The following is a 55,624-nucleotide window of genomic DNA, read 5'->3' as shown; positions in this document are numbered from 1 at the left end:
TCGGCCACACGGCGTGCGTCGTGGATATCCTGACCGGCGCAACAGCTACCTTTTCGGCCGGTAGCGGCGCCGTGGTCGTAAAGTTGAAGGGTTATTCCGATAACGTCATGCCCTTGGTCACGCATAAGCGCAGCAACGACGGACGAATCAACGCCGCCCGACATGGCAACAACCACGCGTTTGCGCTCTTCGGCCGTTGGGCCGGAAGGCGAGGCGCGAAAGGCGCCGGAAGGGACGTTCTCGTTCACGTGTTGGGCACCGGCCATTCGTTAGTTCATTGCTGGGATTTGGCGCTTAAGTATGGCGAGCGCGCGCCCGGCCCGTCGAAGTGCCTGGAGCGCAAACCTTACGGCTTGAGCGGCCAGAAACGCAAGCTGAAGCCGCTGGCTCCTGTTGGCGCAGACAGCCGTTGCGTAAACCTTAACAGAACCCCCTGGGGGCGGGGTCGATTGATTTATGTTACGTTTACTCAAGAACTTAGCCCGACCTTAATCCTGTTGGGCTATAACCCTTAGCTGGTCAGCGAGTGTGTAATGAGTATCATGACCGAGCAACAGATGAGAGCGCGGGTACGCTACGTTATCGGGCCGGATGGAAGCCCGCTAACGATTGCCGATCTACCGCCCAAAGACACGAAACGTTGGGTAATCCGCCGCAAGGCTGAGGTGGTTGCTGCTGTTCGCGGCGGTCTGCTCAGCATTGAGGAAGCCTGCGATCGATACAAGTTGACCGTCGACGAGTTTCTGTCGTGGCAGCGATCGATCGACAAGCACGGGCTACCGGGGCTCCGCGCTACGAAAGTTCAGGACTATCGCGACTAAACATCGCGGGCGGCCAGCACTGGCCGCCCTCCTGCGCTTTGGAAAGCTGTTTCCCAACAACCCCTTGCCGCCTTCCTACCAGCCTACGACACCCGTAGCGCCGCAGCCGGTAGCGCCTGCTCCCCAGCGGCGTGCATCGGCGTCCATTGCCGCTGCCAGCAATTCCGAAAGCTTCAGGTTTTCGGTGACGACGGTCGTCCCGCCAGTTCTGCTATCAGCTTCTATGACCACACGGTAAGCGCGCAAACCCTTGGGATTGTCGGCGTTGCGATCGCGTTCGTGAACGACGATCACCGCGCGGCCACCCTTGCTCGGCGGCTCGGCGTCGGCGTGATAAACATAATTGGCCTTCAAGGCCCCCGACGGACCAAACCAGCATCCCAGGGCGCCGCGGGCGATCCGCTCATAGATTTCCGTCGGCCTGCCCTCAATCGAAATGGGATGCAACTGAGGTTGTGGCGGCGGCTCCGATTGAGCCTGCTGAGGCGGAGGCGGAGCGGCCCCCTGTGAATCCAAGGCCGCGGCGGCACCTTCTGATAGCGGCGGGATAGTCGGCAGCGACGGCGGGTTCGCGCTTGTACAGCCAGTGCATACTAAGACCAGCCCAACGGCAGACAGCACCAATCCGATCCGGCCTGCACCCGTGGCCCGACCCAATGTTGTTTCAGACACTTTGTGTGCTGATCGCCGCATCTGCCCCTTTAGCCATCTCGAAATACTGACTCGGTGCATCGGCACCGCCGAGGATGAGCCGGTTTGCATGGCGGGGCCCCGGAACACAAGTCCAAGCAGCTTGGCGCTTACATCCGGCTGGGGGCAACCATGGAAACTTGCCTCGCCGCTACAGCGCCTGGTGCCAGCGAACTGCCGATCCAATAGAGCCTACGCGATGGCCCGTCGATCAAATGGGCCAGATCGGTACGGCCAAAAAACAGCAAAGCCGGGCGCTTGGCTGCTACCCGGCTTTGCTCAAAACAATAGATTTGGGCCGTTATCGCTTCAGCGGAGGGCCGTTGCAGCGGAACGATCCGCCCGGCGGCGATTGCGGAGTTGATCCTGGCTGGCTGTATCAGCGCGAGCCGCCTGCTCGAGAGCCTCGTCACGCTCACGAAGCGCGATCTCAAGCTTGGCCTTGAGGCCATCAGCCGACGCAATGAGGTTATCGCGGCGCTGGCTCGCAGACTTGGCAAACGTCGAATAGTTGAAATGGGACGGATCGCGGACGCCGGTCCGCTCTTCTTCCGCCTTGATCTGACGGTCGAGATCGCTCGCCATGCCGTCAAATTCGCGGATCATGTGCTCAAGATCGGCAACCTTCCGCGCTTTTTCGTCGGCTGCGAAGCGCTTCAGTCTCAGCGCCGATTCACGTGCTTTCATTGTTCGATACCCCGGACAAATTCGAACTGTGCGGCATCACTAACAAGAAGCGTGCCAGCCCCACCTACAAACTCCCGCTTTGAGCTCAGATTTCCTTGGGCCTGAAGGCCTGGGGTGTCGCCAGCGGGAAGGCGCACAATCTTCACACCGAATATGACATCTGGCCATTAAGTTGCGGTAAAGCAACGCGAACATCAATCTATTCGATACTACGCCCTTTGGGGCCAAAAAATGGCCAATCGGACCTAGGCCGCCAGAACGAATTAAGTTACCTCTTGATTCGTAAGGAGTTGGGTCCGCTCAGTGCATCCTAGTTATTAAGACCTACAATCAGGTCTGAACCTCAGGTGGCACCGATCCGAACTCAAAAGCCGTCATCCACCAGCAACGACTGAATGCTTGCGCTGCAGCATGACTATTTCGGCCATGCACCCTGTTCTATTTCCAGACTTTTCATATTTCAAAAGGTCACGGAAAACGGCGTCTGGCAGGCAGGTAAACAGAGTTGGTTGGAGTGTTGGGATGCGGAGAAAGACTTAATTAGGATTTGTTAACTTTCGGCGGGTAATTTCCTAACAGTGGGTTAGCTTGAAAAGATGCGGGCGCTCTTTTCGGCTAATGGGGCAGCGGCGCGGACGAAGAGGAACGATCATGAGAGTTCTTTTGATCGAGGACGACAGTGCGACAGCACAGAGCATCGAACTGATGCTCCAATCCGAGGAGTTCAACTGTTATACGACCGACCTCGGTGAAGAAGGTGTCGACCTCGGAAAACTGTACGACTACGACATTATTCTGCTGGATCTCGGCCTTCCGGACATGAGCGGCTACGAGGTCCTCAAGACCTTGCGCGTCGCCAAAGTCGGTACGCCGATCCTCATCCTTTCCGGCCATGCCGGCATTGAGGACAAGGTCCGCGGTCTCGGCTTCGGCGCCGACGACTACATGACCAAGCCATTCCATAAAGATGAGCTGGTTGCGCGCATTCACGCCATTGTTCGGCGCTCGAAGGGCCATGCGCAGTCGGTCATCGAGACCGGCGATCTGCGGGTCAACCTCGACACCAAGACGGTCGATGTGAATGGCCAGCGCGTGCATCTGACCGGCAAGGAATATCAGATGCTTGAGCTGCTCTCGCTGCGCAAGGGCACCACGCTGACGAAGGAGATGTTCCTGAACCATCTCTACGGCGGCATGGACGAGCCGGAACTGAAGATCATCGACGTGTTCATCTGCAAGCTGCGCAAGAAGCTGCAGGCGGCAACGGGCGGTCAGCACTACATCGAAACGGTCTGGGGGCGCGGTTATGTGCTCCGCGATCCGAGCGACGAAGGCGCGGTTACAACGGCCGCTTAATGCCCACCTTTTGTTCCGCGTCAGCACCACTTTATCGGGGGCCTTTTCGGCCCCCGATTTCGTTCATAGTCTGTTAATAAATATTAATAGAAATTTAAATTATTTTTAACGATTGCAGGCGCCGTAGATGGGACTTCATTGCCCTACCATTTGCTGTGACAACCGCGATCCAATTAATCCCCGAAAACTCTGCGGATGTTTTTCTACGCACGCACGCTCACGGAGTTTTGCCGTAGCGCCCGTAGAGCCAGAGCGCCCCTAGGAACAGGATCGATCCGACCACCGCCGAGACCACGTCGCGCAGCGATATCGAGATCGTCTCCAGGCCGGGCAGAATGTTGAACAGGCGGAACAGGAAGCCGCCGACCAGCGCACCGATCAGGCCGATGCCGAGATTGGTCCACCAGCCGAACCCTTCCCGCTGCCAGCGCACGGCAATGCCGGCAAGTGTGCCGCCGAGCAGACCAATGATGAGCCAGACGATGATTTGAGACCAGTTGAGGAGCATGACCGTTTCTCGCTGACATACAGGTTTTTGCAACGCTGGATGCCATGCTAGCGCGCCCGCGTTACTTTCAAGCGTATGGCGATTGCCCGAACCTTTAAGTGCTCTTCACCCTGGAACCAGCGTAAGCAAACCGCTAAAGCGCGACCTCGGATGCGACGAAACCTGACGAACAGAGAGGGCCGATGAAGCTTCGGCGGATAGCGAGCGGCGGCCGATTGCGTATTGAGCTGGAAGCGCCACAAGGCTGGGTGAGCATTACGGATGCTGTTGCAGCTTCAGGTTTGGCGAATGGCAGTCGCCAAGCACTCCTGATCGAACGCGCCCACGACGACACCATCACATTGCTGGCGCTGCCGCTGGAGCTACGTGCTCGCATCGAAGAAGCAGCGCGCAACATTGCGCCAAGCGCGAATGCAGACACGGCGGCAGCGTGTGGACTGCCTTTCACACCGCGCTCGTTCCGCGATTTTATGTTGTATGAGGCACATGCAATCGATGCGGCACGCGGTTTTGTCCGGGGCTTCATGCCTGCGGCCGCGCGCATCGCTTCCGTCTATGAGGCCGTTACCCGCCGGACGTTCCCACCGCTGCGCCCAAGCGCGCTGTGGTATCGCCAGCCGATCTATTACATGGGTAACCACCTCACCATCGCGACCGATGGCGATGACATTGCGATACCGCGCTACACCAACGCGCTGGATTACGAACTGGAGCTGGGCTTTGTGCTGGCGCATCCTCTGCGCGACGCGACACCGGAAACGGCAGAAGCTGCCATCGGCGGCTTCGTGGTGCTGAACGATTTTTCTGCCCGCGACGTGCAGCTTGCCGAGATGCGATCGGGCTTCGGTCCGCAGAAAGCGAAGCACTTTGCCAGCGCCATTTCCGCCGTGGTTGTAAGCGCCGATGAAATTCTGCCCCGCTGGCGTGAACTGCGCGCCAGCGTATCCATCAACGGCCGGCCGGTTACAGAGTGCGCAACTCGAGACGCACGCTGGTCTCTGGGTGAAGCGCTGGCCCACGCAAGCGCCGGCGAACAGCTTCATCCGGGCGAATTGTTCGGAACCGGGACGCTGCCCGGCGGCAGCGGTATCGAAGCGGGACAACTGCTGACGCGCGGCGATACGGTAACGCTCACCATCGACGGCATCGGCACGCTGAGCAATCAGATAACTTAGACCATGATCGCTTCGAGCCCTATCAGTTCGAAGCGTGAATCATCGGTCGCAACAGGAGGCTGGAGCCACATCGCTATTTTGGCGATCGTGAACGCTCCAGGGTCAATCATCCATGCAGGTCATCGATCTGTCGAAGCCGATCCAGTTCAACAGCGGTGACCCGCGCTTCATGCAGGTGAAGATCCGCCACAAGCGGCACAGCGCGGCCAAGTTGCTTGTGCGCCTGCTGGGCCTGCCGAAGCGGCTTATGCCGCGCGATTTCACCGGCTGGGCCGATGACACGATCACAAAAATGGGTGTGCATTCGACAACGCACATCGATGCACCGTGGCACTACGGGCCGATGTCCGCAGGGGCGCCTGCGCAAACCATCGACGAGATGCCTTTGGAAAAATGCATCGGCCCCGGCGTGGTGCTTGACCTGACGCACAAGGCCGACGATGACGCGATTACGCCTGCCGACCTTGAAGCGGCGCTGGCGAAAACCGGCGCACAATTGGACGCGCGCACCATCGTGCTGATCCGCACCGGCCGCGACAAACTGATGGGCACGAAGGAGTTCTGGCAGCGCGGCACCGGCATGAGCGCCGAAGCGACGGAATGGCTACTGGATCGCGGCCCGACGGTGATGGGCATCGACCAGTGGGGATGGGATCTGCCGTTCCGCGCCCAGATCGCGCGCTCCAAAGCCACCAACGATGACACGCTGTTCTGGGAAGCGCATCGCGTCGGCCAGCGGCGGCCGTATTGGCACATGGAGCAGCTCACCAATCTCGGAGCACTACCGCCGCATGGCTTTGAGGTGATGGTGTTTCCGCTGAAGATCGTCGGCGCGTCAGCGGCGCCCGCGCGCATCGTCGCCGTCATCCGCTGAACGACGCGAACAAACGCGGCGACGAGTTTAAGGTTTCATCAGCCAGAAAATTAGCGACAGCACGGCGCTGACGATGAGGCCTGTCATCAGCGGGATGTAAATGCGGGTGTTGCCGCGCTCGATAACGAAGTCGCCCGGCAGGCGGCCGAGCCCCATTCTCTCGCCCAGCATCCAGACGAGGCCGACACCGACCAACAGCACTCCGACGACGAGCAACAGCTTACCCATGGCAATCACATCGGCATCGCGCCGTCGTTAGACAAGGTGCGCCGCACCGCATCGTGCCAGCGGGCGATGATGCGCTGACGCTCCGGCGCATCCATCTGCGGCTCGAAGCGGCGATCCAATGCCCAGCGTGTGGCAAATTCCTCCGGCGCCGGATAAAAGCCCGCTTGCAGTCCCGCCAGATAGGCCGCCCCCAGCGCCGTTGTTTCAAGCGCAGTTGGGCGATCCACCGGAATATCGAGGATGTCGGCGAGACGCTGCATAGTCCAGTTGCACGCGGCCATGCCACCGTCAGCGCGCAGCACCGCACCGGACACCTCCGGGCAATCGCCGCGCATCGCCCGCAGCAGATCATACGTTTGCAGACAGACCGATTGCAGTGCGGCGCGCGCAAGTTCGTTTGGGCCAGTGTTGCGGGTAAGCCCGAACAGAGCGCCGCGACAGTCCGGGTCCCAATAGGGCGCGCCAAGACCAACGAAGGCGGGCACGAGCGTTACATCCTGATTGGCATCGGCTGCTGCTGCCATCGGTCCGCTGTCCGACGCATGGGCGATGATCTTCAAGCCGTCACGCAGCCACTGCACCGCTGCACCCGCAATGAAGATCGAGCCTTCCAGCGCATAGGTGCGCACGCCATCAAGCTGATAGGCGACAGTGCTGAGCAGACGATTGCGCGAGGCGATGCACGTTTGCCCCGTGTTCAGCACCGCAAAACAGCCGGTGCCATAGGTGGATTTGAGCATGCCTGGCATGAAGCATGCCTGCCCAATCGTCGCCGCCTGCTGATCGCCCGCCATGCCGCCGATGCGGATCGGCGCGCCAAAGATCTCCGGATCGGTACTGCCGAAATCGCACGCGTTGTCTTTCACCTCCGGCAGCAACGCACGCGGTACGTTGAAAATAGCAAGCAGTTCGTCGGACCATTCACCGGTTCGGATATCGAGCAGAGCGGTGCGTGACGCGTTGGTGATGTCGGTGGCGTGCTGACGCCCACCGGTAAGCCGCCAGAGCAGGAAACTGTCGATGGTGCCGAACGCGAGTTCGCCGTTCTCGGCCCGCTGGCGCGCACCCGCAACGTGATCGAGAATCCACGCGATCTTGGTGGCGGAAAAATATGGATCGAGCACGAGGCCAGTGCGTTCGCGGACGATTTCGCCGTGCCCTGCTACACTTAAAGCTTCGCATTGCTCCGCGGTGCGCCTGTCCTGCCAGACGATCGCGTTGTAGATCGCGCGTCCCGTAGCACGTTCCCACACAACGGTTGTTTCGCGCTGGTTGGATATGCCGATGCTGACAATGTTGCGCGCGCCGCCCGCCGTCGCGACTGCCGTGCGTGCTGCGGCTAACGTCGTTGCCCAGATTTCCTCCGGGTCATGCTCAACCCAGCCGGAATTGGGAAAATGTTGCTTAAATTCATGCTGAGCAATGCCGCTGATGCGGTAGTCGGCATCAACCAATAACGCCCGCGATGACGTTGTCCCCTGATCGATCGCCAGCACATAGCGTGCCATTCACCCTCTCCCGGTTTTAATGCCGCACCGTGGTCACTCTATTTGTGGACATGGATCGACAGATACTGCACGCACCTGTAGTCAACCTCGTCCCCACCCCTGCACAACTTCACCGGAGCGAAGCCCCGCATGAGCGCACCGACGCAAAGTGAACCGCAGCCCGGACGATCTTACCTCGATGCGCTAACGGTCTACCTAAGGCCGAGCGTGCTCGTCATCATGCTGCTGGGCTTTTCATCCGGTTTGCCACTGGCGCTTTCAGGCGAAACGCTCCGTGTATGGATGGCCGACAGCGGCGTCGATCTTGGAACGATCGGCCTGCTGTCGCTCGCGGGCCTTCCGTACACGCTGAAGTTCCTGTGGGCGCCGGTTGTCGATGCCTGGCAGGTGCCATTTCTTTCGCGCCATTTCGGACGGCGGCGCGCATGGCTGATCGCTTCGCAGCTGGTGCTGATGGCGGCCATTGTTTTTCTCGGCACGCGCGATCCCATTTCAGCGCCGTGGATGATCGGCCTTGGCGCGGTGATCGTGGCGATGGCGTCGGCGACGCAGGATATCGTGGTCGATGCCTATCGCGTGCAGGCGCTGCCAACGGACGAGCAGGCGGCGGGCATGGCGGGATACGTCGCCGCCTACCGCATCGGCATGCTGGCGTCCGGCGCGGGCGTGATTGGCTTCAGCGCGTGGTTGGAAACGCAGGGCATCCCAACTGCATCCGTTTGGCCGCTGGCCTATGCAGGCGCAGCGCTGCTGGTGCTGGTCGGCCTGTTCGGCTCGATCGTCGCGCGCGAACCGCAGTCGGCGCGGGATCTCGCGGCGGCGGAGCAGGACAAGGAAGGCAGCCCGATCTATCGCCTGTTCGAGACGGCGAAAGGCGCGTTCGCCGACTTCCTGACCAGCGATGCAGCGCTGGCGGTGCTGGCGTTCGTCATCCTGTTCAAGCTGTGCGATGCGCTTGCGGGCACGATGACAGCGCCGTTCGTATTGTCACTGGGATATTCGAAGGCGACCTACGCCGCGATCGTAAAGGGTGTCGGCCTCGCGGCGCTGCTGGCTGGCGGCTTTGCGGGCGGCGCTGTTGCCCGCGCGCTGCCGCTTTCCACCGCGCTGTGGATCGCTGCGTTCCTGCAGATGGCATCGAACCTTGTGTTCGTGTGGCTGGGCTATCAGACGCCCAGTGCCGGCGCGCTCACGGTCGCAATCGTCGTCGAGAATTTCGCCGGTGCGATCGGAACGGTGATCTTCGTCGCGTATCTGTCAGCGCTGTGCCGCAACCCGCTGCACACCGCCACACAGTATGCGCTGCTAACCGCGCTGGCATCGACGGGCCGCACGTTCTTTGCGTCCGGCACCGGCTATATGGTCAAGCTGCTGGACTGGCCGTTGTTCTTCATCGCGACATCGCTGACGGCACTGCCAGCGCTGGCCCTGCTTGTCTGGCTGCAACGGCGCGGACACTTCCGCTCGCTGGAGAATGACCGCGGCAGCTAGCTTTTTCGGCGCTGGCGACTCCGCTTCGCGGAGCCAACCGCCAGCGCTGTCTGGCGCACCTTTCCGGGGAAGCCGGCCACCGAGGCTGTTTTGCTGCGCTCGGCGACTCCCCCTGCGGAGAGCCGGCCGCCGAGCGCCGACCGATCAGAAAGCCAGCAGCCGCGCAAGTTCAATGCGCGCTGCGATTACGAGCAAGAGCAGCGCGCTGCCCGACTACGCTAAGCGCACCTCCGGAAGCTGGCGTGGTTCCCGACCTGCGTCGGGATGACGTTGAGGGAGGCGTGCGCGTTATGAAAATGCAAAAGGCCCGCGGGATGCATCCCGCGGGCCTTTTTAACCGGTAACTGGCTGGCTGATTGCTGGCTGACCGGGAAGGCCCAGCCGATTACTCGGCGTTGCCTTCAACCTTGTCGGAGGAATCCGCCTGCAGCATGCCGTAGTTCTGAACGCCGATGTTCTTCATCAGGTCGAGCTGCGTTTCGATGAAGTCGATGTGACCTTCTTCGTCGGCCAGCAGCTCATCGAAGATGTCCATCGAGACATAGTCCCGATGCTGACGGCACAGCTCGCGCGCCTTGGCATAGAATTCCTGGGCGATGTACTCACCCTTCAGATCGCACTCCAGAACTTCTTTCAGGTTCTCGCCGATCATCAGCGGCGCGATTTCCTGCATCTTCGGGAAACCTTCGAGGAAGAGAATGCGCGTGATCAGCTTGTCCGCGTGACGCATCTCTTCAATCGATTCCTCGCGCTCCTTCTTGGCGAGCTTGGTGTATCCCCAATCGTCGAGGCGACGGTAATGCAGCCAATATTGACTGACCGCGCCAAGCTCCAGCTTCAGCGCGAAATTCAACGCGTCGATAACTTCCTTATTGCCCTTCATGGCTGCCCCTCTCCGTGCCTTACAGCGTAGTGATCGGATGGCTGAGTGGATGCGGGCTGACCGCGACGCAACTCAGACGCAGGCCCCGAAAGGGCCGCGGGCAGATACTGGTTGGTAAATTAGAAAGATTCCAGTCTAAAAACGCTCTCAGGCGATTTTACGAACCAAATCTTTGGAATCGCTAACAACAAAGTCGAGGGGTTCGATGTGCGCAACCGGGCTGGCCTTGGCACGACGGGCGGTGAAGGCAAGCAGCTTGCTGCGGGTGGTGGCGCTGAGCGTGGGCGAAATTAGCCCTTTCTTTTCAAGCTCATCGACCTTGTTATAGATCGTATCGACAGCCAACGGCGCGCAGCCGCAGCAGTTCATCCGCTTCGACAGATGGCGAAATACGATACCCGGTGTGGGAATAGGTGCATCCGGCGCGTTCAGGATCTCGACGAGCGCGTTCTCGATGTCGAGATCGGTGATCACCGTGCAGGAACAGACAATCATCTCACGTTTCCTCGCGCGCATTATTATTAGGGCTGCGCGTGCCTTAAATATGGAAACTCCCATTCCACATTTGAAGGGCGGGAAGCGTATGTCAAGCGAACTTACGACGCAGGATTAACGCACGGCGGGACGGTTCAGCCGCCCCGCGCAAGCTGCGGAAAATCAGCCGAGAAGCCGCGACGGCGCCGACTGCTGGGTGCGCCGCGTGCGAGTAGCCGCCGTGGCGCCACGGGCGGCAGAGCCTTTGCCCGTACGTCCACCGGGCTCACCGCCAACCGGGCTATGGGTTCCGTGGACCATATCCTCAAGCGTGTGCTGGTCGAGAACGGCCACGAAAGCATCCAGCGCGTTGTCAACGATGCGGTGCAGATCGGCCTCGCCGACCTCCTCACGCTCGCTGCCCATACCCTCAATGGCGCGCACAACCTCGCCAATGCTGATCTTGACCGCCGGACGCGCCAGCTTCACGCCGCCATGGCGGCCGCGGGCGGAGACCAGGAACCCGGCCTTCGACAGCAAATGCACGATTTTGAACGCATTTTGCTGGGTGATGTCCAGACGGCTGGCAATGTCGGCCACCTTGATGAGACGACCTTCTGCCTTGGCGCAATCAACCAGGATGCGGACGGCGTGGCTCGTGGATTTGTTGAGTCGCATGCGTTCTACAGTCTCGTACCTGTCGAATAGGTTTGGATACAATGACCCGGCGATATTGGTAATCTCCGAGGCATAATAACAGCGACATGCTGGCCTCCGCAGAGAAAATACTCAAGCACGAAAAGATGTTGAACATATTTGTGTACGGCGATCGGAAAGATTAGCCACAGCCAGCAGGCCACGTCTGGGCGTCAATCTGAGCCCTTCGGACCGCAGCCGGAAGCCACCAACAGACTGAGTTATTTAGAGCAATTCTATTTTGCACCGCCATGTCGATGGCCTGTAACCGGCGGAACAGCCCCGGCCCGCACCCTGCTCCAAAGATGCCTTCGGACCACAGCTTCGGTTGAAATATCCGTCGCACAATATTGGAGAGCCGCATGCAAGCCCTGCCCAAAGCCCTTTTTGCGCTGCTGACGACCCTGTTATTTGCTGCCTTTTCCCATGCGGCCGAAGCCGGCATGCGGGTGACATTGGGCTTTGGCGGACCGCTGCCATCCTTTACCGCCCACGGTCCCGGCTACGGCGCCTCCCGACATTATGAGCGGCCCGCCAAGAAGCGCCATGTCCATCGGCAGGCGAAGGGCGGCAAGCAGGTGGCAAAGGCCAAAGTGACGCCGTCGAAAAAGCCCATCAGGACGGCTGCCCGAGATACTGTAGTTAAGGCGCAAGATGCAGCAACCAATGTTGCAGCGGCGACTGTCGCGGCAGGGACTGCGGACGCAGCAGCGGCTATGGCCTCACCCACCCCTGAAGTTCAGTCTACTGAGGCCAGCCCGCGTGTGGCGCTGAATACCGACGCGCTGATCAACACGGCTTCGTTAGGGGCGACAAAATCGGATGCGATCAATCCGGATGCGACAAATCAACCGCAGCAGGTATCCCTAACAAATAACGTAACTGCCGTGGCTGAAGCCCAATCGGCGCCAGAATCGCCCCCCATATCGGCTGCTACCACGACGTCCATAGCGACAGACACGGCCTCGGCTGATACACAGGCGGCCAACGCGGCCGCTTCTGCAGCCGCCGACAAACATGATTGCAAGAAGTTCTTTCCGTCAGTTGGCCTCACCCTCACAGTGGCGTGCGAATGAGGGTAGACCAGCACGGCTCTGCGAGCGGCACTCTGCAGGCTGGCCAGTGCATTGCGGCGCTGACCAGCTTACAGCGATGCAACTGCTGCCGTCAGACGGCGATAGCGACCGTCATTACGTTCGCCAACCTGATACGGGTGGCGAGGGGATCCACTTAGATGCCGGCAATGGCCGATACAAAATCGCCGAGTCCTTCACCGGCAACCGGGTTGAAGCCGAAGTCCGTCAAGATGGCGGGCAAACTTGCATATCGCAATCTGTTTCATGATCGGCTCAGCCTGATCGTCACGCTCACAGGCATCATTTTTTCCGTCGTGCTGGTTGCCGTGCAATGCGGACTGTATATCGGCTCTGAACGGATGATCGCGGCCATGCTCGACGCCTCCGATGGCGATCTGTGGGTGGTGCCGCTCGGAACAAAGAGCTTCGATGATCCGTCGCTGCTGATCGGCCACGAAAAGTATTCAGCGCTATCGACTCACGGCATTGCCTCGGCGGAGGAACTGGTCGTCGGCTTTTCCGCCTGGCGCAAACCGAAGGGCGGCACCACGGCTGTGCTGCTGGTGGGCTCCGACCATCGCGACGGCAGCCTGAAGCCATGGAACCTGGTTGAAGGCAACATGGATGAACTGGCCGCGCCGTTCACCGTTGCCGTCGACGACACCTACTTCAAGGATCTGGGCATCGAGCAGAACGGCGACACCGCGGAGATAAACGGTGTGCGCGTACGCATTGCTGCCGTCTCGCACGGCATCCGCTCATTCACGACGCTGCCGTATGTGTTCACGTCGCTGAAGCAGGCACGCATGCTGCTGGATGCCGGGCCGAACCAGGCAACATATACGCTGGTGCGGCTGACCCCCGGAGCCAATCTGGAGGATGTGCGCGCCAGCCTGCAGGAGCGGCTGCCGGATCGCGAAATCCTGACGCAGCCGGAGTTCCGCAATCGCAGCGTTCAATACTGGCTGTTCCAGACGGGGGCCGGTTCAGCGCTGATTGCAGGCGCAGCACTCGGCATGATCGTCGGCGTTGTCATCGTGGCGCAGACGCTCTACTCCAGCACCAAAGACCACCTTAATGAGTTCGCCACGTTGCGCGCCCTGGGCGCCTCGGCGGGCTACATCCATAAGGTCATTCTTTTCCAAGCCATGCTGAGCGCCCTGATTGGCTACAGCATTGGCATGGCGCTTTCGCTGCTCGTCATCTGGGCATCGAAGGATTCCACGCTCTATATCGTCATGACCCCCGGCCTCGCGCTATTGCTCTTTGCACTCACCATCGGCATGTGCGCGATCGCCGCCGTCTCGGCGATCTTCAAAGTTACACGCATCGATCCCGCAGGAGTTTTCAGCCGATGACCGTCAATCCCGCCCGCAAGGTGCTGCTAGAAGCGTCTGGCATCACCAAGGTGTTCGGAACCGGTGCTGGCCAGGTGATGCCGCTAAAGGGCATCGATCTGAAGCTTTACTCCGGCGAGCTGACGTTGCTGATGGGCCCTTCCGGCTCCGGCAAGACGACGTTGCTTTCTATTCTTGGCTGCATCCTTTCGCCGACGGACGGTGAGCTGACTGTTGCGGGACAATCGACACTGGGCGCCGATGCTGAGCGCCTCGCCGACATCCGCCGCAACCACGTCGGCTTCGTATTCCAGAGCTACAATCTGTTTCCGACCATGACCGCGCGCGAGAACGTGATGCTGGCGCTGGATGTACGCTCGAAGGCTGTGCCCGATCCCAACGCCGATGCGATGCGCGCGCTGGACGCTGTCGGCCTCACCCATCGCGCCCACGCCTATCCGGCCAAGCTTTCCGGCGGTGAGAAGCAGCGCGTTGCCATTGCCCGCGCACTTGCCGGTTCGCCATCGGTCATCCTGGCCGACGAGCCGACCGCAGCGCTCGATGCCGAGAATGGTCGCACTGTGATGGCGCTGCTGTCCGAGGTTGCGAAGGACACCAGCCGCGCCGTGCTGGCCGTAACGCACGACCATCGCACACTGCCCTACGCCGATCGCATTATTCTCATTGATGACGGCCGCATTGAAAGCGATGAGCGCCCCAACAAGAGTGACAACGGTGGCGGCACCACGCAGGTGCACGTGAGCACCGGTCACCTTAACCTCAACGGTGACAACGGCAATGGCACCAGCGAAAGCAAGGCCGGTAACGGCGCCTCGCCCGCTGCTAATACTAGCGCCACAACCGCGAAGCCTGCAGCCAACGGGCAAGCCAAGCCGGCCCCGACCAACGGCAACACAAAACCAAATAACGCAAACCGCGCGACGGGCCGCCGCCGCAAAAAGGTGAAGCACCATGTTTAAGGCTCTCGCGGCTGCCCTGCTGATTGCGCTAGCTGTGCTTGGCTATGTGCTCGCAGAGGTCGACAATCCCTTTTTCGATAACGGCCGCACCCATGTTTCGACTGCGCCGACACCTGAATGGGTGGCGGCAGCGCCAGGGCGCGTGGAACCGGGCTCGGGCGAGGTGCGCATCGGCGCGGCAATTCTCGGTCAGGTCTATGACGTGACGGTATCGGTGAATGACGTCGTCGAAGAGGGCGAGCTGCTCATCCGCCTTGATGACGACGAAGCACGCGCAAGGCTGGCGGCGACCGAAGCGCAGGAGGGCCTGAGCCGCCGCCGCCGCGATGCGCAAACCGCAACGCCGGGCCGCGAGGATGTCACCTCGGGCGAAGATGAAATGTATTCGGCCGAGCGTGAAGCGATCGGCGCGCGCTTTGCGCTTGATGAGGCGTTGGCTGGCAAGCGTCGCGGCGAAATCGGCATTGATGAACTGGCGAAGGCCCGCAGCCGTCTCAATCGCGCGCTCTACCATGTGGAGCGTCAGCGCAAGGCCTACGCAGCGGCTCAGGCGAAGGACAAACTGCCCGCACCCAACGAGGCTGAATCCGCACTGACCGCCGCCCGCGCCGAGGTTGCGCTGGCTGCTACGCTGCTGGACAAGACGCGCATCCGTACGCCGCGTGCAGGCACCGTGCTGCAGCTGCGCGCCAAGATCGGTGAAATCGTTGCGCCCTCGCCCGAGCAGCCGCTGGCGGTTGTCGGCGACATGTCGGTGGTGCGCGTGAAGGCCGAGCTTGATGACGGCGACGTGGCCAAGGTGAAGGTGGGGCAGAAGGCATTCGTGCGCTCGATCAATTATCCGGGCCACAATTTCGAAGGCACTGTCGCAGAGCTTTCGCCCACAATGGCAACGCCGCGTGTTTCTCCGCGCGGTCCACGCCGCCCTTCCGACATCGAGGTGCTGGAAATGACCATCAACCTCGAAGGCAAGGTGCCGTTGCTGCCCGGCATGCGCGTTGAAGCATTCATCCGTCCGACGGAGCAAGCTGCGGCGCAGTAATCCGAACCCGCACTGTTCGATCGAGCGCCGACGCTTTTCAGCGCAATCGACAGGCGCGCGCGTCTGCATAGTTGCGCGGGCGTGATCGTATCGCAGCCCGAGGCCGGATATCGCTTGGGATGGAATGGCGGATGGCGCCGTTGCCGTTGCGGCAGCCAGCACCGTTAAACGCGGTTCGGCAGACCCAATCGCGTGAACAAGTCATTGCCCGCAGCTTTCGCCGCGTCTGACCAGTCCGCCACCTTCGACAGCACCAGATTGGCCTCGGACTTCAGGATCACGCCGTCGTTCAATACGCGCAAACCGTTGGCGACCAGCGTTGCACCCGTGGACGTGATGTCGACGATGAGATCCGCCGTACCAGCAGCGGGCGTGCCCTCCGTGGCGCCAAGGCTTTCAACGATGCGGTAGTCGGCCAGACCGTGCCTCGACAGAAAACGCCGCGTGATGTTGATATACTTCGTCGCCACGCGGAACAGGCGGCCATGCTCGCGACGGAACACGGCGGCAGCGGCTTCAAGATCGGCAACCTCGTTGACGTCGATCCAGCACGCAGGCACCGCAACCACAACATCGGCATGGCCGAAGCCGAGCGGCTTCACCAGCTCAACGCGCTCATCGACGTTGACGATATTCTCACGCACGAGGTCTTCACCGGTAACGCCGATATGCGCGCGGCCGCTGTTCAGCGCGCCAACAATCTCGGATGCCGATATAAACGCAACGTCGATATTGCCGAAGCCTTCGATCTCGCCGCGATAACCGCGCTCCGGGCCAACCTTGCGCAGCGTCACGCCGGATGCGGCGAGAAACTCCGCCGTCTGCTCCATCAGGCGGCCCTTGGAGGGCACAGCAAAAGTCAGATGCGTGCTCATGCCTTCGCTCCACGGACAACGGCCAGCAGACGCTCGGTGTGAATGGCGGCGCCGACGGCAGAAACATTGCGCGGCGCGCCAACGGCTTTCAGCAGGCTGTCATATCGGCCACCGCCCGCGACCGGACTTTCCGCGCCCAGCGTCTCAGCAATCACCTCGAATACGAAGCCGGTGTAATAGCCTACGTTGCGGCCGAACTCGGCGGAAAATTCCATACTGGCGACATCGACGCCGCTATCAGCGAGCAGCTTGAGACGGCGCTCGTAAGCGTCGATGGCGCGGGCAAAACCTGCTCCGGCCGATCCGGCGAAGCGGCGCAGTGCGGGCGCAACCTCCGCAGCAGGCAGATGCGTGCCGACATAACTTTCGATCAGCGCCGCGGTTTCAGGCTTCAGCGGCGGAGCCTTTGCATCGGCGGCAATGCCCAGCAGACCTTCGGCGATTTCAGCGGCGGTGCGCGCGCCGATCAGCTCGATGCCCTGTTCATCCAGATACGCCGCAACAAGGTTCTCCGCGCCAGCCGGATCTTCAGGATCGAGAGCGTCGATCAGCGAACGCGGGAACGCAGCGGCGGAACGTGCAGGCTCGGTAGAAAGGCGCTTCAGTTCAGCGTGCAGCGCATCCGGGCGCCAGAAGTGATCGCGCAGGCGACGACGCCAGCGCTCAGGCATGTTCGCATCATCGAGCAGCGCATCGAACAGGCCGACATCGCCCGTCTGCAGCCGCCATTTGGAGAGGCCAGCCTGCTGCAACGCGCGCAGGATCAGCACCAGCGTCCGCGCATCCGCTTCGCACGCGTCCTCGCCGCCGAACGCCTCAATGCCCGCCTGGCGGAATTCGCGCGGATGCGAGGCGTTGGCACCAACTGGCTGAAAGCGGAACGCCGGCCCGTTGTAGCTGTAAAACGCCTCGCGATCGGCTTGCGGGTGGCGCGCGAGGTATAGCCGGCACGTGGGCACGGTCAGATCCGGCCGCAGGCACATCTCTTCGCCGTTGAGATCGGTGAACACATAGGTGCGGCCGCGCAGGGTCTCGCCCACGACATCGAGAAACACGCCAGCGGGCTGGATGATATCGGGCGCAACGGCCTCGTAGCCGGAGGCGATGAAGATCGCCAGCAGCGTGCGCGCTTGCGCCTCAAGCGCCTCGAAGTTTGCCGGCTGCGCTCCAGCCATTCCCGTGTGCCCTGCGCCTCAAACCTGTAGCCGTTCCGCTGCCGAAGCAATCGAACGGCTGGTCATTTATCTGAACGTGCTTCCCACCGAAAATCCGGTGCCCACTTTTCCGATAGGACGCGCGCTGGCGGTCTTTTGAACGACAGGGGCCGGATGGGCAATAGCCCATTGCGCAACGGGATAAATCCAATCGCGGCGGGGCGGCGCTCAAATCAGGGAAGTGGCGGCCTCAGGGCGAAGCGCACCGGCAGCGCTCAGTCAGGGAGGATGTCCATCAGCTCCTGCTCCCAGCTCTCGCCTGCCTTTTTGCGGCGAGCGGGCGCACGATGCTCTGGCGGCAGATCCGGCAGCCGCTGGACGATCTCACCGGGACGACCACCGCCGCAGCCTGCCATGCAGGCAACAACATCATCGGGGCCGTCCCAATTTCCTGACCCGGAGCCGCCGGAAGTGGTGCGCATTGAGCCAGCACGCGCCTCATGGGGCTTGGGCAACATCTGTACGATCTTCGGCTCGCCGTTGCAGCCAGCAACGCAAACCGTCACGAAATCCTGCGGATGGGACTGCACAAAGCCGCGCACTCGCGGATTGGTGGCAGGCATCCCCATCTCCGGCCGCTCCGAAACACGGCTGGCGACGCCATCCTCGATCAACTCGGCGCTTTCAGCGTCGGCGCTGCGCGGGAACATCACGAGCGCGAGCGCCATTGCGGCGATTGACACACCGCAAGCCAGCACTAACGGCCGCGAGACGCGATCAAAGACCGCGAAAGACGACGGATTTTTCCCGACTGCAAGCCGCTGCCAACGCATGAACCACACCGCGACGCCGGGCCGGTGACTTTCACCGACCTCACCTCTGAACCTTTGGGACGTCGAAACGCCCAGAAGCGGAGTTTTGCCGAGGTGTGGTAAATAAAGTGTTGTTGGCGCTACAGCGCGACGTGCCGTCAAAAAGCCGACGCCGTATCTACGGCGCGGGCACATAGCGCCAGTAGTCGCCTGCGTTCGTGGTGATCTTGCCGAACTTCAACGGACGCATTTCCGGCGGCCGCAGGCCGGTACGCAGCAACTCGCCGATATCATCCAGCAGCCGGTTATTCGAGGCATAGCCGGAGTGATTGATAGCGAAGGTGTCGGTCGATGCCGCCGTCACGTCGATGGTGTCGATTCCCGGCAGAATAAGCGGCCCCTGCGGTGGCACATCGCCGGCGCGATAGCTGCCCCAGAAGTTGCGCGAGACCGTCAATGCGCGGTCGTTGGCGGCGACATAGAGCGTGACGTTTTTCGCCAGCCCATTGATGGAGCGGGCGAGGTTGGAAAACGTGTCGGCATCGACATCCGGCGCGGCCAGGATCACCTGACTGATAACAACGCCTTCAGGCGTGGCGTTGCGCATCTCGCGCAGCACATCCATCACCGGCTGATTGCCCATCGAATGGGCGATGACGCTGACCTGCTTGGCGCCGGTTTCCTTCACCACCATGTCGAGGAACTCGCGCAGATAGGGCACGGATGCCTGCGCGCTTTCGCGGTCGTAGGTGTAGCTGGCGACAGCACCGCCGGACGGCCAGCTGTACAGGAACGGCGCACCGTCGAAATCGAGATCGTAGGCGATCTGCGCTGTGCGATAGAGCGCGTTGTCGAACGACGTGTTGTAGCCGTGCACGAACACAAGCGCCTGATCCTTGTAATCCTTCGAGGCGGCGAGCCGGGCCTTGATCTGCGCCAGCAGCTCCTCGCGCGTCATGGCCTTGATGGATTTCAGCGTGAAGTGTTTCTTGGGATCTTCCTTCTCGGCGTAAAGCGTCACGTCGAAATAGGGGATCTTCACCACCCACGGCCGCTCTACGTTCGGCACCTCGTGCACCTTCGGCACGGTGACTTCCGCCAAGCCCGTTTCGAGACGGCGGGCGCGATCAGAACCGAACGCAAGGCGCTCGGCATTCGGCTGCACGGCACGATCGGTGCCCCAGTAAACCGGCACGATCTGCCAGTCGGGGTCCGGCACGGGTGCCGGCGCAGCGGCGGGCGGCGGGCCTGATCCGCCAGCGGGATCATCCGGAGCGCTGGCGGCCGGTGGCGGTGGGGCCGGGGCTGCGGCAGGCGGCGGGGCGGCGCCAGCCGAAGGCGGATCGCGGTCCAGCTCATCAAGAACACTGAAGTCCTGCTCGGACCCATCGCGGCTGGACCCGCCGGACGGCGGAGGCGGCGAAGCGATATCAACCGGCGGCGCAGGAGGCGGTGGCACGACAGCGGCCGGCGGTGGCGCGGCCGGCATCGGCGGGCGCGCATATTGTCTTTTTTGTTCAATGCCTTGCCGGCCTGAAAATGATGGCGCGGGAGATCCGCCACTGCCGACCCTGCCCCTGACGCTGGGCGAGGGCTCGTAGCGCTGAGCCATCTGGCGCCGCATAAGTTCAGCCGCGCGCGCCCGGGCTGCGTCTTCTTCTGCCTTGCGGGCAGCAGCGGCGGCTTCAGCACCCGCCTCGTCATCGACCTTGGCGGCCGTTTCCTGATCGGTTGCAGAGGGCTCCTCCGCTACGCCCGGAGCAGGCCTCGCTTCCGGCGGTGGCTCGGCCACGGCGTCGCCACGGAGCCGCTGCGCCTCGGCCGACTTGCCCTGCTTGTCATAAACCGCTGCCAGTCGCTCACGCGTTGCGGCAACATCGGGCTGGCCGGGTGCCTGCTGGCGAATATCCAGCGCCTGCTTGAGCAGCGGCGCGACCTGGGCTGGCTTGTTCAGCAATTCATAGAGGCCCGCGAGCGTTTCCAGCGCCGCCGCGGTTTCAATGCCGTTGGCATGCTTCTGCCGCGTCAGCACCAGCGCCCGGCGCGCCAGCGGCACAGCCTGCGAGTATTTCTTCGCGGATTTGAGTTGTTCGATGCGGGCGTTGAGACTTGTGAGCGTGTTCTGAGAAGCAGCCGCCCGGCGCCTTTGGGCCTGCTGCGCCTTCTGGTGCGCGGCCTCGACCGCCTCGGTGTAGCTCTGCCACGGTGGCCAGCGCTCTGCCGCCGATGCCGTATTCGGGGCCAGCGCACAAAGCGTTGCAAGGAATAGAAAAATACGTGTTGCAGCAATCATTTGGCGGGCGGACACGGAAAAATTCCTTTGCGGAGCGGACAATCTCGAAAAAGGCATAATACCAAGCTGTGGCCCACTTAGGGCCGCTGATGATCGGTGCGGTACCGGACAAGCCACGCGGGTACAGCTACGGCGTTGTCGGGATCTCCCCGGTTTCGACATGGGCACCGGTTTCGACCTGGGCGCCTGCCGTCAATGGCAGATAGCGCCAGTAGTCGCCACGCGGTGAAGCTGTACGCAGGAGTGTCGGCAAGCGCTGCTCAGGTGGGCGCAGGCCGCTGAGGATCAATTTGCCAATGTCCTGCAGCAGATCGTTATTTTCAGCATAGCCCGAGTGGTTGAGCGCGAGGCTGTCCGTCGAGGCGCGCGTGATATCGATCGTCTCGACGCCGGAAACGATCAGCGGCCCGCCGGGCGGCACATCGCCAGCACGCGGATTGCGCCAGAAATTGCGCGACACCATCAGCGCCCGGTCGTTGGATGCGACATAAAGCGTCACGCCGCGGGCGATGCCTTCGATCCGCCTAGCGACATTATCGAAACCATCGGCATCGACATCCGGGGCCGCCAGAATGACTTCGTTGATCGCGACTTCGTTAGGTCCGGTCTGGCGCATGTCGCGCAGCACGCTGAGAAGCGGCTGATTACCCATGGAATGGGCGATGATGCTGACCGATTTGGCGCCCGTCTCGCGCACGACGATATCGAGAAACTGGCGCAGATAGGGCTCGGACGCCTGCGCGCTCTCACGGTCATAGGTGTAGCTGGCGACAGCACCACCCGACGGCCAGCTATAGAGAAACGCCGCGCCATCGAACTTCAGATCGTAGGAAAGCTGGGCCGTGCGGTAGAGCGCGCTATCGAACGCTGTGTTGTAGCCATGCACGAAAACGATTGCATGGTCCTTGTAGCGGGCGGAGCGGGCGAGCCGATTACGGACGCGGGCCAGAAACTCTTCCTGCGTGAGTTTGCCGATGTTCTGGATGGTGAAGTGCTGCGCAGGATCTTCCGTCTGCTCGTAGATGGTGACGTCGAAATACGGCAGCTTGATCGCCCACGGGCGCTCGATATTGGGCACCTGATGGCTTTTGGGCACCGATATCAGCGCCCGGCCAAGTTCCAGACGGCGGCCTCGCTCGGACGAATACTGCAACCGGGTGTTGTCCGGCTGTGTCTCGCGGTCGGTGCCGAAGAACACCGGCACAACCTGCCAGTCGGCATTTTCCGGCGGCAGCGCCTCGTCGTCCTCAACCTCCGCTGTAACGGCGGCGCCCCAGCCCTCCAGCGCCTCCATCCGGCTGCGCAAGTGGGCGTCCTGGCTGGCATGCTCGCGCGCCTGGGCGATCTGATCCTGCAGCGTGGACGAAACGCGCGCGCTGGTGTCCCTTTTCAGCGCTGCGGGCGCAAACAGCATCACACCGGCGATCGCGACGCCAACCAGCGCCAGCGCACCGCCCCGCGCCACAACGCGCAGCATTTTTGAGGTGTGATTGGTGGAATTGCGCACAAACAGATATGTCAGCAGCGCCAGAGCGGCTATGGACGCGGCCACGGTAAAGCCGGACATTACGTCCCTCCCCTCGCTGTCCCCATTTCGCTGCGGCCGGCACATTATGGCGCGCCGCAAAGCGGAGCAAGTTGTCGTTGGCGGATGTGGCGGCCACATGACGGACTTGCCGACAGCGAATTGATCAAACTACACAGGGGGCGCGGCGCCACCTATGAAGATGCCGCGCTAAAGGAGTTTTCTATGCAGCCCGCAACCGTTTCCACACCGTCAATCGACGCCTACGTCAAAGGCGTGCTGGCGGGCGACCGGGCCATGCTGGCACGCGCGATCACGCTGGTGGAAAGCACGAAGCCTGCCCATTCCGCGTTGGCGCAGCAATTGCTGCAGGCACTGCTGCCGCATACGGGCGGATCGATTCGTCTTGGCATCACCGGTGTGCCCGGTGTCGGCAAATCCACCACCATCGACATGCTGGGCACCAATCTGGTGAAAGCTGGCCACACCGTTGCAGTGCTGGCTGTCGATCCGACCTCGAAGCGGACGGGCGGATCGATCCTCGGCGACAAAACGCGCATGAGCCAGCTTGCGCAGGAGCCGCTCGCGTTTATTCGCCCCTCGCCCAGCTCGTGCACGCTGGGCGGCGTTACGCGCAAGACGCGCGAAACGATGGCCCTGTGTGAAGCTGCGGGCTTCGACATCGTGATCGTGGAAACTGTAGGCGTCGGCCAGTCGGAAATTGCTGTCGCCGATATGGTCGACTTCTTCCTGGTGCTGCTGCTGGCAGGTGGCGGCGACGATCTGCAGGGCATCAAGAAGGGCATCATCGAAATCGCCGACATGATCGCCATCAACAAGGCCGACGGCGACAATATCCTGCGCGCTGAACGCGCCGCCGCGGAATATCGTGGTGCGATGCAGATTCTGACGCCCTCGTCGCCGAACTGGACGCCGCCGGTCATCACCATATCCGGCGCGCACAACAAGGATCTCGACAAGCTGTGGGCCAAGATCCTGGATTACCGCCGCGACTTGGGCGAATCCGGTGAATTGCAGGAGCGGCGCCAGAAGCAGGCCGTGGCGTGGATGCACGACATGCTGTCCGACCGCATCATGGAAACCGTGCATGCCAATCCTCGCGTAAGCGCCCGCATGCAAAGCATCGAGGCCGACGTTCGGCAGGGCCGGCTGTTGCCGACACTGGCGGTTGACGAGATCATGGGCCTGATCGGTTTTAGTGCGTAATCGCGCACTTGGCGCAGCGGGAGCAATACAGTGACGCAGAGCCGTCCCATCATCCTGCTGACCGGCTTTGGCGCATTTCCCGGCGTTGCGCACAACGTGACTGCGGACTTTGTGCCCAAGCTGGCGAAGTCGGCACGGGCGCTGTTTGCCGATTACGACATCGTGACGGAAATTCTACCCGTGGCGTGGGAACGGGGCCCGCTGCGGCTCGGCGCCCTGCTGCATGGCAACGCGCCGGTGCTGGCGCTGCATTTCGGCGTTGCCAGCGCCAGCAAAGGTTTCCGCATCGAACTGATAGGTCGCAACGTGTGCGCGCCCCGTCCGGATGCCGTTGGCAGCCTGCCCCCACTATCGAGCATCATCGCTGGCGGCGCGGCCTCCATGCCCGCCACGCTGCCTGTCGATGATATCGTTTCACGATTGAAAGTTGCCGACGTGCCGTGTTGCACCTCAAACGATGCGGGCGACTATCTCTGCAACGCCATTCTCTATCAGTCGCTGACAACGGCGATGCTAGCGGAACGGCCGTTCATGGTCGGGTTCATTCACATGCCGGAGTGGCTGTCCGAGGCCAGCGGTCCGTTCGAGGATGGGCATCTGACCTGGAACGGCGCGCTGGCGGGCGGGCTTGAAATGATCGCAACCTGTCTTGAAGCCATCGAGGGCGCGGGCAGGACTTCGTCGGCCAGATCGGGCATTCGGGGAAACCCATCGGACTGGAAAACCCGCCGTTAACCCGCGGGTGGTCTCAGTCTTGCTTTCACGGGGCACGCACGCCGCAAGCAGGACCTGAGGAACCATGACCATCGACCGCCGCAATATTTTGTCCGCTGGACTGGCAGCCGGTGCGACGGCCACGGCTGTTGCGGGCATCGCGGCCGTTGGGGTCCGCACCGCAGAAGCGCGCAGCTACGGCTCAGCCGGCGACATCGGGCTGGTTTCCGGCAGCCGCATCGATCAGGCGCCGGTGTTGCAGGCAGCACTTGATGCAGCGACGGATCGCGGCGCACCGCTGCACCTGCCGCCCGGACATTTCCGCATCGGCAGTCTGCGGCTGCGCTCCGGCGCGCGGCTGATCGGTGCCGATGGACTTACCAAGCTGGAGCATGCCGGTGCTGGCCCGTTCATCACCGCCGAAGATGCCGACAGCATCGCGATTGAAGGCATCGCGTTCGACGGCGCCTACGCTGCGCTTGGCGATGCCGATGGCCTGATTGCAATTGCGCGCTCGAGTGCAGTGCGCCTCAACCGCCTGCGCATCACACGCAGCCCCGGCAATGGCATCGCACTATTTGCCTGCGGCGGCTCTGTCACCGATTGCACGATCGAAAACGCGATGCAGGCGGCCGTGCGCAGCCTTGATGCTACAGGGCTGGAGATCAGCCACAACGACATCGCCGACTGCGGCAACAACGGCATTCAAATCTGGCGCTCGGAAGCGGGCGAGGACGGCAGCATCGTTGTCGGTAATCGCATCGTGCGCATCCGCGCCGATGGCGGTGGCACCGGTCAGAACGGCAACGGCGTCAATGCGTTTCGCGCCGGGGCGGTGCTGGTGAGCGGCAATCGCATTACCGACTGCGCCTTCAGCGCCGTGCGCGGCAATGCTTCCAACAACATCCAGATCATCGGCAATTCGTGTTCGCGGCTGGGCGAGGTGGCGATCTATTCCGAATTTGGATTTGAAGGCGCGCTGATCGCCAACAACTTCGTCGACAACGCTGCAACCGGCATCACCGTCACCAACTTCAACGAAGGCGGCCGGCTTGCGGTGATCCAGGGCAACGTGGTGCGCAACCTGTTCCGGCGCGAGCATGAACCGGTCGACAAGCGCGGCCACGGCATTACGGCGGAAGCAGATTGCGCCATGACGGGCAACGTCATCGAGCGCGCGCCGACGGCAGGCATTGTGATCGGCTGGGGCGCCTACATGCGCGAGGTGGTGGCGACATCGAACCTGGTGCGCGACAGCCGTGTCGGCATTCTCGTTTCGGTTGATCCATCGGCGGGCGCGTGTCTCATCGCCAGCAACATGATTTCCGGCGCTAAGCTGGGCGCAATTCGCGCGATGGACGGCGAAGGCGAACCGGTTGGCGCGGACCTCGTGCGCGGCGGCGATGGCAACAAGCGCATCAGCGTCAGCGGTAATGTTGCGGTGTGAGTGAGACACTGCATAGAGTCGGCGCGCAATTGACCGTCAGAGTTTCAAGCCAGCGAGCGCGTCTTCGAAGTATGCCGACGAGCGAACTTCACCCACTTCAACGCCATGCCATGTCTTGATGCCGCCAACGGGCATCAGTCCGCGCGCTGACGGATAAAGCCGCTCCACAAACGCCATCGCGGCACCGGACGCAGCACGCTTTGCGCCATCATCGATCTTCAGTGCGAAGCCGAGCCCAAGCTCGGGAAACGCGCCACAATAAACGCCTTCCGCGCCGGTCTTCATGAACACCTTGCCCGGCAGCGCGCGCATGACAACGGTGTCGGCGCGGTTTTTGCCCGCCACCATTTCCGGAAATTGCCAACACGCATCCAGAATGCGCGACAGCGCAGCCCGGCGATCAGCGTCCATGCCTTCGCCGCTGCCGAGACGGGCGAACATGCGCGCCATGGCCGAAAGCGGCATGGCCCAGTTGGGAACCGAGCAGCCATCGGTACCGCGCACATCAGCGCCCAGCGGCAATCCGGAAATCTCGGCCATCGCGCTGTGAACGCGCTGCTGCACCGGATGATCGACATTGCAATAGCACGCGGTCGCTTCGCCCATATGCACCGCAGTGGCCAACATGCCCGCGTGTTTGCCGGAGCAGTTGTTGTGCAGCTGCGTCGGCTGCTGCCCTGCCGCGATCAACTCGCGCGCAGCGGCGGCGCCGAGCGGCGCATGGGCGCCACAGCCGAGCGCATCAGGATTGAGACCGGCGCGTTCCAGCATGGCGGCTGCAAGATGGGTATGCCGCTCCGACCCGACATGCGAACCGCACGCGATGGCGATTTCCGCCGGACCAAAACCAAAGCGATCCGCCGTGCCGGTTTCGATCAGCGGCAGCGCCTGCAAAGCTTTGACGGCTGAGCGCGGATAGACCGGGCTCGTCACATCGCCAAGGCTCAGTGCCAGCGCACCGGACGATGACGCCAGCGCAACGGCCCCGCGATGGCGGCTCTCGACAAGCGGGCCACGCGTAACTTCAATCAGAACGGGATCAACGGTCATGCCGGAGATAATGCCTCAGAATTCGTCCAGCAGACCACGCCAGCCGCCAGCACCGGCATCGTAGGCGGAAAGCGAGCCATCCTGCATGTCATAAATCCAGCCGTGGATGTTCAACTTGCCCGCCTCAACGGCTTCTCGGACGATGTCGTACGTCATCAGATTGTCGAGCTGAAATTGCACATGCGCCTTGATGGTCGCGGTCAGCCGTTCCTCGGCCGGCACGCGGGCCGCCTCGATAAGCTGGTGCGCCGGACGTGTAAACTCCAACCAACGGCCCAGATGCGCCTCACGGCCGGGCACCACTTCCTCAAGAAGCGCAGCGACGCCGCCGCACCCCGTGTGGCCGCAGACGACGATATCGTCGATGCCAAGATGGCCGACGCCATATTCGATGGCGGCGCCGATGGTGTCGTCGGCGGCATCGGACGGCGGGACGACATTGGCGATGTTGCGGATCTCGAACAACTCGCCCGGATCGGAGTTGGTGATGGTTGCAGGCACGACGCGGCTATCAGCGCAGCCGATCCACAGCAACCGGGGCTTCTGCTTACGGTTGGCAAGGTTTTGATAAAAGTAGCGGTCGCGTTCAAATTGCTGGCGGAAGCGCTCGTGCCCCTCCATGGCATCCCTGATGTCGAGATCGATGCCGCTGGCGTCCTTTTGGCTCGTCATCCGTCGTTTCCCTGCTCCGCCGGGTGGACTAATCGCGCAATATGGTTAGCGCGTCCGGTTGTGGATGCCACGCGCTTTTTCAAGGCCTTCGGGGCTCCATCCATCATTTGTTGGCAGCCTGCGGCCTAAACTCTTCACCAACATCGCGGGTGCAGCGCGATAGCCCGTCCAAATTCGGGCTAAATCCGCCACCTATTCTCCGGCACCGAGGGAAGCCGGGGGGCCGAGCAACCTGGGAAGATGGCAAGTTGCGTAACCTACTTCGTCTCACAGCGGCTTGGCTTTGCCTTGCCACCGTCGGCCAGGCCGCAGCGCCCTTCACTGTTTCAGCCCAGGCTGAGGAGTGGGTGGGCCGCAGCGTCACGCTGGCCGGGCGCAAGGTTTCGTGCGGCAACGCCGATATCATGATTGACCGGAACCTGCCCAGCGAGGGTGGCGCCGGTGAAACGGTGCTGATCCTCAATCCTTTCATGCTCAACAAGCAGCCACCGCAGGTGCGCCTGTTCGTGTTCAAGCACGAGTGCGGGCACATTCAGGTTGGCGATTCCGAACTCGATGCCGATTGCTATGCAGTAAATCAGGGCGTGCGCGAGGGCTGGCTGGACCGCAAGGGGCTGGCGCAGGTGTGCGACAGCTTCGAGGGCGCGCCGGAGACCGATACGCATCCATCCGCCAAGCGCCGTTGCGCCTATCTGGATCAGTGCTACGCCAAGGCCAAGGCCGAGATGACGCCGATCGCACCGCGGCCGACGCCAGCCACACGGCCGGGCACAGCCGCCGCCATCACCGCCTCTGTAATGGTGCCCGCAGCCATACCCACGCTGCCGGTGAAGAAAGATGCCGTAATGGCGCCGCCTAAGGTGCTTTCGGCGTGGCGTTGCACCGAGCCACTGGAGGTCGCTGAAACCGGCGCCATCGATCCAATCGGCCAGGTGCTTAGCAAAGACGCCGAACGCAGCGAGCTCTGCCGCTGAACCCCTTCTGGCTTGGGCTGCTCCCTCCCCGTGCCGCCAATAGCTTGGCTAGCAGCGCCCTTGTAGCTGGGGCGGCGCCGTTCAAGCTGATTGCTGGCGGCTGAATAATCCTTCCTGATGGAAATGCGCGGCTGTCCTTTGCAGAAGAGCCGTGAAACTGCGATCTGCGAGATACGCTCTTCGCGGGCCGGACACGTATCGGGCAGACCGAACTGGCCATTTCCAACGGCGACGGCACCGCGCGCTCGGAAGACTATTCGGATCGCATTTTCGTAGCGCCCTGCCTGCTGCACTCTGCTCGCGTTGCCGCATTTGCAAGGCCGCGCGCGCCATCACCGGGCCGCGAGCAACGCCTCGCCAGACAGCGACGTCTAATTTTTTGAACAGTTATCCCCGTCGGCAGGCACTACAGACATAACTTTGCGACCTGAATTTCAATTGCGCGCCACAACAAATAAAATATCGGCATTTTCTGAGGCGAAATGGGACGTCATTTCTTTTCGCTTTTTAACCCCTACACATGCTACCAGATTTATTTAATGGCAAGACAAATAACCCATCCGTTAGCCGGCATAGCGTTTTGCATCAAAAGCATCTGTTTCTGCATATTCAACCAGCAAACCAATAGTTACTACGGGATTTTCAGCTCATTTTGGCACGCAGCGAATTATCAAATCCGCACTCCATTAACCATAACCGGAAATGGATTAGCTTTGTTTTTGCGGCTAACCGTTTTTTACAAACACCGGGGTTATTCCTTTTCCCGTGCCGTTCGACGCAGATCGGAAATACCGAATGTCGGACAATCGAAATCATTTGTGGGTGAATTGGGAGTTTTTCTAATGCGTGGGCTTCTTGGAGTTCTGGTTGCAGCCGGTACGCTTGCTGGTGCGAGCATGGTAGCAACGACGTCGGCCGAAGCTGGCCTGTTCCATCGCGGCGGCGACTGCTGCACTGTCGCCAAGCGCGTTCAGTATCGTCAGCCGGTTGAAAAGCTGGTTCCGCGCGTCACCTATGAGCGCGTCCGTTCTTACCGCACCGTCTGGGTGAAGAAGGCCTTCACCGACCGTTGCGGCTGCCGCAAGTTCTATCGCAACGTTGCCGTTCAGCAGCCGACCGTGTCGGTTGTGAAGCGCGTGTCCTACGAGCGCGTTCGCTCCTACCGCACCGTCTCCACCGTCAAGCACTACCGCAAGCGCTGCTGCTGCAATTAATCGGCACTTCGCAGTCCGGTAATTAAAATGGGGGACGTGGCAAGCGCTGCGTCCTCCATTTTCTTTTGCGGAGGCCACGCCTCCGAGCACTGCTTCCTGCAACCGCGCTTATGAGCCAGCGCCTTGAGCCTGGCGACTACTTGCGATCGCCGCGCTCGTGATCGCGCTGCCAGTATACGAACCACAGCGTGACCAACGCCGTCAGCACCATCGTGGCGAGGATGTCCGTGCGGTTGATGAACGCGACCCACGCGTCCCAGCCCTGCAGCAGCCGTCCTTTGGGAACCAGCAGGCCGTTACCGATCAGAATTGCCAGCGCGACACAGGATGTCAGCGCCACCGCTGCCAAAACCTGCAGCGTGCGTTTCAACACCCGCGGGACGGTGAGCTTCTTGCCAGGCACGACAAGCATGGTCTTCTCGGACATGTCACCTCTCAGGTGCTGATGGCTATCTTTGATTCGCCCATTCTATGGCGCAGTGATGGCAACACTTTGGTAACCAGTCAGATGCGCAACGGATGAATGGCGCAAGCACATGGGCAGAGCCTGCGCGATTATTGCCTCAAGCCAGCACCGATGGCGGCGTGCAATGGGGCAGCCTAACTGCTCCCAAAATGCAAACTGCGCACCGATGCGTTGCATCGGCGCGCAGTTCTGAAACCCGGTGAGGCTGAGGAAAAGCCCCAGTTTTGGGCTTTAAATCGATTCTTTGAGTTCCTTGGCGGCGCGGAATGCCACCTTCTTGGAAGCCTTGATCTTGATCGATTCACCGGTCGCAGGGTTGCGGCCCATGCGTGCCGGACGCTTGCGAACCTGAAGAACGCCGAGACCGGCGAGGCGAACCTTGTCGCCCTTCTTGAGGTGCTTGGTGACCAGAGCGACAAGCTCTTCAAGCATTGCAGTCGCCTGCTTCTTGGGCAGCTCGTGCGTCTCTGCCAGGCTGGCACCAATCTGGCGCAGCGTGATCGTGTTGACCTTCGCAGCTGCCTTTGCAGCAGGCGCCGCCTTGGCAGCAGCGGTCTTAGCGGCTGCCTTTGCAGGAGCCTTAGCAGCAACCTTCTTCGCAGCGGGTTTCTTTTCAGCCATCTCTTGGTTCCTTGAGAATCGTTCAGCCGCAGGCATAGTACCGTGATGCACGCACAATGTGCGGTGGGCCGAGCGCGAATATGCGGGATAAGGGCCAAAATCAAGCGGTTTTTGCACACCGGTGCACAGAAAGCGTAGCAAAACATGCCCTGAAGGGCATGTTTCAGGCTCCGCTAAAGGCCTCGCGCAGCGCACCCGAGATACGCAACGGCTTGCCGGAAACAGTAATCAAAACGACCGTAACTTCAGCTTCAACCAGCACCACCCCGTTGCGTTGAACGCTCTGTGACAGCGTCAAACTGGCCGCACCAACGGCTTTCACACGCGTCACAACCTCAAGCAAATCGTCGATGCGCGCTGGCTTCAGATAGTCGAACGTCATGCGGCGAACGACGAACGCTGCGGGCTCCGTACCGCCCGATCCATCAATGAGACGGCGATGATCGCCACCCAAAAGACGCAGGAAATCCGATCGTCCACGCTCGCACCAGCGCACATAGCTTGCGTGATAGACGAGGCCCGAAAAGTCGGTGTCTTCGAAGTACACGCGCACCGGCAAGACATGGGCCTGTGCACCGTCGATCTCGATCAGGCGCCCACCGAGATCAGGCCAAGTGCGCGGAGCGGCAGTGTCTGTCATGGCAGGCAATCCAGGATGCGAACATTTGAATTCTTCGACACTGCTCGCTTTTCAAAGCTGAGCCGTGCCGAGATCGATCTGAACGATTTCAGGCGGTGCGCCAAGCCGGACAGGAACCGCGCTGCAGCCCAAGCCACCGGAAACGATCATATGCCGATTGTCTTCGACGATATGGCCGTAGACATAACGCTGGCCAAAGCGCGAGGGAACGACCGGCGCATAGCCGAACAGTCGCACCTGTCCGCCGTGGGTATGGCCGGCGAGCGTCAGCGACACGCGGGCGGGCATCGACGCGAAAATGTCAGGCTCGTGCACCATCATGATGATGGGTGCATCGTCGCTCACCTGCCCCAGCGTGCCAGCGAGGTCATCGGTGCCTTCGAAATAACGACGGCCATCGCGTCGGCTTGGGAACGCCCACTGATCGCCGAGCCCGGCCAACCAGAAGTGGCGTCCGTTCTTGGCCAATCGCACGCAAGTGTTTTCATGCAGGGTGATGCCGGCTTCCTGCAGGGCGAGGCCGGCCTTGGTCGGACCGCGACGGCGCCGAACCACATCCCAATCTTCCCACCAGTCGTGATTGCCAAGCACGGCGTGTACACCCATCGGCGCCTTGAGGCCCGCCAGGGCATTGGCCCAATCGCGATGCGGCACCGGCTTGGAAAAACGCCCGATCGAATGGCCCGCCACATAGTCGCCCAGCAGCAGCACACAATCGGGCTGCAACGCGTTCACCTTCTCAACCATCCCTGCGATGCGTTCTGCGGTCATCCATGGATCGCATGCGTGCAGATCGCTGAGAACAAGCAGCCGCACCGGCAGATCCTGCGGCCAGCCCGGAGGCGTCATCTGATAGCGCGTGACGTTGCTGCCGAATGATTCAACCAGCGCGTACCCGCCGGTGCCAGCGCCAGCCAGTCCGGCCACACCGAACCCCATGAAGAATTGTCTGCGGGTGATCACTCGGATTTTCTTTGTGCGACTAGATGTTTGTTTTGTCGTGCTTCTCGTCGGAAAACCGGTTCCCACTTTTCCGGAAGCACTCTAGCGTTCGGGATCAGGCGAAAGCGACGCCCCTAAACAGGGCTATCGCTGCAAATGCTGCGCCAAATGTTGATATTCCGTGCAGCAACTGCAAGCCCGGCCGGGGTTAACCGTGTTCGCGGCCGGTGTCGTCCTCGTCCAGCCCTTCGAACAGATCATCGTCCGGCACGGCGGCGCGCTGCGGCCCGGACATGCCGAGATGCTTATAGGCTTTCAGCGTGACAATACGTCCGCGCGGCGTGCGACTGATGAAGCCCTGCTGCAGCAGATAGGGCTCGACGATTTCTTCCAGCGCATCACGCGGCTCGGACAGCGCGGCCGCGAGAGTATCAATGCCAACCGGGCCACCATCGTGCGTGCGCGCAATGCAGGAAAGATAGCGCCGATCCAGCGGATCCAGCCCTTCGGAATCGACCTCAAGCGCGTTGAGCGCCTTGTCGGCCAGTGTGGCGTCGATGATGTCACGCCCCGCAACGGCTGCGAAATCACGCACACGGCGCAGCAGCCGCCCCGCGATGCGCGGCGTACCTCGCGCACGACGGGCGATCTCATGTGCACCCTCAGGGTTGATCGGCGCACCAAGCACACCAGCACCGCGCGTCACCACGCGCTCCAGCTCTTCGACGGTGTAAAAATTGAGCCGCACCGGAATGCCGAAACGATCGCGCAGCGGCGTGGTCAGCAGGCCGAGGCGCGTCGTGGCCGCGACAAGTGTGAACTTCGCCAGATCGATACGGACGGAGCGCGCGGCCGGACCTTCGCCGATGATGAGATCGAGCTGGAAGTCCTCCATCGCGGGATAGAGAATTTCCTCCACCGCCGGGCTGAGACGGTGGATCTCGTCGATGAAGAGGACGTCGCGATCCTCAAGATTAGTGAGTAGCGCGGCGAGATCGCCAGCCTTGGAAATTACGGGACCGGACGTGGCGCGGAAGCCCACGCCCAGCTCTTTGGACATGATCTGCGCCAGTGTTGTCTTGCCCAGCCCCGGCGGGCCGGCAAACAGCACGTGATCGAGCGCTTCACCGCGACTGCGCGCGGCCTGGATGAAGACGCTGAGGTTCGCGCGTGCCTGCTCCTGCCCGATGAATTCAGCAAGGGCCTGCGGGCGCAACGACGCCTCGGTCAAATCGGTATCGCGCTTGGCGCTGGAAACGAGCCGCTCGGTCATGGTTTGTTCCTGCGCTGGTTTGCGGAGTCCGTCAAGCGTCGCGGCGGTGAGCCGCGATGTGCTCGCGTCGGCGGGATACACGAGTGACACAAACCTGGCTGCGTGCCCATGCGGCGAACGCCGCCTCCGCCGCCGTTGAGGCCATCACACCAAGTTGGCGTTTGCATCCGTTGATGTCAGGCGATCGGCAAGCCATCCGGCGCCTGCTGCCAGCAGCCATGTCCATTGCCCCGCTGTCGGGCCGAACGCATACGCGACACCGATAGACCCAGCAAATACGGCCGCAACCAGCAACGGCGCCAGCAACCCCATGCTGCGATCCTGCTCCGATACATCGGCCGCCATCAGACCCGGCGTGCGACGCGCGTACCACCAGATCAATGCGAGCAAGACGCAATTGGCCGTCAGTACGGCCGCATAGCAGATGGTCGGAAGCGCCCCGTCGTGACCGCTTAGCAAACTGGTAACGAACGGTATCAGCACAACACACATCAGGAAGACCAGATTGATCCAGAGCAAGCCGCCATCGACGTGGGGAATGTTGGCGAACTGGTTGTGGTGCGCCATCCACAGCACCCCGATGACGACGAAGCTCAACGCATAGCACCACAGCGCACTTGCCAGCCCCGGAAGCGCGTCCGCCAGACTGCCCTGACCGGCCGCTTCGGGTAACTTCAGATCGAGCACAAGCAGCGTGATCGCCACCGCCATCACGCCATCCGAGAAGGCGATGAGACGCTCCGAACCGTATTGGCTGCGGGTTTCGCGCGGACTGGCCATGGTGAGGAGCTATCCAATAATCAGGTTGCATTGGGCCACCGGAGCATGCGGCGGTCGCTTGGCAGTATGCCGTGCAAAGGATGCAAAACCGTTTTTCTGCGGCAGTCCCCCGGAGCGGCTGAGCACGAATTAGAATATTTCCACTTCCCGACCTGAAGGGTTTAGGGATAGCGTTTCCCTTGCAAAATGCGGTATCCTGCCGGTCGTCCGTTAGTCAGAGCTTCGATTATGTTTCGCGGTGTAGTTGTCGCAATTTCAGGCAGCGTGTTGGGCTTGTGTGCCGCGTTATCGGTCGCGCAGGCCAGCGACTTATGCATCGTTTGCGAGGAGCCATTGGCGTCCTATCGCTGCGCAGTTGAACAACCCTCATCGAAAGTGAAGCTGGGCGAAAAGCTGGCGCGCGAGGTGTGCTCGAAAGTGCTGGCGCGACAGGGCGAGCACGGCATCTGTCAGATGGTCAAGTTGAACGATGGCGACACCTGCAAGGGTCCGGAGCGAACTGTTACGCTAACGGACTACCAGCGGGTGATTAGCGGCGATGACAGCTCCACGTATGAAGTGGGCGCACTGGAAATCGCACGGCGCAACGTGCATGGCACCTGGCGCTGCGTGACATCGCTGTTCAAAGATTGCTGAACCAAAAGATTGCTGATTTGTAAGCCGTTCGGCACGCATTAGAGCGCCGCCTAACCTCGCATTGCCCAAATCGCACCCTAAATAGTGGTGGTTATTCGCCCCCCGCGAAGGAGATCCCATGCGCGCGACAGCTTTTGTTCGTTCCAGTGCTTTGGCAGTCGCCATGGCCGGTGCACAGGTTCTGCCGTTGCCAGTGGCCGAGGCGCGTCCGGTATCGCGCACCGCGCAGGAAACAACCGCCGTCTACGACGAAGTGTGGCGCCTGGTACGCGACCGCTTCTACGATGCAAAGCTGCTCGGTCTTGATTGGGATGCGTTGGGCGAAAAGCACCGCGCGACATATGCCGCCGCCAGCTCCGACGCGCAGCGCTCCGCTGCCATCAACGCGCTGCTCGGCGAACTCGGCGTTTCGCACACGCGCCACTACACGCCGGATGAGACCGCCTATTACGAACTGGCCGACATCTTCCGCTACCCGCTGCGTCGCGAGCTGCCAAAGCACTTCACCGATGGCACCGTGCGTTACACCGGCATCGGCATGTTCACGCGCGACATCGACGGAAAAACCTTCATAACAGCGGTGTTTCCGAACATGGGCGCCGACCGCGCCGGCCTGCTAGCGGGTGATGAAATCATCGCCGCCGACGGACAGCCGTTTGAAGCCATCGGCTCGTTCCGCGACAAGACGGGCAAGAAGGTTGAGCTGGAAATCCGGCGCACCGCGAATGGCGATACGCAGAAGATCACCGTTGAGCCGCACGCAATCGAACCGGGCAAAGCGTTCCACACCGCGCTGCGTTCCAGCGCGCGCATCATCCAGCACAACGGCAAGAGCATCGGCTATGTGCGGGTGTGGTCGTACGCCGGCGGCAACTATCACGAAACGCTTGAAAATGTGCTGAGCGAAGGCCGCCTGAAGGATGCCGATGCGCTGATCTGGGATCTGCGCGACGGCTGGGGCGGTGCGCAACCGAGCTACCTCAACGTCTTCAATCCGCACGGCCCAACGCTGACATTGAAGGGCCGGACGGGTGCTGAGCGTATTGTCGATTTTCGCTGGAACCGCCCCGTTACCATGCTGGTGAATGGCGGCACCCGCTCCGGCAAGGAAGTGCTGGCGTATGGCTTCAAGAAAAACAAATTCGGCGAAGTTGTGGGCGAAACAACTGCGGGTGCGTTGCTTGCAGGCACGTCATTCATGCTGTCGGACGGAAGCTTGCTGATCCTTGCCGTGCAGGACGCCGAAGTTGACGGCGAGCGGCTGGAAGGCAAGGGCGTTGCGCCATCTGTCGAGGTGCCGTTCGATGTCCGCTATTCGGCCGGTCAAGATCCGCAGCTTGATCGCGCGCTCGAAGTGTTGTCTGGCAGCATGTAGTCGCTCGGGCTGACGTAACCCAGGCAGCTGTTGCTCTGACTAGCTTGCGCTGTCTCTTTTCAGCTCGGCACCGACTTGATGCGCAGCTCCACCACCGTCAGCGCGCCTGTAGCTTCGGCGGCCTGTTCCTTGTCTTCGTTGATCGGACGCAGACGATAGGCGTCGTCTTCATCGCCGGTTAGTTGCGTGGGGTTTTGCCCGCCCTCAATCGCTTCGCCCGCCGATTCACCCATGAATGACTGCGCGAGCACGCCGGGCTTCAGTTCACGATCGCCGGGCCCCAACACAGCCCAAATCAACACGCGCTTTTTATCCAGGCTGTCAGTCGAACCGACGTTCTTGATCTCGCCCGCGTAGGTCTCTTCCGGGCCTGAACTGCTGGGCTTGAACGAGCAATATATCGCCCGCGTTTCACTATCGGGATTGGTCTCACGCTGGCCCTGCTCAGCCAGCGTGCAGGTCAGCACACCCACATCGGCAAGCGGCGCTGCGCCGTGGGCGACTGAAGCAAACATAAACGGGGTGATGACAGCAGCAATCGGCCAACGCATTGAACCCTCCATTCGAACGAATGATCGGGAGGGCAACGCGCAAGCGGGCCGGGAGGTTCAAACGGGGGCCAGCCCTGCCTGCCGGTATGGGGGTCAATAACGGGATACCTGCACGCCAGCCAAACTTGCATATGCGTGAATTGCCGCGCGCAAATTTACCTGTCGGGAATGATGTTCGCCTGGATCAGCGTCTGGCGTACGGCAAGCGATACGAGACCGGCCAGAATGGCGAGCGCCGTGCGCGCCTGATCCAGTCCGATCGGCAGAATGAGACCGGCGAGGGCAAACGCAATCACCGCAACGGCAGCAGCAACGAGCCAGCTTAGACCGCCGGTTCTCCATACGACCCCAGCGAGGATCGCGGCAGTCAACACCGCTGGCAAAGTTGACCAGACATAGGAGCCAATCGCCGCTTCACCCAGCGCTGGCGGCTCGACCGGCAGCACACTGGAGATGCCGAACGCGCCCGTCAGAGCGATGATTGCTGCCAGTGCAAGCGCAGCGAAGAATGGGCCCACGAGAGCATAGATCAGAAACGTCCACAGGGCGCGTTGACCGTTGCTCACCATCGTTGATCGCCCCATTGCAAATAGCGCCGCATAGGTCGCGGCATGCCCGACAAAACATCGCGTGTTGCGGAGCTTTTTCCGCAGGGTGCTTGATAGCATCGCCCCCAGCGTACCGCTCACTAATTTTTCTTAGCGAGAATACGCGGCATCACAGAGACCATCACGCGCGTGCGTGCAACCGCCGCAACCGGGCGATGACGCAGAACTCAAGCAAATGTGATCTAGCAGTAAGTGCCTGCTGCTTGCGGCTGCGCACGATGTTAGCGCGCAAGCTCCTTCAGGCCGCGCCGGATAAGCTTTGCGGTGTCGGCTTCCTCACCCAGCTCTTTGGCAGCGACAGCAACCGCTGCTGATGCCTGCGCGGGCGCATAACCGAGATTGGCAAGCGCAGAGATAGCCTCCGCAGCGGCGTTGCCATCTTCCGCCACCGCGCTGGCGCCTGCTCCGGCCGGCAACTGCAGACCCGCGACGGTGAGCGAAGGCGCCTTATCCTTCAACTCGGCAACAATGCGCAGCGCCAGCTTTTTGCCAATACCCGGTGCCTGCTCAACGCTGGCCCAATCGCCAAGCGCAATCGCATTGGCCAGTTCCTGCGGCGACAGCGTGCCGAGAAGCGCCAGCGCGACCTTGGAGCCAACACCCTGCACGGCCTGCAACACGCGAAACCACGAGCGCTCCACCTCGCTGGCAAAACCGAACAGACGGATCGCGTCTTCGCGTACGTGCGTATCGATGGTCAGCGAAACATCGTCGCCAGCTTTCAGATTGCGAAGCGTGCGCGTCGACGCCTGCACTTCATAGCCGACGCCATTGACATCGACGATGAGGAAGCTTTCACCGACAGCATCCACCTTACCGCGCAGTTTTCCGATCATGTTTAGCGTCCACCAGCAGTAGCAAGGGCGAGGCGCACGCGCGCCTGGCGGTGATTGGCATGGCAAATCGCGATGGCCAGCGCGTCGGCTTCATCGGCGCTTTCAACACGCGCGCGCGGCAGCAGAAATCCGATCATGGCCTCGATCTGCTTCTTGTCGGCATGGCCAGTGCCTGTGACAGTTTTTTTGATGAGGTTCGGCGAATACTCCGCCACCACCAGCCCGCCCATGGCCGGAGCCAGCAGCGCCATGCCGCGCGCCTGCCCAAGCTTCAACGTAGAGCGGGCGTTGTCGTTGACGAAGGTTTCCTCGACCGCCGCTTCCTGCGGCTTGAAGCTGGCGATAACGCTCGCAATGCCCTCAAACAGCTCGCGCAGGCGATATGCCAAGTCCGTGTCGGTCGAAGCCTTGATCAGCCCGCTGGCCACATAGCTCAGGCGCACGCCATCGCTTTCCACGACGCCCCAACCGGTGCGCCGCAGACCTGGATCGATGCCGATGATGCGAACGATTTTTGACCCCATGCGCCGAGCCATATCACGAAGGTGATTCGACAGCGTGCCCGCTATGCATCGGCAGCACTTTTTTAAGCTAACCCCGAGAATTAGCGCCCCGCTGCTGCTTTTCGATGTCCGGCAATCCGCGCCATTTGCCTCGCAAAACGCAATGAGGCCGTCAGCCCCGCTGTGAACCATGCCCGCGACTTTGCGTTGTCAGCCGACATGCATATACGCCACTTTCACGGGACGTTTATGGTTTCAAAATATTTTGCCAATTGCACTAAGCGCAGTGGGCCCGAACGTAGGGTGCCCCGATCGTGCGGCCCCAGCGCTCCCGAGCCACTAAGCTGCGAGTACGCTGTAATGCAGATTTTGCAGGACAAGCGCGTGCCGGCACCGCGTTGCCCGATGCCGCGCCGTGAAATGCATCTCGATCAATTGCCGCCCCAGAGGGCCGGCGATTTGGCATTCCGCATTTTCTGCACGCCGGAGCTTTCTCAACACCGGTCGGCCGACCACGACCTGCTGACCGCGCGGGCACGGTTTCACCTGCGCCATGCGCGCTGGCAGATTGTGCCGACGCCGGTGGGTGATGTGCAGACCTATGTGTACGAGCCGGACGGCGCTGCGCGCGGCACGATGATGCTGGTACACGGCTGGACCAGCGAAGCCGCTTTCATGACTGCATTCATCGAGCCGCTGCGTCGCTCCGGCTATCGCGTCGTAGCGTTCGATTTTCCAGCTCACGGGATGAGCCCGAGCCGGCGCACGAATCTCGCCGACTGCGCGCGCGCCATGTTGAGCGTTTGCGATTTCTATGGGCCGATTGAAGGCGTCGTGGCCCATTCGTTCGGCGGCTTTGTTTCGCTGCTGGTGGCCGAAGGTGGCCCTCCGCTGACACACCGCCATCCGATCAATCGCTTTGTGCTGATCGGATGCCCGAACACGCTTTCCGAAGTCACCACCAACTTCGGCCAGTCGCTGCGTCTTGGCGAAGCGGCACAGCGCGCTTACGAACAGCACCTGGAGCGGGTCGGCCATCGCCCCGTGACGGAGTTTTCTTCGGTTGCTCTGCTACGCGGGATCGAAACCGATGCGTCGCCGCTGGTCATCCATGGCCGCAAGGACGACGAGGTCGGCTTCCATAACGCTGAGGAAATCGCCGCCGCGATCCCCTCAGCGCGCCTGTTGCCATTCGATGAGCTGGGTCACCGCAACGTGCTGTTCGCGCCGCCCGTGTTCCGCGCGGTGATGAGCGAGCTTGCACCACGCGCCAGCGACGCGATGTCGAGATCGATGCCGGCAAGCTCTTCCTGCGGGCAGGAGATGAAGGCCTCGGCGTGATACCAGCCGGCGCTTTCCCGGCCCGAGGGATCTACACCCAGCTCCGATAGACGCTCCAGCACGTGATCCTGCTCCTCGCGGGAAGCAAAGCGACGCTGCAGGAACGTGCCGGCGTCGATCTTCTCGGTGGCATAGCCATATTCGCCGAGCGCGCCGGCGATTTCGTCGAACGGAAACATCCGCAGCACGAAGTTGACCATCCACGGCCGGTTGGGCGCGTTCACCTCGACGATGTTTTTGAAGGTGTTTTCCCCCACATAACCAACGCAGCCGGTTGAGATGATGAGGTCGGCACCGTCGATCACCGAAGCGGCCTTGGGCGTCGGAGCAGAGTGCTCAAGGTCGGCGACAACACCGTCATCGAGCAGATTGGCTTCGACCGCATAGCGGATGGCGTTGGGTGATGCGTCCAGCCCGACAACTTCCAGCGCCGGATCCTTCACGATCTCTTCGACGATGGCCTGATCGCGCTCCAGCAGCGCATCCCGGTCGGCCCCAGCCACAACGCCCGGCGCGTAGTGCTCATAGAGCTGCGCCATTTCGAGGTCACCTTTGAGGATCGCAGCGTTGATGCCGTAGGAACAGCCGACATCCACGATGCGAACCCGCTCTTTTTCTCGGACGTTACGGTAACTATCGATGACTTGCTGAAAAACCGGCTTCGCAGTCTCTGGTATTATGTAATCGAGGCGCCCAAGTGTAGAATAGTATCGCCTTGGATCAGTTTTATTGTAGATATCACTTAGATCTATTTTTCCATCGCCATCAAAATCAAAGTTATTCTGCTCGGTCATCCCCCATCCAATCTTGCAACACGATTGACACAATACAGCTCCCCTGCCCGTTGCGATGGCAAAGAGTGCTGATCGGTATTTGATGATGTGGCTCAGTAACTAAAATGAATATTACGCCGAGTCAAATTTTGCTGGCGAAAATTTGCAACGCTGCGAACGCCGTATGGTAATTTGGCGCTGTCTGTCGATGACATCCGGCGCGGGCTGGCTTCGGCGCGGATGGCCTGAAACAGAAAAGGCGCCGCCCATTACTGAGCAGCGCCTTTTGAATACATACAGCTTGTTGCGCAGATCGCGAAAAGATCAGGCCGCAGTAAGCTTTTTCAAGACTTCGTCCGAAACCTCGAAGTTTGCATAGACGCTCTGCACGTCGTCATCGTCCTCAAGGGCGGCGATCATCTTCATGATGCTGGTCGCTTTTTCTTCGTCGAGCTGGGTCGTCAGGCTCGGCTTCCAGACCGACTTCACGCTCGTCGGAGCGCCGAGCACTTCTTCGAGCGTCGCCGCCACCGATCCCAGATTTTCAAACGTGGTGGCGATGACATGCCCGTCAGCATCGGAAACGACGTCATCCGCGCCAGCTTCGATCGCCGCTTCCAGCACAGCATCCGCCGTACCAGCGCCAGCTGGGAAAGTGATCTCGCCGATATGCGAGAACATGTGCGAGACCGAGCCGGTTGCGCCGAGGTTGCCGCCGTATTTGGTGAATACCGCACGCACCGCGCCACCGGTGCGGTTGCGATTGTCGGTCAGCGCCTCGGCAATGACCGCGACGCCGCCGGGACCGTAGCCCTCGTAGCGGATCTCTTCGTAGTTATCGGCATCACCGCCCGCTGCCTTCTTGATGGCGCGCTCGATGTTGTCCTTGGGCATATTTTCCGCCCGCGCGGCCTGCACCGCAAGGCGCAGACGCGGGTTCATGGCCGGGTCGGGGATGCCCATCTTGGCGGCAACGGTGATTTCGCGCCCGAGCTTGGAAAACGTTTTCGCACGGGCCGCGTCGGCGCGGCCCTTCTTGTGCATGATGTTTTTAAATGCTGAATGGCCGGCCATTTTAACTCCCGCGGGAAGCCGCTCCGCTGGTCAATCGCAGGCAGAACGGCGCGCTATGCTTTAGCTTTTGCGATGCATCCTGCGTGGAAAGCGCCAAAGCACCGTCCACGTCGTGCGCTCCCATTGGAAACGCCACACCGGCATCAGCGGGGCAACGACGCCGAACGAACGGATCGCTCCCAGACCAAAATCCGGCGCCGCTTCTCGGGAAGCACGCAGATGAGTTCGCGGGTTTTATTGCGCGGGAGCGGCCCCTTCCGCAAGCCCGTGCTTATTCTTCCCAGAAATGCGGGGTGGCCGGGGCCAGATTGGGCCCCATACGCAGGGGCGCGCAGGCACGGGCAAGGCCGGTCTTGTCGTCGATATCGACCGCAAAGCCGGAAACCGCTGCCGGACCCTGCGACGGCTCAAAGCGCTGGCGCGGGATCTTGGTGATGAAGCGGTTGATCGGCTCCTCGATGTCCATGCCGAGCACCGAGTTGTAGTCCCCGCACATTCCCGCATCGGAGAGATAGGCGGTGCCGCCCGGCAACACGCGGTTATCGGCGGTTGGCACGTGGGTGTGGGTGCCCACGACAACGCTAGCGCGGCCATCGGCAAAATAGCCCATGGCCTGCTTCTCGCTGGTTGCCTCGGCGTGGACGTCGATCAGGATAGCGTCGGCATCGCGCTTCAGCCGGCATGCGGTCAGCTCGGCGTCGATAGCGCGGAACGGATCGTCCAGCTCCGGCATGAAGATGCGGCCCATCACGTTGATGACGAGAACCTCAGCCCCCGACTGGGTGCGGATCAGCGTTGCGCCACGGCCGGGCGTGCCCTTGGGATAGTTGATCGGCCGGACAAGCTGCGGATAACGCTCGATGAAAACCAGCGCGTCCTTCTGGTCGAAGGCGTGGTTTCCCAGCGTCACGGCGTCGGCACCGGCCTCGATCAACTCAACGAGGATCGATTCGGTGATGCCGAAGCCACCGGCAGCGTTCTCGCCATTGATGACGAGGCAGTCGAGGTTATAGCGGCGGCGCAGGACAGGTATCGCGTCGACAGCAGCTTTGCGGCCGCAGCGGCCGACGATATCGCCGAGAAAGAGAAGGCGCATTCAGGTTCCAGAACAGCGTAGCGGGCCGGAGGGGGTTAAAACCCAGTCGAGCGGTTGGTCATAGTGGAGATGGGGGACCGCGTCGACCTTCAGCTCATCATAGGCAATGCCGACGGCGATAACAGGCTTAACGGCCCGAAGCTGCTCCAGCGAGCGGTCATAGAACCCACCGCCGTAGCCGAGGCGGTATCCGGCCTCGTCGAACGCCAGCAGCGGCACCAGCACGATATCGGGTTCAAGCTCCGGCTTATCGGGCAGCGGTTCAGCGATTCCCCACTGCACCTTGCCCATCTCATCGCCCGGAGCCCAGGTGCGAAACAGCAATGCCTTACCCTTACCCTGCATCACCGGCAGGGCCAGCTGATAGCCCTCACCGTGCAGGCGAGCGAGCAGCAGCGCCGGATCTATTTCGTCACGAATGGCAGCGAAACCCGAGACAATCGCCCCCTCGGTCGGGGACAGAAAGTCCAGACCATGGGCCGCCAGACGCTCCCCGGCCGTTGGGCCGTGGATAGCGAAAGCATCAGCCCTGCGGGCCAGCGCCCGGGTCCGTTCTTCCCGTTTTTCGTCGCTCGTCTGCATTATAAATAATCAAAGTGCCGCGGTGGCCGTCGAAGCGGATGATCCCGCGTTGGTCCCTACGAACGTAGGTGGGCGCCGTGTATCCGAGACCACGGTCTCAGTCAGGGACAGCTCCCATGCGGATCTTATAGGCCCCGGGGAACATATGTGCTTCTAACGCACCCCGCAGCACCGCCAATGTAATGGAGCAGCACGCGCTTTACCAGCGGCCAGCCCAAAGCCTTCCACCGCCATCGACGCGGCATCTGGAAGCTGAGCCGACCTGGCCGAGCTCAACGCTATCGTCGCGGACCTGCGAGAGATGTGTGGGCCTGACGCACCGGCGCCGAGACCAAAACCCGAAGCCTCAAGCTCGACGCATGGCCTTGGCGACATCAGTCAATGCGCCAGCGTTATCAGGGGCGGCATCAGTAGTCGGCGGCGCGGTGGTCTCGCCAGCAGTTGCGTCCCATAGATCATCGGCAATCATAAGGGCGGTCATCACCAGCAAGCGCTCGGAGCCGACATTGCCATGCTCGGCGATCAGGCCATCCATGCGGCTGGTCACGTAAGCGGCGACTTCAGCAAAGCGCGCCTTGTCCTCATCGCCGCACTCGAAGCGATAGCTCCTGCCGTTGACAGCGATTGTGACCGCAGCCATCGCTCCACCTATCCTGCCTGCGCCCTGCGCGTCGATCAGGCGCTGCTTTCCAATACGTTATGCAGCGAGTCCAACGCCCAATCAATTCGGCTGACCGCCTGTTCCCGTGCCTCTTCGAGTGTGGCGAGCTTTGCCGTGGCTTCGGCCAGCTTTGCTTCTGCGTCGGCTAGCTTGCCTGCCAGCGTGCTCAACTCAGATTTGAGCTGATCGCGCTCGCCGGTGAGCTGAGCGATCAATTCATCGTGCGCCGGAGCATGGCCGTTGGCTGTCTTGGCCACAGCCTTCGTGCCAGCGGCTGCTGACGCTTTCTTTTTCGTGGCCGGCTTTTTGCTGGCCGGCTTGGTTGCCGGTGTCGCCTTTGCCGTCGCCTCTGGCGTTGCCTTGGCCGCGCGCTTTACCGGTTTGGCGGCCGATTTTTTTGCTGGCGACTTTTCTGCTGACTTCGCGACCGCCGCTGGCTTCACTTCCGCCACGGCTGGCTTGGCGCCATTCGTTTTTGCCGCCGCCGGTACTTTAACACGAGTTGCGGACGCCTTCCGCTTGACCGCAGGCGCGCCCTGCTCCGCGGATTTCCGCGTGCCCCGCTCAGCCATATGGCATTACCCTCCGAGATGCGCACAAACTAAACAGGCCCTGGAGATCCACGGCTGCCTTCCCGTGCCATGACCTTATGTTCCGCAGCTCGGAGAGGTCAACAAGCCAGCCCCAGAACCAACGCGCACTTAACAGAAATTTCCCGTCTGCCGCAGCAACGCCACGGGCGAGAGTTGTTCATCACTCCTCGGAAAGCCGCATTGACACCTATGCCCTGCGTCCAGTTAATGAGGCCGCTTTTAGGACAGGCGCAGAACGCTTGCTGCGATATGGAACGCCAGGGAGGCGACGCTATGACTGTGAAGGTTGCGATTTCGGGTTTTGGCCGCATTGGGAGAAACGTGCTGCGCGCCGCTGCCGAAGCTAAGCGCACCGACCTGCAGTTCGTTGCCATCAACGATCTCGTGCCCACCAAGGACAACGCGCACCTGTTTCAATACGACAGCGTGCACGGCCGATTCCCCGGCGAAGTGAAGGTTGACGGCGACAGCATCGATGTTGGTCTTGGCGCACCGATCAAGGTGCTGGCGGAAAAAGACCCCTCCAAGCTGCCGTGGAAGGAACTGGGTGTCGATATCGTGCTGGAATGCACGGGCATCTTCACCGACAAGGACAAGGCCAAGGTGCATCTGGATGCGGGCGCCAAGCGCGTGCTCGTTTCCGCTCCGTCGAAGGGCGCCGACATCACCGTTGTTTATGGTGTGAACCACGACAAGATCACGTCGGATCATCTGGTGGTGTCGAATGCCTCGTGCACGACGAACTGCCTCGCGCCGGTGGCCAAGGTGCTGAACGATCTGGTCGGCATTGAATCCGGTTACATGACCACGATCCATGCCTACACCAACGATCAGCGCATTCTGGATCAGGCACACAAGGACATGCGCCGCGCCCGCGCTGCTGCACTGTCGATGATCCCGACCTCAACCGGTGCTGCTGCCGCCGTTGGTCTGGTGCTGCCAGAACTGAAGGGCAAGCTGGACGGTACCGCCATGCGCGTGCCGACGCCGAACGTCTCGGTTGTCGACCTGAAGTTCATCCCCGGCCGTGAAACCACCGCCGAGGAAGTCAACGCTGCGATGAAGCATGCCGCCGAGCAGCAGCTCAAGGGCGTGCTCGACTACGTGACCGACGAACTGGTTTCCATCGACTTCAACCACTCCGCGTTCTCGTCGAACTTCGACGCAACGCAGACGCAGGTGATCGGCGGCCGTCTGGTGCGCGTGCTGTCGTGGTATGACAACGAGTGGGGCTTCTCAAACCGCATGCTCGACACCGCCGTCACCATGGGCAAGCTGCTCTGAGACGGACGGTCAGCTTCGGCTGATTGAACAGCGATGTTTTTTGCGACGCCGGGCTCTGCTGCAGAGCCCGGCGTTGTTGTTTTTTTGCGCTGGCGACACGCTGCCTTTGCACCGGCGACTCTCCTTCGGAGAGCCGGCCGCCAGCGCTGATTGGTGCGGAATGCCCTCGTCTCCGCACGCCGTCATCCCGACAGCTGCGACTCGCGCTAGCGGCGGAAAACCGCCACCGCTTCAATGTGCGGCGAATAAAGAAACTGATCGATCGGGGTCACGCGCTCCAGCGTAAAACCGGCATCGATTAGGATGCGGGCATCGCGCGCCAGCGTTGCGGGATTGCAGGAAACAGCAACGATCGTTTTTACATCCGACTGCGCCAGTGATGCCGCCTGCGTCGCCGCACCCGCACGCGGCGGATCGAACACCGCGGCGTCGTAGCCCTTCAGCTCACGCGCCGACATCGGCTCGCGGAACAGGTCGCGCACGCGCGTCTCGATTGGCTTCAGGCCGGGCGTACGCTTGGCCGCATTACTGAGCGCGTCGATGGCGGAGCGTTCACCATCGACAGCCAGCACCGATGCGGTCTGCGCCAGCGGAAATGTGAACGTGCCCATGCCACAGAACAGATCCGCCACGCGCTTCACCTTGCCGACCGCCTGGGTGACGATGCGCACCATCTCGTTTTCCGCAACCGACGACGCCTGCAAAAATGAGCGCGGCGGCAGCACGACATTCGCGGTTCCAAAGCGCACCGCCGGCACCGTTGACTGATAGAGGACATCGCCCGCCAACGTCAGCCGGGCGATATTCATCGCCGCCGCGCCCCGCGCCAGCTCCTCGCGCACCTGCGGAGAAAGGCTTCCCGGCACATCCTCGACCGCCACATCGAGGCCGTTCATAGCCTGCGTGACAGCGATGCGACCGGCAGCGCGACGCGACAGGATCGGCATCAGCAGATTGCGCAGCCCCGGCAGCGCGCGCACGATGGTGGATGCCGTGACCGGACATTCCACGAGATCGACGATCTCGACGCCCTTCTGCTCGTGAAAACCCATGATGACGCCCCGCGTGGTGCGTCGAGCCGAGAACGTGGCGCGGCGGCGCGCACCAAGGCCCACTGTCGCCACGTGCCCCACCGGCGCGCCGATGCCGCGCGCAGCGAAGGCGTTCGCCACCATTTCACGCTTCCACGCGAGATACGCCGGCGTGCGCAGATGCTGCACGGCGCAGCCGCCGCAATGGGTGAAGTGGCGGCACACCGGCGCGATACGATCCGGGCTCGGTCGGTTGACGGCAATGAGACGGCCACGATCACCGCGCACATCCGCCTGCACCAGCTCGCCGGGCAGCGCATACGGCACGAACACCTGCTGCCCCGCCGCCGCATCCGCGACGCCATCGCCCTGTGCGCCCAAGCGCGCGATTTGAAGTTCGCAGACGTCAGCCATCATTCAGTGCACCAATCAGAAATTCAATGTTGCCCGAGCCGCCGGTAATCGGCGACACCGCGTCGCCAACAACACGCCAGCCCGGCTGGGCAGCAACCCACGCAGCAACCGACCGCAACGCATCCAACCGCGCCGCTTCATCGCGCACGATGCCGCCCTTGCCAATGCGGTCAGGCCCAACTTCAAACTGCGGTTTGACGAGCGCCACCAGAAACGCACCCGGTTCAGCAAGCTGTAACGGCGCACCCAGCGCCTTGCTCAGCGATATGAAGCTGAGATCGGTGACGATTGCGCCCACCGGCTGCGGCACCAGTTCGCGCGATAGCTTGCGGGCATCAACGCCTTCAAGCGAAACGACCCGACTATCAGCCAGCAGGCTGGCATGGAGTTGCCCATGCCCCACGTCGGCGGCGTAAACCTTGCTGGCCCCGCGTTCAAGCAGCACCTGCGTGAAGCCGCCAGTAGACGCGCCGACATCAAGCACAACGCGTCCCGCAGGGTCAAAACCGAATGCGTCCAGCCCCGCACTGAGTTTCTGCCCGCCGCGCGAGACCGCACGGGCGGCATCGGCATCATCCAGAACGAGCGGCGTTTCTGGCCGGACGTCGGCAGCCGCCTTGGTGCAGACCACCTCACCCACACGGACTAGTCCGGAGCGAATCAGATCCCGCGCGCGCGAACGCGTTGGCGCCAGGCCACGCTCCACCAGGGCAAGATCCAAACGCATTCGCATCATCCCGCTTTTTGAACTATCGTGAGGCCGTTCCATTTGAGCTAAATTCGAGGAACGGCTCTAGCCTTGTTCGATTGCGCTTCCCGGTGGGGAGCAACACCGCACCATCGCGTAGGCACTGCGGCGCCATCGAACTCCGACAAACCATTAGGGGGAGACTTACATGCGCAGCGCATTGGCCGCCACTCTCTTGGTGTTAGGTCTCGCCGCCTGTGGCGACAACAGCACCTCAACGACACCAGCACCGACCGCCCACGAGGAAGTGCATCAGGAAGGCACCCCACTGGAGGAGGCAAGCGCACGCACGCCTTCGCCCGCCGGCGCCCGCGTATTCCTGATCGAGCCCGCCAACGGCGCGACGGTGAAAAGCCCGGTGACCATCAAGTTCGGCATTGAGGGCATGGAAGTTGCGCCAGCCGGCTCTGAAACGCCCAACAGCGGCCACCACCACCTGCTGATCGACGCCGACCTGCAGGATTACGACGCGCCGATCCCTTCCGATGACCAGCACCGCCATTTCGGCAAAGCGCAGACGGAAGCCACCATCGAGCTCGCGCCCGGCCAGCACACGCTGCGCAGCGTTCTGGGCGACAAGAACCACATTCCGCACGATCCGCCGGTGCAGTCGGACGTGATTACCATCACCGTCGAGGAATAATCGGACCGCTGCATATTAAAAAACCGGTCATCGCATGGAGCGATGACCGGTTTTTTTGTTGTCTGCATTTGCGGTGAAGGGCGCGTGTTGCTGCCCGTCGCAACGCGACCGATCAGAAACCGATCAGGCCCGGCTGGCCGAGTTCGTCAGCACATCGCGCCCCAGAACCCCCAGCACCGTCGTGACGATGCCGGACGCATTGAGGCCCGCATCCTCGTACATCTGGTCGGGCTTGCCGTGATCGATAAAGGTATCGGGCAGCACCAGCGTGCGCACCTTCAAGCCGCGATCGAGCAGGCCGCTGTCGGACAGGAACCGGAGCACGTGGCTGCCGAAGCCGCCAACAGAGCCTTCCTCGACCGTGACCAGAACCTCATGATTCTGGGCCAGCCTGCGGATCAAATCCTCATCAAGCGGCTTGGCGAAGCGCGCATCGGCGACGGTGGTTGAAAGGCCGAACGCCGCGAGCTGATCCGCAGCCTTCAGACACTCGTGCAGCCGGGTGCCGAGCGACAGCAGCGCAACCGTGCTGCCTTCACGCACGATGCGGCCCTTGCCGATTTCCAGCGGCACGCCCTCTTCCGGCAGCGGCACACCGAAGCCTTCGCCGCGCGGATAACGGAACGCGGACGGACGATCGTCGATGGCGGCGGCGGTCGCCACCATGTGCATCAGCTCAGCTTCATCCGCAGCCGCCATCACCACCATGCCCGGCAGGCATGCGAGGTAGGCAACGTCGAACGAGCCTGCGTGCGTTGCGCCATCGGCGCCGACGAGGCCCGCACGGTCGATTGCGAACCGCACCGGCAGGTTCTGGATCGCGACGTCGTGCACGACCTGATCGTAGGCGCGCTGCAGAAACGTGGAATAAATGGCCGTGAATGGCTTCAGGCCTTCGGTTGCAAGCCCAGCCGCGAAGGTGACCGCGTGTTGCTCGGCAATGCCGACGTCGAACGTGCGATCCGGGAACGCCTTGCCGAACACATCCAGACCGGTGCCATCGGGCATCGCCGCGGTGATGGCAACGATGCGGCTGTCCTTTTTCGCTTCGGCCACAAGGCTGTCGGCGAACACGCGCGTGAATGTCGGCGCCTTGGGCTTCGCAACAACCTGCGCGCCCGTGACGACGTTGAACTTCGAAACGCCGTGATACTTGTCGTCGGAGGCTTCGGCGGGTGCGTAGCCCTTGCCCTTCTTGGTCACGACGTGAACGAGAATTGGGCCCTGCCGCGCATCGCGCACGTTCTTCAGCACCGGCAGCAGATGGTCGAAGTTGTGGCCATCGATCGGCCCGACATAATAGAAGCCGAGCTCTTCAAACCAGGCGCCGCCCTGCCAAAGGTTGCGCGTATACTCTTCCATGCGCGCCGCGCGACGCTCCCAGCTCTTGGGCAATTGCCGCGCAAGCTGCTTGGCGATGTCGCGCAGGTAGAGATAGGTGCCGCTGGAGCTGATGCGCGCCAGATAGGAACTGAGCGCGCCCGTTGGCGGCGCAATCGACATGTCGTTGTCGTTCAGCACCACGATCAGGCGCTCATCGCGCGCACCGGCGTTGTTCATCGCCTCATAGGCCATGCCCGCGCTCATCGCGCCGTCGCCGATCACGCACACAACGTTGTTGTCGCGAGCTTCAAGGTCGCGCGCCACCGCCATGCCGAGACCAGCGGAGATCGAGGTCGATGAATGCGCCGCGCCAAACGGATCGTATTCGCTCTCCGACCGGCGCGTGAATCCCGACAGACCGCCGGGCTGGCGCAGCGTACGGATGCGATCGCGTCGACCGGTAAGGATCTTGTGCGGATAGGTCTGATGGCCGACGTCCCAGACGAGACGATCATCCGGAGTGTTGAACACCCAGTGCAGCGCCACCGTCAGTTCAACGACGCCGAGCCCGGCACCGAGATGGCCACCGGTTACAGAAACGGCGTTGATCGTTTCCTGGCGCAATTCGTCTGCCAGCTGGGGCAGTTCGGATGCGTCTAGCTTTCTCAGGTCCGCAGGCGCGATTATGCGATCGAGAAGCGGCGTCTTGGGCACACTGTCCACCGAGTCATCCCGTTCCATGATAAAAGTCAGTTATGTCACACTACTCCACCGTCGCAAGGGAGCAATGGACGCGGTGGCATATAATGAGCGAATTACAGATAAACAAAAAAAGCGCGGCTCCCTTAGGGAGCCGCGCTTGATCACACAGCCACAGCCGGAAATCAACGGCGGTGGGTGCAGGCGCGATACTTGCGCAGGCTAACGCGCTTGTACTTGGCGCACTTGTTGGCCTTGAGGCGCTTTGCCTTGTAGTGCTTCACGTGCGGAGCGCGGTCACGCTTGAAGTGAGCGTCAGCCGAAGTGGTGGTGGCGACGCCAGCGAAAGAAACGGTGCCGAGCGCGATGGCAACTGCCAGAAGAGCTTTCATTGTTCTTTTCCCCTATTTGAAGATAAGGCCCAAAGTGCCCGACATTGCGCACGAAAATGCGCAGTGGCATCGGAGCCGCGCGCACCCTAGTGGGGGGCGCCGCAGCCGCCTAGGGGTAAAAAGTAGCCAAATTCGGCGCGAAAACGCGGTTCACGCCCTAAACCTCCAAACTGCAAAGGAAATCCGATTTCCGGCAAAGGTTTAGCATGACCAAAGGCCGCAGTTTTCCATGAACAGCCGTTCATTTTCGAGCAGGTTTAGGCCGCGAGAATTGCTCACGGATCCAGCGGCTCGGCGCCCCTTGGAGCGCCATCGGCGCCAAATGTCAGTTTTTCGACCTTTGCTTCGGCCTGCCGCAGCAACCGATCGCAATGCTGTTTCAGCGCTTCACCGCGCTCGTAGATTGCAATTGATTCCTCAAGCTCGACGTCGCCCCGCTCCAACCGCGTAACAATCGTCTCGAGCTCCTTCAGCGCGCGCTCAAAACTCATTGCACTGACATCCGCGATCGGGGATTGCGCCCCAGCCTGCGTTTGAGAAGTGACCTGCTCCATCCTAATTCCCAGGTTATGCGGCGACCGCGTCAGGCGCCGGCATTCATCAGCGCTTTGACATGCACGGCAACCGACCGTGCCAGCGCATTGAGATCATAACCACCTTCAAGCATCGATACGATGCGGCCGCCACTGTGTTTACGCGCCATATCGGTCAGCTGCTCCGTCACCCAGAGAAAATCGGCCTCAACCAGCCGCACGTTCCCCAGCGGATCTGCTTGGTGGGCATCGAAGCCGGCCGATATGATGATGATGTCCGGACCGAAATTATGCAGTGCCGGCAGGATGCGCGATTCTACCGCCTCACGGAACCGCTCGCCGCTGTCGCCCGCCCGCAGCGGGGCGTTATGAACATTGCCAACGCCGGTTTCATTCGCAGCGCCGCTGCCCGGAAAGAGCGGCATCTCGTGGGTTGAGCCGTAGAACAGATCCTTGTCGGACCAGAAGATGTTCTGTGTGCCGTTGCCGTGGTGAACATCGAAATCGACCACCGCAACCCGTTCCGCGCCATGCTTGGCCCGCGCATAGAGGCCCGCGATCGCGGCGTTGGAAAACAGGCAAAAGCCCATCGCCTTGTCCGCTTCGGCGTGGTGTCCGGGCGGGCGCACCTGACAGAACGCGTTGGCCGCCCGTTTTTCGATGACAGCATCAACTGCGGCAAGCCCTGCCCCCACTGCCCGCAGCGCCGCCTCCCACGACTGCAGTGAAACAAGCGTGTCGCCATCGGCATGCATCGGGATGCCGCGTTCGCGGGCGCGCTCAGAGATCGACCGGATCAGTTCAAGATGCGTTGCGGGATGAGCAAGCCGGATCTGCTCCTCAACATCCTCGCGCAGCGGTGCTTCCTCGCGCACGAGCGCTGAAAAAATGTCGTGCGACAGCACTTTGTCGATTGCGCGCATCCGGTCCGGGCGTTCCGGATGCACTTCGCCCGTGTCGTGCTGCAGAAAAACCGGATGTGTAAAAAGTGCTGTTGCCATCGCTTGTCGCGCTTTTTGCTGATCGTGGGTGCCGAAGGGTGCCGTTACGTCAGATGAACGGCCATGTTAGCCCGATCTGTGCGCGCACTTAAAGGGTGCAGACGATGATCGCTTAACTGGCACGAACCTGTGAACGCGACAGCAGCCAGCGCACCCCGCGAACGGGCATCATAATCACCGCCCAGAACTGCAGCCACAGCGATACGATGACGGCCGGAACGCCGACGATGGGCGTAAAAACCAGAAGACCGGCGAAAAACCGCGCAATCTGGGCGGCGCGGAAACCGAAAGCACCGCGATATTCCGTCCGCTGCTCCGGCCGCCAGAGACGATCGAACCAGCTGCGGGTGACAGACCAGCCGATCACACCCGCCGCCAGCGAAGCCAGATAGAGATATTGCACCCACGCCGGCACGAACGGAACAATGCGCATGTCGAGTTCGCTCTGGCGCGCCTCATCGCGGGCGTGGATGTCAACGCCGGTAGCGACGAGGTTACCCGTGACGTTGGAAATTGCGCTGGTCCAGAAGCCGCCGACGAAATCCGTAATCGGTTCAGCCACGCCGCCTTGAGGCATCGCCCGCAGCGCCACCCGGCCATATGCATCGCGCTCAGCGCTGATCCGGAAGCTGCCATGCTGCGCCCCCAGCGCGTCGACGAAATCGCCCAACGTTGCGCGTTTCAACGCATCGTCCAGTCCACCGACAGAGATCTTTTGCCAAAGCCAGTTTCGACCGCCCGGCTGATGGGGAACGTCTGCGCGCACGATGACGAGATTGACATCTGCATCAGTCGCGGCGCGCTTCAGATCAGCCAGCCGCAGGCTTTGCTCTGCACCGCTGGCGGGCCGGAAATAGAGCAGATTGTTCTCAACCCGACCGGTGACGAGCACCGTCTGTCCGCGCACGGATCCGAGCGCACCTGAGAGGGCCGCCGGATCTATCGCATCGACCAGCGCGCTTTTCGTGCCGGCCTCGATCTGTGGGTAAGATGAAAGAGTCGCCGGGCCGCCCGGCTCCAGCGCCAGCGTGCGCACGGCAGAGCGCGAGAGCGGGCGCTTAAGCTGGGCCACGGCCTCGGAGAACAGCGCGCGGTCAGCCAGATCAACTGAAACATGCGGGCGCAATTCAGCGACGAGCGCGTTGCCACCGGCTGCCGTTTTGACGTCCTTCAGCGGATAGCTTTCGTGGCGCGTGACAAGATGCAGTTGCGAACCCGCTGGCAGATCCTTGAGCGCCGCCCGGTTGGCGAAAACGGTGTCTTCGCTGAGATAGATGCCGAGTGGTGCACCGCCGCGCGCTTGCGGCAGCAGCGTTGGAACAGCGCGGGCAAGCTCTTCCGGTGTGCCTGCAGTGAACACCTCGCCATCGCGATTGACGAACTTCCAGTGCCCCTCGGGCGTGGCGTGTGCGGCCAATGCACCGGCCCGCGCTTCAACCGGCAGCGTGCGGATGTGCGCAGCGGCGCGCTCCAGATCGGCAATGCCCAGCCGCGCCGCCTTGCCGCCCGCTTCGCCGGCCTCGCCCGCCGCCCGCGTCAGACGCGACAGCCAGCCGGCCTGCGCCTCAGACATCGGCAAACTTGCGAGCAGCGGCAAGGTGGCAACCAGCGCTGCGGCCAGCCAGAGCGACATCAGCCAAAGTCGGGCATTCGCCATTGGTTCGCTTCGCCCCTCGTCATCGGCAAACCCGCCGCCGCCCATTCAGCACTCAGGAAACCGGTTGATTCACACTGTTGGGAAGCAAGTTTACACACCCTTTGGACAGAATTCAGCCCGAGAGGCTATGAGAGGGCCTGAAGGAGACCTCACGCCCGATGCCAGCGCCTACCACCGCCACCGATCAGGCAATCGCCGACGCCGCAGCCCATCTGCGCGCCGGGCGCCTCGTCGCGTTTCCGACCGAAACCGTTTATGGGCTTGGCGCCGACGCCACCAACAGCGAAGCTGTGGCGCAGATCTTCGCGGCCAAGGGCCGGCCGCGTTTCAATCCGCTGATCGTGCATGTGCATGATGCCGCGCAAGCCGCCGAATATGTCACCTTTACCCCGCTCGCCCATCGCCTTGCCGACGCATTCTGGCCCGGTCCGCTCACTCTTGTGCTGGATCAGCGCGGCCCCTCGTCGCTTTCCGATCTGGTGACCGGCGGACTGACCAGCGTTGCTGTGCGCGCACCGGATCATCCGATCGCGCGAGCGCTGCTGGCCGCCACCGCGCGTCCGTTGGCAGCGCCCTCGGCCAACCGTTCGGGCCGCATCAGCCCGACACAGGCAGCACACGTCGCGGCCGATTTTCCCGGCCACGAGCCCGCAATGATCCTGGATGGCGGACCAACGGCGCACGGACTTGAATCGACCATCGTCGATGCACGCAGCGACCTGCCAATATTGCTGCGTCCCGGTGCGGTGCCCGTCGAAACCATTG

Annotated in this window: 57 protein-coding genes, 1 other RNA gene and 1 pseudogene (2 of these 59 running past the window's edge); 20 read left to right on the top strand and 39 right to left on the bottom strand. The window is 61.8% G+C overall.

All coding sequences use genetic code 11. From position 1 onward, the window contains the following. A protein-coding gene (mnmA, locus tag QEZ49_RS01345) for a tRNA 2-thiouridine(34) synthase MnmA (protein ID WP_280383479.1) crosses the window boundary here: on the bottom strand, positions 1–266 show its beginning. The gene continues 967 nt to the left of window position 1, outside the view; 266 of the gene's 1,233 nt are visible here — the first part of the coding sequence; its start codon is at positions 264–266; its stop codon lies off the left edge, out of view. A gap of 276 nt (positions 267–542) precedes the next feature. On the opposite strand from mnmA, the gene QEZ49_RS01340 reads away from it, so the two are divergent. Then, the gene (locus QEZ49_RS01340; RefSeq protein ID WP_068465360.1) at positions 543–821 is read left to right on the top strand and encodes a DUF1153 domain-containing protein; all 279 of its coding nucleotides are present in this window, start codon (positions 543–545) and stop codon (positions 819–821) included. A gap of 75 nt (positions 822–896) precedes the next feature. Here QEZ49_RS01340 and QEZ49_RS01335 read toward each other — a convergent pair whose 3' ends face one another. Together QEZ49_RS01335 and QEZ49_RS01330 are read right to left on the bottom strand one after the other, a co-directional pair. Next, positions 897–1,268: a hypothetical protein gene (locus tag QEZ49_RS01335; protein WP_280383477.1), complete on the bottom strand. Its 372-nt coding sequence runs from the start codon at positions 1,266–1,268 to the stop codon at positions 897–899. A gap of 552 nt (positions 1,269–1,820) precedes the next feature. Further along, complete coding sequence (locus QEZ49_RS01330; protein WP_280383475.1) at positions 1,821–2,198, bottom strand: flagellar export protein FliJ; 378 nt, start codon at positions 2,196–2,198, stop codon at positions 1,821–1,823. 651 nt (positions 2,199–2,849) lie between these two features. On the opposite strand from QEZ49_RS01330, the gene QEZ49_RS01325 reads away from it, so the two are divergent. Beyond that, positions 2,850–3,554, top strand: a complete 705-nt coding sequence (locus QEZ49_RS01325) for a response regulator transcription factor CtrA (protein ID WP_280383473.1) — start codon at positions 2,850–2,852, stop codon at positions 3,552–3,554. 217 nt (positions 3,555–3,771) lie between these two features. Here the strand turns inward: QEZ49_RS01325 and QEZ49_RS01320 are convergent, their stop codons facing one another. Next, the gene (locus QEZ49_RS01320; protein WP_280383472.1) at positions 3,772–4,062 is read right to left on the bottom strand and encodes a GlsB/YeaQ/YmgE family stress response membrane protein; all 291 of its coding nucleotides are present in this window, start codon (positions 4,060–4,062) and stop codon (positions 3,772–3,774) included. Positions 4,063–4,244: 182 nt separating this feature from the next. Here QEZ49_RS01320 and QEZ49_RS01315 point away from each other — a divergent pair, with 182 nt between their 5' ends. Together QEZ49_RS01315 and QEZ49_RS01310 are read left to right on the top strand one after the other, a co-directional pair. Then, on the top strand, positions 4,245–5,237 hold the full coding sequence (locus QEZ49_RS01315) for a fumarylacetoacetate hydrolase family protein (RefSeq protein WP_280383470.1): 993 nt from the start codon (positions 4,245–4,247) through the stop codon (positions 5,235–5,237). Positions 5,238–5,349: 112 nt separating this feature from the next. Further along, positions 5,350–6,111 (top strand): cyclase family protein, encoded by a 762-nt coding sequence (locus QEZ49_RS01310; protein ID WP_280383468.1) that lies wholly within the window; start codon positions 5,350–5,352, stop codon positions 6,109–6,111. Positions 6,112–6,138: 27 nt separating this feature from the next. On the opposite strand, the gene QEZ49_RS01305 is transcribed toward QEZ49_RS01310, so the two are convergent. Next, positions 6,139–6,339, bottom strand: a complete 201-nt coding sequence (locus tag QEZ49_RS01305) for a DUF2905 domain-containing protein (protein ID WP_280383466.1) — start codon at positions 6,337–6,339, stop codon at positions 6,139–6,141. 5 nt (positions 6,340–6,344) lie between these two features. Continuing rightward, complete coding sequence (glpK, locus tag QEZ49_RS01300; protein ID WP_280383464.1) at positions 6,345–7,847, bottom strand: glycerol kinase GlpK; 1,503 nt, start codon at positions 7,845–7,847, stop codon at positions 6,345–6,347. A gap of 129 nt (positions 7,848–7,976) precedes the next feature. On the opposite strand from glpK, the gene QEZ49_RS01295 reads away from it, so the two are divergent. After that, a complete protein-coding gene (locus QEZ49_RS01295) occupies positions 7,977–9,338 on the top strand; it encodes an MFS transporter (RefSeq protein ID WP_280383463.1) in 1,362 nt (453 codons plus the stop codon). 385 nt (positions 9,339–9,723) lie between these two features. Here QEZ49_RS01295 and bfr read toward each other — a convergent pair whose 3' ends face one another. From bfr to QEZ49_RS01280, 3 genes are all read right to left on the bottom strand, one after another. Beyond that, positions 9,724–10,221, bottom strand: a complete 498-nt coding sequence (bfr, locus tag QEZ49_RS01290) for a bacterioferritin (RefSeq protein WP_280383461.1) — start codon at positions 10,219–10,221, stop codon at positions 9,724–9,726. Between the two features lie 147 nt (positions 10,222–10,368). Beyond that, the gene (locus tag QEZ49_RS01285; protein ID WP_280383459.1) at positions 10,369–10,695 is read right to left on the bottom strand and encodes a hypothetical protein; all 327 of its coding nucleotides are present in this window, start codon (positions 10,693–10,695) and stop codon (positions 10,369–10,371) included. A 183-nt stretch (positions 10,696–10,878) separates the two neighbouring features. After that, a complete protein-coding gene (locus QEZ49_RS01280) occupies positions 10,879–11,373 on the bottom strand; it encodes an Rrf2 family transcriptional regulator (RefSeq protein WP_280383456.1) in 495 nt (164 codons plus the stop codon). A 380-nt stretch (positions 11,374–11,753) separates the two neighbouring features. Between QEZ49_RS01280 and QEZ49_RS01275 the strand changes: the two genes are divergently transcribed. The 4 genes and pseudogenes from QEZ49_RS01275 to QEZ49_RS01260 all read left to right on the top strand — a co-directional run bounded on the left by QEZ49_RS01275 (position 11,754) and on the right by QEZ49_RS01260 (position 15,826). Further along, positions 11,754–12,467: a hypothetical protein gene (locus tag QEZ49_RS01275; protein WP_280383454.1), complete on the top strand. Its 714-nt coding sequence runs from the start codon at positions 11,754–11,756 to the stop codon at positions 12,465–12,467. 230 nt (positions 12,468–12,697) lie between these two features. Next, a complete protein-coding gene (locus QEZ49_RS01270; protein WP_280383686.1) occupies positions 12,698–13,825 on the top strand; it encodes an ABC transporter permease in 1,128 nt (375 codons plus the stop codon). Next, a pseudogene (locus tag QEZ49_RS01265) lies at positions 13,822–14,523 on the top strand (ABC transporter ATP-binding protein); the annotation flags it as partial. The gene QEZ49_RS01270 and the pseudogene QEZ49_RS01265, both read left to right, overlap by 4 nt. Positions 14,524–14,776: 253 nt before the next feature. Then, positions 14,777–15,826 (top strand): HlyD family efflux transporter periplasmic adaptor subunit, encoded by a 1,050-nt coding sequence (locus tag QEZ49_RS01260; protein ID WP_280383452.1) that lies wholly within the window; start codon positions 14,777–14,779, stop codon positions 15,824–15,826. Positions 15,827–15,990: 164 nt separating this feature from the next. On the opposite strand, the gene hisG is transcribed toward QEZ49_RS01260, so the two are convergent. The 5 genes from hisG to QEZ49_RS01235 form a co-directional block, all read right to left on the bottom strand. Next, positions 15,991–16,701 (bottom strand): ATP phosphoribosyltransferase, encoded by a 711-nt coding sequence (hisG, locus tag QEZ49_RS01255; RefSeq protein WP_280383450.1) that lies wholly within the window; start codon positions 16,699–16,701, stop codon positions 15,991–15,993. Beyond that, the gene (locus tag QEZ49_RS01250; RefSeq protein ID WP_280383449.1) at positions 16,698–17,876 is read right to left on the bottom strand and encodes an ATP phosphoribosyltransferase regulatory subunit; all 1,179 of its coding nucleotides are present in this window, start codon (positions 17,874–17,876) and stop codon (positions 16,698–16,700) included. The genes hisG and QEZ49_RS01250 overlap by 4 nt, the downstream gene beginning before the upstream one ends. A gap of 254 nt (positions 17,877–18,130) precedes the next feature. Next, complete coding sequence (locus QEZ49_RS01245) at positions 18,131–18,598, bottom strand: hypothetical protein (protein ID WP_280383447.1); 468 nt, start codon at positions 18,596–18,598, stop codon at positions 18,131–18,133. Between the two features lie 247 nt (positions 18,599–18,845). Next, positions 18,846–20,975 (bottom strand): alpha/beta hydrolase, encoded by a 2,130-nt coding sequence (locus tag QEZ49_RS01240; RefSeq protein ID WP_280383445.1) that lies wholly within the window; start codon positions 20,973–20,975, stop codon positions 18,846–18,848. A 112-nt stretch (positions 20,976–21,087) separates the two neighbouring features. Further along, positions 21,088–22,527: an alpha/beta hydrolase gene (locus QEZ49_RS01235; RefSeq protein WP_280383443.1), complete on the bottom strand. Its 1,440-nt coding sequence runs from the start codon at positions 22,525–22,527 to the stop codon at positions 21,088–21,090. Positions 22,528–22,710: 183 nt separating this feature from the next. Between QEZ49_RS01235 and meaB the strand changes: the two genes are divergently transcribed. From meaB to QEZ49_RS01220, 3 genes are all read left to right on the top strand, one after another. Then, positions 22,711–23,712 carry a methylmalonyl Co-A mutase-associated GTPase MeaB gene (gene meaB / locus QEZ49_RS01230; protein WP_068461453.1) on the top strand — a complete coding sequence of 334 codons (1,002 nt, stop codon included), beginning with the start codon at positions 22,711–22,713 and terminating at the stop codon, positions 23,710–23,712. 30 nt (positions 23,713–23,742) lie between these two features. Then, the gene (locus QEZ49_RS01225; protein WP_280383440.1) at positions 23,743–24,447 is read left to right on the top strand and encodes a pyroglutamyl-peptidase I; all 705 of its coding nucleotides are present in this window, start codon (positions 23,743–23,745) and stop codon (positions 24,445–24,447) included. 64 nt (positions 24,448–24,511) lie between these two features. Further along, positions 24,512–25,873, top strand: coding sequence for a TIGR03808 family TAT-translocated repetitive protein (locus QEZ49_RS01220; protein WP_280383438.1), 1,362 nt, complete (start codon positions 24,512–24,514; stop codon positions 25,871–25,873). Between the two features lie 36 nt (positions 25,874–25,909). Here the strand turns inward: QEZ49_RS01220 and QEZ49_RS01215 are convergent, their stop codons facing one another. Next, positions 25,910–26,923, bottom strand: a complete 1,014-nt coding sequence (locus QEZ49_RS01215) for an asparaginase (RefSeq protein ID WP_280383436.1) — start codon at positions 26,921–26,923, stop codon at positions 25,910–25,912. Between the two features lie 15 nt (positions 26,924–26,938). Further along, positions 26,939–27,595 (bottom strand): carbonic anhydrase, encoded by a 657-nt coding sequence (locus QEZ49_RS01210; RefSeq protein ID WP_280383434.1) that lies wholly within the window; start codon positions 27,593–27,595, stop codon positions 26,939–26,941. Between the two features lie 248 nt (positions 27,596–27,843). Here QEZ49_RS01210 and QEZ49_RS01205 point away from each other — a divergent pair, with 248 nt between their 5' ends. Next, positions 27,844–28,569 carry a hypothetical protein gene (locus QEZ49_RS01205; protein ID WP_280383433.1) on the top strand — a complete coding sequence of 242 codons (726 nt, stop codon included), beginning with the start codon at positions 27,844–27,846 and terminating at the stop codon, positions 28,567–28,569. Between the two features lie 842 nt (positions 28,570–29,411). Further along, a complete protein-coding gene (locus tag QEZ49_RS01200; protein WP_280383431.1) occupies positions 29,412–29,783 on the top strand; it encodes a hypothetical protein in 372 nt (123 codons plus the stop codon). 136 nt (positions 29,784–29,919) lie between these two features. Here QEZ49_RS01200 and QEZ49_RS01195 read toward each other — a convergent pair whose 3' ends face one another. From QEZ49_RS01195 to QEZ49_RS01170, 6 genes are all read right to left on the bottom strand, one after another. Then, positions 29,920–30,210 carry a hypothetical protein gene (locus QEZ49_RS01195; RefSeq protein WP_280383429.1) on the bottom strand — a complete coding sequence of 97 codons (291 nt, stop codon included), beginning with the start codon at positions 30,208–30,210 and terminating at the stop codon, positions 29,920–29,922. A gap of 270 nt (positions 30,211–30,480) precedes the next feature. Further along, positions 30,481–30,870, bottom strand: a complete 390-nt coding sequence (locus tag QEZ49_RS01190) for an HU family DNA-binding protein (protein ID WP_280383427.1) — start codon at positions 30,868–30,870, stop codon at positions 30,481–30,483. A 163-nt stretch (positions 30,871–31,033) separates the two neighbouring features. Then, a complete protein-coding gene (locus QEZ49_RS01185) occupies positions 31,034–31,510 on the bottom strand; it encodes a YbgC/FadM family acyl-CoA thioesterase (protein WP_280383425.1) in 477 nt (158 codons plus the stop codon). Positions 31,511–31,561: 51 nt separating this feature from the next. Continuing rightward, complete coding sequence (locus QEZ49_RS01180; RefSeq protein ID WP_280383422.1) at positions 31,562–32,473, bottom strand: metallophosphoesterase; 912 nt, start codon at positions 32,471–32,473, stop codon at positions 31,562–31,564. 187 nt (positions 32,474–32,660) lie between these two features. Then, on the bottom strand, positions 32,661–33,725 hold the full coding sequence (ruvB, locus tag QEZ49_RS01175; RefSeq protein WP_173953437.1) for a Holliday junction branch migration DNA helicase RuvB: 1,065 nt from the start codon (positions 33,723–33,725) through the stop codon (positions 32,661–32,663). A gap of 144 nt (positions 33,726–33,869) precedes the next feature. Beyond that, entirely contained in the window at positions 33,870–34,505 is a 636-nt protein-coding gene (locus tag QEZ49_RS01170; protein WP_280383419.1) for a TMEM175 family protein, read from the bottom strand. Positions 34,506–34,838: 333 nt separating this feature from the next. Here QEZ49_RS01170 and QEZ49_RS01165 point away from each other — a divergent pair, with 333 nt between their 5' ends. Together QEZ49_RS01165 and QEZ49_RS01160 are read left to right on the top strand one after the other, a co-directional pair. Next, positions 34,839–35,141: a hypothetical protein gene (locus tag QEZ49_RS01165; protein ID WP_280383417.1), complete on the top strand. Its 303-nt coding sequence runs from the start codon at positions 34,839–34,841 to the stop codon at positions 35,139–35,141. Positions 35,142–35,259: 118 nt separating this feature from the next. Next, on the top strand, positions 35,260–36,516 hold the full coding sequence (locus QEZ49_RS01160) for a S41 family peptidase (protein WP_280383415.1): 1,257 nt from the start codon (positions 35,260–35,262) through the stop codon (positions 36,514–36,516). 59 nt (positions 36,517–36,575) lie between these two features. On the opposite strand, the gene QEZ49_RS01155 is transcribed toward QEZ49_RS01160, so the two are convergent. The 4 genes from QEZ49_RS01155 to ruvC all read right to left on the bottom strand — a co-directional run bounded on the left by QEZ49_RS01155 (position 36,576) and on the right by ruvC (position 39,035). Continuing rightward, positions 36,576–37,067, bottom strand: a complete 492-nt coding sequence (locus QEZ49_RS01155) for a DUF992 domain-containing protein (protein ID WP_280383413.1) — start codon at positions 37,065–37,067, stop codon at positions 36,576–36,578. Positions 37,068–37,222: 155 nt separating this feature from the next. Continuing rightward, entirely contained in the window at positions 37,223–37,636 is a 414-nt protein-coding gene (locus QEZ49_RS01150) for a hypothetical protein (protein ID WP_280383411.1), read from the bottom strand. Positions 37,637–37,896: 260 nt separating this feature from the next. Further along, the gene (gene ruvA / locus QEZ49_RS01145) at positions 37,897–38,511 is read right to left on the bottom strand and encodes a Holliday junction branch migration protein RuvA (protein ID WP_280383410.1); all 615 of its coding nucleotides are present in this window, start codon (positions 38,509–38,511) and stop codon (positions 37,897–37,899) included. A 2-nt stretch (positions 38,512–38,513) separates the two neighbouring features. Beyond that, a complete protein-coding gene (ruvC, locus tag QEZ49_RS01140) occupies positions 38,514–39,035 on the bottom strand; it encodes a crossover junction endodeoxyribonuclease RuvC (RefSeq protein WP_280383409.1) in 522 nt (173 codons plus the stop codon). A 339-nt stretch (positions 39,036–39,374) separates the two neighbouring features. Between ruvC and QEZ49_RS01135 the strand changes: the two genes are divergently transcribed. Then, positions 39,375–40,355: an alpha/beta hydrolase gene (locus QEZ49_RS01135; RefSeq protein ID WP_280383407.1), complete on the top strand. Its 981-nt coding sequence runs from the start codon at positions 39,375–39,377 to the stop codon at positions 40,353–40,355. A 1,097-nt stretch (positions 40,356–41,452) separates the two neighbouring features. Here QEZ49_RS01135 and QEZ49_RS01130 read toward each other — a convergent pair. The 6 genes from QEZ49_RS01130 to QEZ49_RS01105 all read right to left on the bottom strand — a co-directional run bounded on the left by QEZ49_RS01130 (position 41,453) and on the right by QEZ49_RS01105 (position 45,113). Beyond that, a complete protein-coding gene (locus tag QEZ49_RS01130; RefSeq protein WP_068461384.1) occupies positions 41,453–42,202 on the bottom strand; it encodes a YebC/PmpR family DNA-binding transcriptional regulator in 750 nt (249 codons plus the stop codon). A 271-nt stretch (positions 42,203–42,473) separates the two neighbouring features. Next, on the bottom strand, positions 42,474–43,298 hold the full coding sequence (locus QEZ49_RS01125) for a TIGR00282 family metallophosphoesterase (RefSeq protein WP_068461382.1): 825 nt from the start codon (positions 43,296–43,298) through the stop codon (positions 42,474–42,476). Then, the gene (locus tag QEZ49_RS01120) at positions 43,299–43,880 is read right to left on the bottom strand and encodes a 5-formyltetrahydrofolate cyclo-ligase (protein WP_280383403.1); all 582 of its coding nucleotides are present in this window, start codon (positions 43,878–43,880) and stop codon (positions 43,299–43,301) included. Between the two features lie 10 nt (positions 43,881–43,890). Beyond that, positions 43,891–44,055: non-coding RNA, 6S RNA (gene ssrS, locus QEZ49_RS01115), on the bottom strand. Between the two features lie 171 nt (positions 44,056–44,226). Then, positions 44,227–44,520 carry a cell division protein ZapA gene (locus tag QEZ49_RS01110; RefSeq protein ID WP_280383402.1) on the bottom strand — a complete coding sequence of 98 codons (294 nt, stop codon included), beginning with the start codon at positions 44,518–44,520 and terminating at the stop codon, positions 44,227–44,229. Positions 44,521–44,555: 35 nt separating this feature from the next. Further along, a complete protein-coding gene (locus tag QEZ49_RS01105) occupies positions 44,556–45,113 on the bottom strand; it encodes a hypothetical protein (protein ID WP_280383400.1) in 558 nt (185 codons plus the stop codon). A 294-nt stretch (positions 45,114–45,407) separates the two neighbouring features. On the opposite strand from QEZ49_RS01105, the gene gap reads away from it, so the two are divergent. Continuing rightward, positions 45,408–46,418, top strand: a complete 1,011-nt coding sequence (gene gap, locus QEZ49_RS01100; RefSeq protein ID WP_068461447.1) for a type I glyceraldehyde-3-phosphate dehydrogenase — start codon at positions 45,408–45,410, stop codon at positions 46,416–46,418. Between the two features lie 206 nt (positions 46,419–46,624). Here gap and QEZ49_RS01095 read toward each other — a convergent pair whose 3' ends face one another. Then, positions 46,625–47,863, bottom strand: coding sequence for a class I SAM-dependent RNA methyltransferase (locus tag QEZ49_RS01095; protein WP_280383396.1), 1,239 nt, complete (start codon positions 47,861–47,863; stop codon positions 46,625–46,627). Beyond that, positions 47,856–48,590: a TlyA family RNA methyltransferase gene (locus QEZ49_RS01090; protein WP_280383394.1), complete on the bottom strand. Its 735-nt coding sequence runs from the start codon at positions 48,588–48,590 to the stop codon at positions 47,856–47,858. The genes QEZ49_RS01095 and QEZ49_RS01090 overlap by 8 nt, the downstream gene beginning before the upstream one ends. Positions 48,591–48,759: 169 nt before the next feature. Here QEZ49_RS01090 and QEZ49_RS01085 point away from each other — a divergent pair, with 169 nt between their 5' ends. Next, complete coding sequence (locus tag QEZ49_RS01085) at positions 48,760–49,254, top strand: DUF4399 domain-containing protein (protein ID WP_280383392.1); 495 nt, start codon at positions 48,760–48,762, stop codon at positions 49,252–49,254. A gap of 123 nt (positions 49,255–49,377) precedes the next feature. Here QEZ49_RS01085 and dxs read toward each other — a convergent pair whose 3' ends face one another. The 5 genes from dxs to QEZ49_RS01060 all read right to left on the bottom strand — a co-directional run bounded on the left by dxs (position 49,378) and on the right by QEZ49_RS01060 (position 54,859). Continuing rightward, on the bottom strand, positions 49,378–51,318 hold the full coding sequence (gene dxs / locus QEZ49_RS01080; protein WP_280383390.1) for a 1-deoxy-D-xylulose-5-phosphate synthase: 1,941 nt from the start codon (positions 51,316–51,318) through the stop codon (positions 49,378–49,380). A gap of 143 nt (positions 51,319–51,461) precedes the next feature. Further along, a complete protein-coding gene (locus QEZ49_RS01075; protein ID WP_280383388.1) occupies positions 51,462–51,668 on the bottom strand; it encodes a hypothetical protein in 207 nt (68 codons plus the stop codon). A gap of 275 nt (positions 51,669–51,943) precedes the next feature. Next, on the bottom strand, positions 51,944–52,222 hold the full coding sequence (locus tag QEZ49_RS01070; protein WP_280383386.1) for an exodeoxyribonuclease VII small subunit: 279 nt from the start codon (positions 52,220–52,222) through the stop codon (positions 51,944–51,946). A 29-nt stretch (positions 52,223–52,251) separates the two neighbouring features. After that, positions 52,252–53,202, bottom strand: coding sequence for a histone deacetylase family protein (locus QEZ49_RS01065; RefSeq protein WP_280383385.1), 951 nt, complete (start codon positions 53,200–53,202; stop codon positions 52,252–52,254). Positions 53,203–53,314: 112 nt separating this feature from the next. Then, entirely contained in the window at positions 53,315–54,859 is a 1,545-nt protein-coding gene (locus QEZ49_RS01060) for a hypothetical protein (protein WP_280383383.1), read from the bottom strand. 158 nt (positions 54,860–55,017) lie between these two features. Here QEZ49_RS01060 and QEZ49_RS01055 point away from each other — a divergent pair, with 158 nt between their 5' ends. After that, a protein-coding gene (locus QEZ49_RS01055; RefSeq protein ID WP_280383381.1) for an L-threonylcarbamoyladenylate synthase crosses the window boundary here: on the top strand, positions 55,018–55,624 show its 5' portion. Its footprint extends 374 nt past the window's final position; only the first 607 of its 981 coding nucleotides appear in the window; it begins with the start codon at positions 55,018–55,020; its stop codon lies beyond the right edge, outside the window.

It is taken from the genome of Hyphomicrobium sp. D-2, assembly GCF_029872155.1.
GTDB lineage: Bacteria > Pseudomonadota > Alphaproteobacteria > Rhizobiales > Hyphomicrobiaceae > Hyphomicrobium_A.
The sequence above is the reverse complement of the archived record's forward strand: the minus strand, read 5'-3'. Positions and strand labels throughout refer to the sequence as shown.

Excerpts from the sequence above, each read along its gene's own strand:
- QEZ49_RS01150 (WP_280383411.1), bottom strand. The coding sequence starts at position 37,636 with ATGGTGAGCAACGGTCAACGCGCCCTGTGGACGTTTCTGATCTATGCT.
- ruvC (WP_280383409.1), bottom strand. The coding sequence starts at position 39,035 with ATGGGGTCAAAAATCGTTCGCATCATCGGCATCGATCCAGGTCTGCGG.
- QEZ49_RS01200 (WP_280383431.1), top strand. The coding sequence starts at position 29,412 with ATGCGTGGGCTTCTTGGAGTTCTGGTTGCAGCCGGTACGCTTGCTGGT.
- QEZ49_RS01170 (WP_280383419.1), bottom strand. The coding sequence starts at position 34,505 with ATGGCCAGTCCGCGCGAAACCCGCAGCCAATACGGTTCGGAGCGTCTC.
- gap (WP_068461447.1), top strand. The coding sequence starts at position 45,408 with ATGACTGTGAAGGTTGCGATTTCGGGTTTTGGCCGCATTGGGAGAAAC.
- dxs (WP_280383390.1), bottom strand. The coding sequence starts at position 51,318 with ATGGAACGGGATGACTCGGTGGACAGTGTGCCCAAGACGCCGCTTCTC.
- ruvA (WP_280383410.1), bottom strand. The coding sequence starts at position 38,511 with ATGATCGGAAAACTGCGCGGTAAGGTGGATGCTGTCGGTGAAAGCTTC.
- QEZ49_RS01185 (WP_280383425.1), bottom strand. The coding sequence starts at position 31,510 with ATGACAGACACTGCCGCTCCGCGCACTTGGCCTGATCTCGGTGGGCGC.
- hisG (WP_280383450.1), bottom strand. The coding sequence starts at position 16,701 with ATGAGCACGCATCTGACTTTTGCTGTGCCCTCCAAGGGCCGCCTGATG.
- QEZ49_RS01340 (WP_068465360.1), top strand. The coding sequence starts at position 543 with ATGACCGAGCAACAGATGAGAGCGCGGGTACGCTACGTTATCGGGCCG.
- QEZ49_RS01210 (WP_280383434.1), bottom strand. The coding sequence starts at position 27,595 with ATGACGAGCCAAAAGGACGCCAGCGGCATCGATCTCGACATCAGGGAT.
- QEZ49_RS01315 (WP_280383470.1), top strand. The coding sequence starts at position 4,245 with ATGAAGCTTCGGCGGATAGCGAGCGGCGGCCGATTGCGTATTGAGCTG.
- meaB (WP_068461453.1), top strand. The coding sequence starts at position 22,711 with ATGCAGCCCGCAACCGTTTCCACACCGTCAATCGACGCCTACGTCAAA.
- glpK (WP_280383464.1), bottom strand. The coding sequence starts at position 7,847 with ATGGCACGCTATGTGCTGGCGATCGATCAGGGGACAACGTCATCGCGG.
- QEZ49_RS01090 (WP_280383394.1), bottom strand. The coding sequence starts at position 48,590 with ATGCGTTTGGATCTTGCCCTGGTGGAGCGTGGCCTGGCGCCAACGCGT.
- QEZ49_RS01065 (WP_280383385.1), bottom strand. The coding sequence starts at position 53,202 with ATGGCAACAGCACTTTTTACACATCCGGTTTTTCTGCAGCACGACACG.
- QEZ49_RS01295 (WP_280383463.1), top strand. The coding sequence starts at position 7,977 with ATGAGCGCACCGACGCAAAGTGAACCGCAGCCCGGACGATCTTACCTC.
- QEZ49_RS01095 (WP_280383396.1), bottom strand. The coding sequence starts at position 47,863 with ATGGCTGACGTCTGCGAACTTCAAATCGCGCGCTTGGGCGCACAGGGC.
- QEZ49_RS01270 (WP_280383686.1), top strand. The coding sequence starts at position 12,698 with ATGGCGGGCAAACTTGCATATCGCAATCTGTTTCATGATCGGCTCAGC.
- QEZ49_RS01215 (WP_280383436.1), bottom strand. The coding sequence starts at position 26,923 with ATGACCGTTGATCCCGTTCTGATTGAAGTTACGCGTGGCCCGCTTGTC.
- QEZ49_RS01275 (WP_280383454.1), top strand. The coding sequence starts at position 11,754 with ATGCAAGCCCTGCCCAAAGCCCTTTTTGCGCTGCTGACGACCCTGTTA.
- QEZ49_RS01130 (WP_068461384.1), bottom strand. The coding sequence starts at position 42,202 with ATGGCCGGCCATTCAGCATTTAAAAACATCATGCACAAGAAGGGCCGC.
- QEZ49_RS01135 (WP_280383407.1), top strand. The coding sequence starts at position 39,375 with ATGCAGATTTTGCAGGACAAGCGCGTGCCGGCACCGCGTTGCCCGATG.
- QEZ49_RS01155 (WP_280383413.1), bottom strand. The coding sequence starts at position 37,067 with ATGCGTTGGCCGATTGCTGCTGTCATCACCCCGTTTATGTTTGCTTCA.
- QEZ49_RS01330 (WP_280383475.1), bottom strand. The coding sequence starts at position 2,198 with ATGAAAGCACGTGAATCGGCGCTGAGACTGAAGCGCTTCGCAGCCGAC.
- QEZ49_RS01325 (WP_280383473.1), top strand. The coding sequence starts at position 2,850 with ATGAGAGTTCTTTTGATCGAGGACGACAGTGCGACAGCACAGAGCATC.
- QEZ49_RS01160 (WP_280383415.1), top strand. The coding sequence starts at position 35,260 with ATGCGCGCGACAGCTTTTGTTCGTTCCAGTGCTTTGGCAGTCGCCATG.
- QEZ49_RS01125 (WP_068461382.1), bottom strand. The coding sequence starts at position 43,298 with ATGCGCCTTCTCTTTCTCGGCGATATCGTCGGCCGCTGCGGCCGCAAA.
- QEZ49_RS01310 (WP_280383468.1), top strand. The coding sequence starts at position 5,350 with ATGCAGGTCATCGATCTGTCGAAGCCGATCCAGTTCAACAGCGGTGAC.
- ruvB (WP_173953437.1), bottom strand. The coding sequence starts at position 33,725 with ATGACCGAGCGGCTCGTTTCCAGCGCCAAGCGCGATACCGATTTGACC.
- QEZ49_RS01075 (WP_280383388.1), bottom strand. The coding sequence starts at position 51,668 with ATGAAAGCTCTTCTGGCAGTTGCCATCGCGCTCGGCACCGTTTCTTTC.
- QEZ49_RS01305 (WP_280383466.1), bottom strand. The coding sequence starts at position 6,339 with ATGGGTAAGCTGTTGCTCGTCGTCGGAGTGCTGTTGGTCGGTGTCGGC.
- bfr (WP_280383461.1), bottom strand. The coding sequence starts at position 10,221 with ATGAAGGGCAATAAGGAAGTTATCGACGCGTTGAATTTCGCGCTGAAG.
- QEZ49_RS01280 (WP_280383456.1), bottom strand. The coding sequence starts at position 11,373 with ATGCGACTCAACAAATCCACGAGCCACGCCGTCCGCATCCTGGTTGAT.
- QEZ49_RS01195 (WP_280383429.1), bottom strand. The coding sequence starts at position 30,210 with ATGTCCGAGAAGACCATGCTTGTCGTGCCTGGCAAGAAGCTCACCGTC.
- QEZ49_RS01320 (WP_280383472.1), bottom strand. The coding sequence starts at position 4,062 with ATGCTCCTCAACTGGTCTCAAATCATCGTCTGGCTCATCATTGGTCTG.
- QEZ49_RS01105 (WP_280383400.1), bottom strand. The coding sequence starts at position 45,113 with ATGGCTGAGCGGGGCACGCGGAAATCCGCGGAGCAGGGCGCGCCTGCG.
- QEZ49_RS01235 (WP_280383443.1), bottom strand. The coding sequence starts at position 22,527 with ATGTCCGGCTTTACCGTGGCCGCGTCCATAGCCGCTCTGGCGCTGCTG.
- QEZ49_RS01220 (WP_280383438.1), top strand. The coding sequence starts at position 24,512 with ATGACCATCGACCGCCGCAATATTTTGTCCGCTGGACTGGCAGCCGGT.
- QEZ49_RS01110 (WP_280383402.1), bottom strand. The coding sequence starts at position 44,520 with ATGGCTGCGGTCACAATCGCTGTCAACGGCAGGAGCTATCGCTTCGAG.
- QEZ49_RS01190 (WP_280383427.1), bottom strand. The coding sequence starts at position 30,870 with ATGGCTGAAAAGAAACCCGCTGCGAAGAAGGTTGCTGCTAAGGCTCCT.
- QEZ49_RS01070 (WP_280383386.1), bottom strand. The coding sequence starts at position 52,222 with ATGGAGCAGGTCACTTCTCAAACGCAGGCTGGGGCGCAATCCCCGATC.
- QEZ49_RS01250 (WP_280383449.1), bottom strand. The coding sequence starts at position 17,876 with ATGGCTGGAGCGCAGCCGGCAAACTTCGAGGCGCTTGAGGCGCAAGCG.
- QEZ49_RS01060 (WP_280383383.1), bottom strand. The coding sequence starts at position 54,859 with ATGGCGAATGCCCGACTTTGGCTGATGTCGCTCTGGCTGGCCGCAGCG.
- QEZ49_RS01260 (WP_280383452.1), top strand. The coding sequence starts at position 14,777 with ATGTTTAAGGCTCTCGCGGCTGCCCTGCTGATTGCGCTAGCTGTGCTT.
- QEZ49_RS01085 (WP_280383392.1), top strand. The coding sequence starts at position 48,760 with ATGCGCAGCGCATTGGCCGCCACTCTCTTGGTGTTAGGTCTCGCCGCC.
- QEZ49_RS01120 (WP_280383403.1), bottom strand. The coding sequence starts at position 43,880 with ATGCAGACGAGCGACGAAAAACGGGAAGAACGGACCCGGGCGCTGGCC.